The sequence below is a fragment of the Streptomyces sp. NPDC090022 genome, from assembly GCF_044748145.1.
Taxonomy (GTDB): Bacteria; Actinomycetota; Actinomycetes; order Streptomycetales; family Streptomycetaceae; genus Streptomyces.
This window is the reverse complement of the sequence record NZ_JBIVFN010000002.1, coordinates 613,209-662,505: the sequence shown is the minus strand read 5'-3', so window position 1 is coordinate 662,505 and position 49,297 is coordinate 613,209. Positions and strand designations below refer to the sequence as shown.

Annotated in this window: 45 protein-coding genes; 24 read left to right on the top strand and 21 right to left on the bottom strand. The window is 73.2% G+C overall.

Translation table 11 applies throughout. From position 1 onward, the window contains the following. Window positions 1-656: 656 nt before the first annotated feature. Complete coding sequence (gene trpS, locus ACIPXB_RS07655; protein WP_401445787.1) at window positions 657-1,652, top strand: tryptophan--tRNA ligase; 996 nt, start codon at window positions 657-659, stop codon at window positions 1,650-1,652. 80 nt (window positions 1,653-1,732) lie between these two features. Here trpS and proC read toward each other — a convergent pair whose 3' ends face one another. The 5 genes from proC to ACIPXB_RS07630 all read right to left on the bottom strand — a co-directional run bounded on the left by proC (window position 1,733) and on the right by ACIPXB_RS07630 (window position 5,210). Continuing rightward, a complete protein-coding gene (proC, locus tag ACIPXB_RS07650; RefSeq protein WP_401445785.1) occupies window positions 1,733-2,542 on the bottom strand; it encodes a pyrroline-5-carboxylate reductase in 810 nt (269 codons plus the stop codon). 97 nt (window positions 2,543-2,639) lie between these two features. Further along, the gene (locus ACIPXB_RS07645) at window positions 2,640-3,377 is read right to left on the bottom strand and encodes an ABC transporter permease (RefSeq protein ID WP_401445783.1); all 738 of its coding nucleotides are present in this window, start codon (window positions 3,375-3,377) and stop codon (window positions 2,640-2,642) included. Beyond that, the gene (locus tag ACIPXB_RS07640) at window positions 3,374-4,183 is read right to left on the bottom strand and encodes an ABC transporter ATP-binding protein (protein ID WP_401445781.1); all 810 of its coding nucleotides are present in this window, start codon (window positions 4,181-4,183) and stop codon (window positions 3,374-3,376) included. The genes ACIPXB_RS07645 and ACIPXB_RS07640 overlap by 4 nt, the downstream gene beginning before the upstream one ends. Window positions 4,184-4,260: 77 nt before the next feature. Then, the gene (locus tag ACIPXB_RS07635) at window positions 4,261-4,839 is read right to left on the bottom strand and encodes a hypothetical protein (protein ID WP_401445778.1); all 579 of its coding nucleotides are present in this window, start codon (window positions 4,837-4,839) and stop codon (window positions 4,261-4,263) included. Between the two features lie 38 nt (window positions 4,840-4,877). Continuing rightward, entirely contained in the window at window positions 4,878-5,210 is a 333-nt protein-coding gene (locus tag ACIPXB_RS07630; RefSeq protein WP_401445775.1) for a peptidase, read from the bottom strand. A gap of 106 nt (window positions 5,211-5,316) precedes the next feature. Here ACIPXB_RS07630 and ACIPXB_RS07625 point away from each other — a divergent pair, with 106 nt between their 5' ends. Next, window positions 5,317-7,506 (top strand): protein kinase, encoded by a 2,190-nt coding sequence (locus ACIPXB_RS07625; protein ID WP_401445773.1) that lies wholly within the window; start codon window positions 5,317-5,319, stop codon window positions 7,504-7,506. A 448-nt stretch (window positions 7,507-7,954) separates the two neighbouring features. On the opposite strand, the gene ilvD is transcribed toward ACIPXB_RS07625, so the two are convergent. The 4 genes from ilvD to ACIPXB_RS07605 form a co-directional block, all read right to left on the bottom strand. Beyond that, window positions 7,955-9,805 carry a dihydroxy-acid dehydratase gene (gene ilvD, locus ACIPXB_RS07620; protein ID WP_401445771.1) on the bottom strand — a complete coding sequence of 617 codons (1,851 nt, stop codon included), beginning with the start codon at window positions 9,803-9,805 and terminating at the stop codon, window positions 7,955-7,957. Window positions 9,806-9,957: 152 nt separating this feature from the next. After that, window positions 9,958-10,584 (bottom strand): TetR family transcriptional regulator, encoded by a 627-nt coding sequence (locus ACIPXB_RS07615; protein WP_401445769.1) that lies wholly within the window; start codon window positions 10,582-10,584, stop codon window positions 9,958-9,960. Continuing rightward, window positions 10,581-11,408 carry a sugar phosphate isomerase/epimerase family protein gene (locus tag ACIPXB_RS07610; protein WP_401445767.1) on the bottom strand — a complete coding sequence of 276 codons (828 nt, stop codon included), beginning with the start codon at window positions 11,406-11,408 and terminating at the stop codon, window positions 10,581-10,583. The genes ACIPXB_RS07615 and ACIPXB_RS07610 overlap by 4 nt, the downstream gene beginning before the upstream one ends. Window positions 11,409-11,533: 125 nt before the next feature. Further along, a complete protein-coding gene (locus tag ACIPXB_RS07605) occupies window positions 11,534-12,463 on the bottom strand; it encodes a Ppx/GppA family phosphatase (RefSeq protein WP_401445764.1) in 930 nt (309 codons plus the stop codon). A 61-nt stretch (window positions 12,464-12,524) separates the two neighbouring features. Here ACIPXB_RS07605 and ACIPXB_RS07600 point away from each other — a divergent pair, with 61 nt between their 5' ends. Beyond that, window positions 12,525-13,370, top strand: coding sequence for a hypothetical protein (locus tag ACIPXB_RS07600; protein ID WP_401445761.1), 846 nt, complete (start codon window positions 12,525-12,527; stop codon window positions 13,368-13,370). A 3-nt stretch (window positions 13,371-13,373) separates the two neighbouring features. On the opposite strand, the gene ACIPXB_RS07595 is transcribed toward ACIPXB_RS07600, so the two are convergent. Then, a complete protein-coding gene (locus ACIPXB_RS07595) occupies window positions 13,374-15,197 on the bottom strand; it encodes a hypothetical protein (protein WP_401445758.1) in 1,824 nt (607 codons plus the stop codon). Between the two features lie 210 nt (window positions 15,198-15,407). Here ACIPXB_RS07595 and radA point away from each other — a divergent pair, with 210 nt between their 5' ends. Both radA and disA read left to right on the top strand, forming a co-directional pair. Beyond that, complete coding sequence (radA, locus tag ACIPXB_RS07590; protein WP_401445755.1) at window positions 15,408-16,814, top strand: DNA repair protein RadA; 1,407 nt, start codon at window positions 15,408-15,410, stop codon at window positions 16,812-16,814. Between the two features lie 276 nt (window positions 16,815-17,090). Next, window positions 17,091-18,215: a DNA integrity scanning diadenylate cyclase DisA gene (gene disA / locus ACIPXB_RS07585; protein WP_401445753.1), complete on the top strand. Its 1,125-nt coding sequence runs from the start codon at window positions 17,091-17,093 to the stop codon at window positions 18,213-18,215. A 42-nt stretch (window positions 18,216-18,257) separates the two neighbouring features. Here disA and ACIPXB_RS07580 read toward each other — a convergent pair whose 3' ends face one another. After that, the gene (locus tag ACIPXB_RS07580) at window positions 18,258-19,088 is read right to left on the bottom strand and encodes a hypothetical protein (protein ID WP_401445750.1); all 831 of its coding nucleotides are present in this window, start codon (window positions 19,086-19,088) and stop codon (window positions 18,258-18,260) included. Window positions 19,089-19,246: 158 nt separating this feature from the next. Between ACIPXB_RS07580 and ACIPXB_RS07575 the strand changes: the two genes are divergently transcribed. The 15 genes from ACIPXB_RS07575 to ACIPXB_RS07505 all read left to right on the top strand — a co-directional run bounded on the left by ACIPXB_RS07575 (window position 19,247) and on the right by ACIPXB_RS07505 (window position 35,432). Next, window positions 19,247-19,852, top strand: coding sequence for a phosphatase PAP2 family protein (locus ACIPXB_RS07575; RefSeq protein ID WP_401445748.1), 606 nt, complete (start codon window positions 19,247-19,249; stop codon window positions 19,850-19,852). Window positions 19,853-19,880: 28 nt separating this feature from the next. Then, the gene (locus ACIPXB_RS07570; RefSeq protein WP_401445745.1) at window positions 19,881-20,798 is read left to right on the top strand and encodes an A/G-specific adenine glycosylase; all 918 of its coding nucleotides are present in this window, start codon (window positions 19,881-19,883) and stop codon (window positions 20,796-20,798) included. 187 nt (window positions 20,799-20,985) lie between these two features. Then, window positions 20,986-21,546 carry a SigE family RNA polymerase sigma factor gene (locus tag ACIPXB_RS07565; RefSeq protein WP_401445742.1) on the top strand — a complete coding sequence of 187 codons (561 nt, stop codon included), beginning with the start codon at window positions 20,986-20,988 and terminating at the stop codon, window positions 21,544-21,546. A 41-nt stretch (window positions 21,547-21,587) separates the two neighbouring features. Further along, entirely contained in the window at window positions 21,588-22,208 is a 621-nt protein-coding gene (locus ACIPXB_RS07560; protein ID WP_401445847.1) for a hypothetical protein, read from the top strand. Window positions 22,209-22,224: 16 nt separating this feature from the next. After that, window positions 22,225-22,941 carry a two-component system response regulator CseB gene (gene cseB, locus ACIPXB_RS07555; protein WP_401445739.1) on the top strand — a complete coding sequence of 239 codons (717 nt, stop codon included), beginning with the start codon at window positions 22,225-22,227 and terminating at the stop codon, window positions 22,939-22,941. Beyond that, a complete protein-coding gene (cseC, locus tag ACIPXB_RS07550) occupies window positions 22,938-24,251 on the top strand; it encodes a two-component system sensor histidine kinase CseC (RefSeq protein WP_401445737.1) in 1,314 nt (437 codons plus the stop codon). The genes cseB and cseC overlap by 4 nt, the downstream gene beginning before the upstream one ends. Before the next feature lie 194 nt (window positions 24,252-24,445). Continuing rightward, window positions 24,446-25,609, top strand: coding sequence for a LamG domain-containing protein (locus ACIPXB_RS07545; RefSeq protein WP_401445735.1), 1,164 nt, complete (start codon window positions 24,446-24,448; stop codon window positions 25,607-25,609). Between the two features lie 255 nt (window positions 25,610-25,864). Beyond that, on the top strand, window positions 25,865-26,581 hold the full coding sequence (locus ACIPXB_RS07540; protein WP_401445718.1) for a glycosyltransferase family 2 protein: 717 nt from the start codon (window positions 25,865-25,867) through the stop codon (window positions 26,579-26,581). After that, window positions 26,578-27,003 (top strand): hypothetical protein, encoded by a 426-nt coding sequence (locus ACIPXB_RS07535; RefSeq protein ID WP_401445716.1) that lies wholly within the window; start codon window positions 26,578-26,580, stop codon window positions 27,001-27,003. The genes ACIPXB_RS07540 and ACIPXB_RS07535 overlap by 4 nt, the downstream gene beginning before the upstream one ends. Next, entirely contained in the window at window positions 27,003-28,109 is a 1,107-nt protein-coding gene (locus ACIPXB_RS07530) for a glycosyltransferase family 4 protein (RefSeq protein ID WP_401445714.1), read from the top strand. Before ACIPXB_RS07535 ends, ACIPXB_RS07530 begins: the two co-directional genes overlap by 1 nt. Continuing rightward, window positions 28,106-30,481 carry a hypothetical protein gene (locus ACIPXB_RS07525; protein WP_401445712.1) on the top strand — a complete coding sequence of 792 codons (2,376 nt, stop codon included), beginning with the start codon at window positions 28,106-28,108 and terminating at the stop codon, window positions 30,479-30,481. The genes ACIPXB_RS07530 and ACIPXB_RS07525 overlap by 4 nt, the downstream gene beginning before the upstream one ends. After that, window positions 30,478-31,647 carry a glycosyltransferase family 4 protein gene (locus ACIPXB_RS07520; RefSeq protein ID WP_401445710.1) on the top strand — a complete coding sequence of 390 codons (1,170 nt, stop codon included), beginning with the start codon at window positions 30,478-30,480 and terminating at the stop codon, window positions 31,645-31,647. The genes ACIPXB_RS07525 and ACIPXB_RS07520 overlap by 4 nt, the downstream gene beginning before the upstream one ends. A 22-nt stretch (window positions 31,648-31,669) precedes the next feature. Further along, window positions 31,670-33,043 carry a lipopolysaccharide biosynthesis protein gene (locus ACIPXB_RS07515; protein WP_401445707.1) on the top strand — a complete coding sequence of 458 codons (1,374 nt, stop codon included), beginning with the start codon at window positions 31,670-31,672 and terminating at the stop codon, window positions 33,041-33,043. Next, window positions 33,040-34,311, top strand: coding sequence for a polysaccharide pyruvyl transferase family protein (locus ACIPXB_RS07510; protein ID WP_401445705.1), 1,272 nt, complete (start codon window positions 33,040-33,042; stop codon window positions 34,309-34,311). Before ACIPXB_RS07515 ends, ACIPXB_RS07510 begins: the two co-directional genes overlap by 4 nt. Further along, window positions 34,308-35,432: a glycosyltransferase family 4 protein gene (locus ACIPXB_RS07505; protein WP_401445702.1), complete on the top strand. Its 1,125-nt coding sequence runs from the start codon at window positions 34,308-34,310 to the stop codon at window positions 35,430-35,432. The genes ACIPXB_RS07510 and ACIPXB_RS07505 overlap by 4 nt, the downstream gene beginning before the upstream one ends. A gap of 35 nt (window positions 35,433-35,467) precedes the next feature. Here ACIPXB_RS07505 and ACIPXB_RS07500 read toward each other — a convergent pair whose 3' ends face one another. Next, window positions 35,468-36,670, bottom strand: a complete 1,203-nt coding sequence (locus tag ACIPXB_RS07500; RefSeq protein WP_401445700.1) for a cellulase family glycosylhydrolase — start codon at window positions 36,668-36,670, stop codon at window positions 35,468-35,470. 89 nt (window positions 36,671-36,759) lie between these two features. Then, window positions 36,760-37,386 (bottom strand): M23 family metallopeptidase, encoded by a 627-nt coding sequence (locus ACIPXB_RS07495; RefSeq protein WP_401445697.1) that lies wholly within the window; start codon window positions 37,384-37,386, stop codon window positions 36,760-36,762. Between the two features lie 330 nt (window positions 37,387-37,716). Here ACIPXB_RS07495 and ACIPXB_RS07490 point away from each other — a divergent pair, with 330 nt between their 5' ends. Next, window positions 37,717-40,851: an NACHT domain-containing protein gene (locus ACIPXB_RS07490; RefSeq protein WP_401445695.1), complete on the top strand. Its 3,135-nt coding sequence runs from the start codon at window positions 37,717-37,719 to the stop codon at window positions 40,849-40,851. A gap of 96 nt (window positions 40,852-40,947) precedes the next feature. Here ACIPXB_RS07490 and ACIPXB_RS07485 read toward each other — a convergent pair whose 3' ends face one another. After that, entirely contained in the window at window positions 40,948-43,473 is a 2,526-nt protein-coding gene (locus ACIPXB_RS07485; RefSeq protein WP_401445693.1) for an ATP-dependent Clp protease ATP-binding subunit, read from the bottom strand. A 431-nt stretch (window positions 43,474-43,904) separates the two neighbouring features. Here ACIPXB_RS07485 and ACIPXB_RS07480 point away from each other — a divergent pair, with 431 nt between their 5' ends. After that, window positions 43,905-44,498, top strand: a complete 594-nt coding sequence (locus ACIPXB_RS07480; protein WP_401445690.1) for an SCO3374 family protein — start codon at window positions 43,905-43,907, stop codon at window positions 44,496-44,498. Here the strand turns inward: ACIPXB_RS07480 and ACIPXB_RS07475 are convergent. From ACIPXB_RS07475 to ACIPXB_RS07450, 6 genes are all read right to left on the bottom strand, one after another. Then, window positions 44,477-44,815 carry an Lsr2 family protein gene (locus ACIPXB_RS07475; RefSeq protein WP_401445688.1) on the bottom strand — a complete coding sequence of 113 codons (339 nt, stop codon included), beginning with the start codon at window positions 44,813-44,815 and terminating at the stop codon, window positions 44,477-44,479. The genes ACIPXB_RS07480 and ACIPXB_RS07475 overlap by 22 nt on opposite strands. 165 nt (window positions 44,816-44,980) lie before the next feature. After that, window positions 44,981-45,526, bottom strand: a complete 546-nt coding sequence (locus tag ACIPXB_RS07470; protein WP_401445685.1) for an amino-acid N-acetyltransferase — start codon at window positions 45,524-45,526, stop codon at window positions 44,981-44,983. Between the two features lie 9 nt (window positions 45,527-45,535). Continuing rightward, entirely contained in the window at window positions 45,536-45,961 is a 426-nt protein-coding gene (locus ACIPXB_RS07465; RefSeq protein ID WP_401445683.1) for a BlaI/MecI/CopY family transcriptional regulator, read from the bottom strand. Window positions 45,962-46,062: 101 nt separating this feature from the next. Beyond that, complete coding sequence (locus ACIPXB_RS07460) at window positions 46,063-46,230, bottom strand: hypothetical protein (protein ID WP_401445682.1); 168 nt, start codon at window positions 46,228-46,230, stop codon at window positions 46,063-46,065. A gap of 14 nt (window positions 46,231-46,244) precedes the next feature. Beyond that, window positions 46,245-46,973, bottom strand: coding sequence for a hypothetical protein (locus tag ACIPXB_RS07455; protein ID WP_401445680.1), 729 nt, complete (start codon window positions 46,971-46,973; stop codon window positions 46,245-46,247). 119 nt (window positions 46,974-47,092) lie between these two features. After that, window positions 47,093-47,845: a GntR family transcriptional regulator gene (locus ACIPXB_RS07450; RefSeq protein WP_401445679.1), complete on the bottom strand. Its 753-nt coding sequence runs from the start codon at window positions 47,843-47,845 to the stop codon at window positions 47,093-47,095. Window positions 47,846-47,955: 110 nt separating this feature from the next. Between ACIPXB_RS07450 and ACIPXB_RS07445 the strand changes: the two genes are divergently transcribed. Beyond that, window positions 47,956-48,219 (top strand): hypothetical protein, encoded by a 264-nt coding sequence (locus ACIPXB_RS07445; protein ID WP_401445677.1) that lies wholly within the window; start codon window positions 47,956-47,958, stop codon window positions 48,217-48,219. Next, a complete protein-coding gene (locus ACIPXB_RS07440; protein ID WP_401445676.1) occupies window positions 48,216-48,527 on the top strand; it encodes a hypothetical protein in 312 nt (103 codons plus the stop codon). Before ACIPXB_RS07445 ends, ACIPXB_RS07440 begins: the two co-directional genes overlap by 4 nt. A gap of 40 nt (window positions 48,528-48,567) precedes the next feature. On the opposite strand, the gene ACIPXB_RS07435 is transcribed toward ACIPXB_RS07440, so the two are convergent. Next, window positions 48,568-49,263, bottom strand: coding sequence for an ArsR/SmtB family transcription factor (locus tag ACIPXB_RS07435; protein ID WP_401445675.1), 696 nt, complete (start codon window positions 49,261-49,263; stop codon window positions 48,568-48,570). Window positions 49,264-49,297 lie beyond the last annotated feature (34 nt).

The following is a 49,297-nucleotide window of genomic DNA, read 5'->3' as shown; positions in this document are numbered from 1 at the left end:
TTCTCAAGGTGCGGACGCTTCCTTTGTACTGACCCTCGCGGGCTTTCCTCCGGGCGCTTCCTTCGTTCTTGCGCTTCCGACTCTATCAGATCTTTCCGATCCGATTTCCTCGGTGCTTTCCAGGTCCTCGCTCTCGCGTTTCCCTTTCCGGCGATTCCGACTCTATCAGATCCTTTCGGGCCTGACTCCCAGTCAGCGGGTTTGTCTTCCGGGCCGTTTGGCCCTTGCGACGAGTGAGACCTTAGCGGATTCCTTGCCCCCGTCCTAATCGGCGGGAGTGTCACTCGGACACGGATTCCTCATTCGCAAATACGCATGAAAACGAGACGACACAGTGCGTCGTTCGTTCGAATGAGTGTTGCGGAATGGCTGTCCGGGGACCGACCGGAGTCGGCGCTCACGTCGGACAACTCGAAGTACCTTACGGATCGCGAAAGTCCGTGTCAACCCCCGGCTGACCCGCTACCCTGACTGCCATGACTACGCATGCGCTCACGCCCAGCCTTCGCTGGTGGGCCGCCTGACGGCGGCCGACCCTCCACGCGAGCACGCATGCGCTCCACGGCCGCCGCCTCGGCGGCCGTTCTTGTTTCTGCCCCCCGGGCAGTCGGCCGCCGGCAGCGGTGGCGACGACACGACAGGGAGTAGAGACAGAGATGACGAGGATCTTCAGCGGGATCAAGCCGTCCGGGCACCTGACGCTGGGCAACTACCTGGGCGCCGTACGGCAGTGGGTCGCCACCGAGCAGCGGCCGGACGAGGCGCTGTTCTGCGTCGTCGACCTGCACGCGCTGACCGTCGAGCACGATCCCGCGCGCGTACGGCGGCTGAGCCGGCAGGCGGCGACCCTGCTGCTGGCCGCCGGGCTGGATCCGCGGGTCTGCACGCTCTTCGTACAGAGCCACGTCGACGAGCACACCCGGCTGGCCTACGTGCTGGAGTGCACGGCCGCGGACGGCGAGCTGCGGCGCATGATCCAGTACAAGGAGAAGGCGGCGAAGGCCCAGGCGGCCGGGGAAGGGGTGCGGCTGTCGCTGCTCACGTATCCCGTGCTGATGGCGGCGGACATCCTCGCGTACGGGACGGAGGAGGTGCCGGTGGGCGAGGACCAGCGCCAGCACGTGGAGCTGACGCGGGACCTGGCGGTCCGGTTCAACCAGCGGTACGGATACACGTTCACCGTGCCGCGCGCGACGACGCCGGCGGTGGCCGCGCGGGTCATGGACCTCCAGCAGCCGACGTCGAAGATGGGGAAGTCGGAGGCCGTGGGGTCCGGGATCGTCTACCTGCTCGACGAGCCGGAGGTCATCACCAAGAAGGTGATGCGGGCGGTCACCGACAACGAGGGCGGGGTCGTGTACGAGCGGGAGGACCGGCCCGGAGCGGCGAACCTGCTGGACATCCTGGCCGCGTGCACGGGCGGGGACCCGGCGGTGCTGGCCGGCGGGTACAGCGGCTACGGGCAGCTGAAGCGGGACGTCGCCGAGGCCGTGGTGGAAACGCTGCGGCCGGTACGGCAGCGGCACGCGGAGCTGGCGGCCGATCCGGCGGCGGTGGACGCGGTGCTGCGGGCGGGCGCCGAGCGGGCGCGGGCGATCGCGCGGCCGGTGGTGGACCGGGCGTACGAGGCCATCGGGCTGCTCGTCCCCTGAGGTTCGTCCCCTGAGGTTCGTCGCCTCGGGGAGAGGGTGGGGCCCGGGAGTGGGAGGTTCCGGGCCCCGTTCGCCTGGCGTCAGCTGTTGCCGGAGGCCAGCTCGCGGCTGCGGTCGCGGGCGGCTTCGAGGGCGGCGATCAGGGCCGCCCGTACGCCGTGGCGCTCCAGCTCGACGATGGCGTTGATCGTCGTACCGGCCGGGGAGGTGACGGCCTCGCGGAGCTTGACCGGGTGTTCGCCGCTGTCGCGGAGCATGACGGCGGCGCCGATGGCGGCCTGGACGATGAGGTCGTGGGCCTGGGCGCGGGGCAGGCCGAGGAGGATGCCGGCGTCGGTCATGGCTTCGACCAGGAAGTAGAAGTACGCGGGGCCGGAGCCGGAGAGGGCGGTGGCGGCGTCCTGCTGGGACTCGGGGACGCGCAGGGTCTTGCCGACCCCGCCGAAGATCTCCTCGGTGTGGTGGAGGTGCTCGGCGGTGGCGTGGCTGCCGGCGGAGATGACGGACATGGCCTCGTCGACGAGGGCGGGGGTGTTCGTCATGACGCGGACGACGGGCGTGCCGGGGGCGAGCCGTTCCTCGAAGAAGGACGTGGGGATACCGGCGGCGCCGCTGATGACCAGGCGGCCGGCGGGCACGTGCGGGGCGAGCTCGTCGAGGAGGGTGCCCATGTCCTGCGGCTTGACCGTGAGGATGAGGGTGTCGGCGCGCTTGGCGGCCTCGGCGTTGCTGACGGCCTCGACGCCGTAGCGGCTGCGGAGCTCTTCGGCGCGTTCCGGGCGGCGGGCGGTGACCAGCAGCTTCGAGGCGGGCCAGCCGCCGCGGATCATGCCGCTGAGGAGCGCCTCGCCGATCTTGCCGGTTCCGAGGACCGCGACTGTCTGGGTCATGCCCGATTCACCTCGCCTGGGATACGTGTACTCCCTCCTCATCCTTGCACCCGGGCGGGGAGCGGGGCGGGCGTGTCCGGAGTGCAGTCAGGGTCGGTCAGGGGGTGCGGCGGCGGAGGGTGACCGCGCCGAGGGCGAGGACGAGCAGGGCGCAGGCGGCGACGACGACGGCGTCGCGGACGAAGTCGGCGGTCATGTCGGTGTGGGTGAGGACCTGGGTCATGCCGTCGACGGCGTACGACATCGGCAGGACGTTCGAGAGGGCTTCGAGGGCGGGCTGCATGGTGTCGCGGGCGGCGAAGAGTCCGCAGAGCAGCAGCTGGGGGAAGATCACGGCCGGCATGAACTGGACGGCCTGGAACTCGCTGGCGGCGAAGGCGGAGACGAAGAGGCCCAGGGCGGTGCCGAGCAGGGCGTCGAGGAGGGCGACGAACAGGAGCAGCCAGGGGGAGCCGACGACGTCGAGGCCGAGGAGCCAGAGGGCGGTGCCGGTGGCGAGGAGGGACTGGACGACGGCCATGGTGCCGAAGGCGAGGGCGTAGCCGGCGATGAGGTCGCCCTTGCCCAGTGGCATGGCGAGGAGGCGTTCGAGGGTGCCGGAGGTGCGTTCGCGCAGGGTGGCGATGGAGGTGATCAGGAACATCGTGATGAGCGGGAAGATCCCGAGGAGGGACGCGCCGATCTGGTCGAAGGTGCGCGGGTTGCCGTCGAAGACGTAGCGCAGGAGCGTCAGCATCAGTACGGGGACCAGCAGCATCAGGGCGATGGAGCGCGGGTCGTGGCGCAGCTGGCGCAGGACGCGGGCGGCGGTGGCGGTGGTGCGGGCGGCGTTCATCGGGGCTGCTCCTGGGCGGCGAGGGCGTTGGCCTCGTCGACGAGGTGGAGGAAGCCCTCTTCGACGGTGGCGGAGTGGGTGCGGGCGCGCAGGGCGTCGGGGGTGTCCTGGGCGAGGATGCGGCCCTCGCGCATGAGGAGCAGGTCGTGGCAGCGCTCGGCCTCGTCCATGACGTGGGAGGAGACGAGGATCGTGGCGCCACGGGTGGCGGCGATGTCGTGGAAGAGGTTCCACAGGTCGCGGCGCAGGACGGGGTCGAGGCCGACGGTGGGTTCGTCGAGGACGAGGAGCTCGGGGGTGCCGAGCAGGGCGACGGCGAGGGAGACGCGGCTGCGCTGGCCGCCGGAGAGGTTGCCGGCGAGGACGGTGGTGTGGCTGGTGAGGTCGACGTCGGCGATGGCGCGGGTGACGGCCTGCCGGCGGCGGTCGGCGGCGGAACGGCCGGGGTCGAGGACGGCGGCGAAGTAGTCGAGGTTCTGGCGGACGGTGAGGTCGTCGTACACGGACGGTGCCTGGGTGACGTAGCCGATGCGGGAGCGGAGCTCGGGGTGGCCGGCGGGGTGGCCGAGGACGTCGAGGGTGCCGGTGACGTGGGCCTGGGTGCCGACGACGGCGCGCATGAGGGTGGACTTGCCGCAGCCGGAGGGGCCGAGGAGGCCGGTGATGCGGCCGCGGGGGACGTCGAAGCCGATGCCGTGGAGGACGGTGCGGGGGGTGCGGCCGGTGCCGCGCAGGACGGTGAGGGCGTGGGCGTGGACGGCGGGTGGGGCGGCGGTCGAGGAGGCCCCCCGAGGGTTATTCATCATGTGATGAATAATGCTCCTGGCTGTGCCGGGGCGTCAACCGTCGGGAGTCCGGGACTACTTCTGCCGGGGCGCCGGGACTACTTCTTGCGCTTGGGGCGGCGGGCGGCCGGGTTTCCGGTACGGGCGCTGCGGCGGCGGGCGTACTCGGCGACGGCGCGCTCGTACTCGGCGCGGTGGAGCTTCTCGCCCGGGGCCTCGGAGAGGGTGCGCAGGAAGTACGCGATGAGGGAGCCGATGAAACCGATGGCCTTCAGGCCCTTGAGGGAGGCCTCGTCGGAGGAGGGAGCCGGGCGGCGGCTGTAGGACTCCCAGGTCTTGATGAAGGCGATGGCGCTGCAGACGGCGAAGAGGACGACGACCGAGATGCTGAGGAAGCTGCCGACCTTGCCGATCTCCATGCCTTCGTAGGCGAAGCGGAGCAGGTAGGCGGAGGAGAAGGCGCCGAGGAGGGAGCCGACGGCGAGGCCGGCGCGGCGCAGGTGGTAGCCGCCGTCGTGGTCGACCCAGGTGATGCCGTAGAAGCGGAGCGGCTCGGGCTGCGGGCCGGCGGGCGGGTTCGCCGACGCGGACGGGCGCGTGGACGGCTGCTCGGACGGGGTTCGGGCCGGGTCCTGGGCCGCCTCGGCGGGGGTCTGGTCTCGCTGGTCGTCGCTCACGTCAGCGATTATCCCTCCCGCCGGGGCGGCGGCCGGGCTCAGGCGCAGCGGTTGGTGACGTAGCCGTCGGTGCCGGTCTGGACGTAGGCGTCGGAGACGAACTGGCCGTTGCCTATGCAGTCCCAGATGTCGGTCGTGCCGTACGGGCCGGAAATGGTGGTGCCGTCGCACTGGCAGCGGATGGTCACGATCGCGCCGTACGGCAGGACCTTGATGATCGAGTAGCCGGTGCCGGGGCCGCTGCGCACGTTCACGCGGTAGCCGGGCGCGACCGGGAACGACGGGTAGCCGGACGCGACGGACACCGCCTGCGCCTCGGACAGGCCCTCTGCGCCGCCGGCCGCCTGGCCGGTCTCGTTCTCCACGGACATACGAAATCTCCCCCCCTGGGCATTACGCTCCGCAACTCGCGCAGGGTAGCAGGACCTTGTGGCTCCACAGGTGCCATCGTCTAGGCTCGCGCGGGGGTGGTACGCGATGCAGGCGCGGCGCGGGGAGTACGGCGAGTGCGCGGGAGTCCCGCAGTACGCCGGGCAGTACCGGCTGGAGTCCGTGCTCGGCTCCGGCGGCATGGGTGTGGTCCACCTGGCCACCTCCGCGTCGGGGCTGAAACTCGCCGTGAAGATCGTGCACGCGGAGCACGCGGTCGACCCCGAGTTCCGGGCCCGTTTCCGCCAGGAGATCGCCGCGGCCCGGCTGGTGAGCGGGGCGTTCACGGCGCCGGTCGTGGACGCCGATCCCGATGCCGAGCGGCCGTGGATGGCGACGCTGTTCATCGACGGGCCGACGCTGGCCGAGCGGGTGCGCGAGCGGGTGCTGGAGCCGGCCGAGGTCGGGCGGCTGGGGGCCGGGCTCGCGGAGGCGCTGCGGGACATCCACCGGGCCGGCGTGGTGCACCGGGACCTCAAGCCGAGCAACGTGCTGATGGCGGCCGACGGTGCGAAGGTGATCGACTTCGGGATCTCGCGGCCGTACGACAGCGATCTGCGGACCGAGACCGGGAAGCTGATCGGGACGCCGCCGTTCATGGCGCCGGAGCAGTTCCAGCGGCCGCGCGAGGTGGGGCCGGCGGCGGACGTGTTCGCGCTGGGCGCGGTGCTGGTGCACGCGGCGACGGGACGGGGGCCGTTCGATTCGGACAGCCCGTACCTGGTGGCGTACCAGGTGGTGCACCACGAGCCCGATCTGACTGGGCTGCCGCCGCAGCTGGCGGCGATCGTCGCGCGCTGCCTGGCGAAGGACCCGACGCGGCGGCCGAGCGCCGACCAGCTGATCGCGGCCATGCGGGCGGTGGCGTACCCGACGTCGGAGGAGACGCAGGCGTTCATACCGCAGCCGAGGCGGCCCGTGGGGGCCGGTGGGGCGGGGGAGGGTGAGGTCACGCACCGGCGGGAGCGGCCGGGTGTGGACGCGCAGGACGTTCCGCCGCCGCCGCCGTCGCCGCCGCCGCGGCCGCGAGGGTGGCGGCGGCGGTGGGCTTGGGTGGCGGGCCCGGTCGCGGCCGTCCTCGCGGCCGGCGGGGTGGCGGTGGGGGCGGGGGCGCTGGCGCCGGAGGACGACGCGTCGCGGCGTTCCGGGGGCCGGCCGGCCGGGCAGACCGCGCCGCCGCTCCAGCCGTGGGCGGTACGGCTCGGCGGTGCGCAGCCTCAGGGCAACCAGGCGGCGGCGTGTTCCTGGCAGGACTCGGCGCTGTACTGCTCGGGGCCGTCCGTGGCCGCCGCCCGGCTGGACCCGGGGAACGGTTCCGTGAAGTGGTCGGTGCCGGCGCCGGCGGCGGGGTCGTCGCGTACGGCGGCGGGCGGCGCCCCGCAGTACGCAGGGGGGCTGGTCCTGGTGGTGGCGGCCAACAGCGGGCTGTTGCAGGCGCTGGACCCGGCGACGGGCGCGGAACGCTGGCAGCGGAAGCTGGCGCAGGGGGCCCGGGTCGTACCGGCCGGGCAGCGGGTGCTGGTGGTCGGCGGGGACGGCGGCGTCAGCGCGCTGGACGCGGCGACGGGCGCGCAGGCGTGGACGAAGCGGATCGGCGGGGTGGGGTCGGTCTGGCGCGGCGAGCGCGACGGCTCGCTGTACGTCGCGACGCCGGCCGCCGACGGGTCCTCGACGCAGGTGGCGCAGGTGGACGCGGCGGGCGGGGGCACGGTGCGGGAGCTGACGCGGACCCCGGGGCAGGCGGAGCCGATCGGAGTGGCGCAGGGGGCGCTGTACCTGCTGGAGACCGACGTACGGTCGATGGCGGTGGCCGTGGTGCGCGTGGAGCTGGCGACGCGGGCGGTGCGGGTGACGCGGCTGTCGACGCCGCTGCTGCAGGCGGGGGCGAGCGTGGGGTCGGACGGGGTGGTCTACGCGTTCGGGGCGGGCGGGTCGCTGGTGGCGGTGGGGTCGGAGCGGGAGGAGTGGCGGCTGGAGACGGGGGTGACGGTGGCGTCGCTGCCGGTGCCGATGGCGGGTCGCGTCTACCTGGCGGCGGCGGACGGGCGGCTGCTGGCGGTGGACACGGGGGCGGGGGCGCGGCGGCTGGTGGGCGGGACGGAGCCGAGGATGGCGGCGGGGGCGCATACGTACGCGGCGACGTTGGCGGCGCCGGTGGTGGCGGCGGGGTACGTCTACGCCACCGCGCCGGACGGCTCGGTCTTCGCGGCCCCTGAGGCCGACCCGGCCGCGTGGTGACGCCGGGCCAACGGATGCCCCTGCCCAACGCCGGGGCTCCGCCCCCACGCCCCCGCGCCTCAATCGCCGGCGAGGCTGGAAGGGGTGCCCGGCGGCGCCGAAAGGTTGCCCGGCGGGCAGGCTTCGGGGCTCCGCCCCGGACCCCGCGCCTCAAACGCCGGCGAGGCTGGATGACCGGGGCTCCGCCCCCGCGCCCCCGCGCCTCAAACGCCGGCGGGGCTGAGATGGCGCCCGGTGGGGCTGAGATGGCGCCCGGCGGGGCTGGAGTGGTGCGCGGCGGTGTTGGAGGGTCATTGGTGGACCCTGGGTGAGTGCCGCGGGGCTGGGATGCCGCGGAGCGGCATGTCCAGCCCGCGCGGCGTTTGAGCGCACGGGCGCGGAGCGCCCGTATGGGGGCCCGGGGGCGGAGCCCCCGGGCTTTGAGCCCCGCCGGCGATTGAGGCGGGCCTTACGGGAGGAGGGAGACGTCGCGGACTGCGCCCTTGTCGGCGCTCGTTGCCATCGCCGCGTACGCGCGCAGGGCCGCCGAGACCTGGCGGGTGCGGGTCTTCGGGGCGTACACGCCGCCCAGGGCCTCGCGGCGGGCCGCCAGGGTCTCCTCGGGGACGAGGAGTTCGATCGAGCGGTTCGGGATGTCGATGCGGATCCGGTCGCCGTCCTCGACCAGGGCGATCGTGCCGCCCGACGCCGCCTCGGGCGAGGCGTGGCCGATGGACAGGCCCGACGTGCCGCCGGAGAAGCGGCCGTCCGTGACCAGGGCGCAGACCTTGCCCAGGCCCCGGCCCTTCAGGAAGGAGGTCGGGTAGAGCATCTCCTGCATGCCCGGGCCGCCGCGCGGGCCCTCGTAACGGATGACGACCACGTCACCGGGCTGGACCTGCTTGGTCAGGATCTTCTCGACCGCCTCGTCCTGCGACTCGCAGACGACCGCCGGCCCCTCGAAGGTCCAGATCGACTCGTCGACACCGGCCGTCTTCACGACGCAGCCGTCCTCGGCGATGTTGCCGCGCAGGACCGCGAGGCCGCCGTCCTTGCTGTACGCGTGCTCCACCGAGCGGATGCAGCCGCCCGCGGCGTCGAGGTCGAGGGACTCCCAGCGCTCGGACTGCGAGAAGGCGGTCGCCGAGCGCACGCAGCCGGGGGCCGCGTGCCACAGTTCCATGGCCTCCGCCGAGGCCGTGCCGCTGCGGGCGTCCCACGTCGCCAGCCAGTCCTCCAGGTTCGTCGAGTGGACCGTGGTGACGTCCTTGTTCAGGAGGCCGCCGCGGTGCAGTTCGCCGAGGATCGCCGGGATGCCGCCGGCGCGGTGCACGTCCTCCATGTAGTACGTGCCGCCGGGGGCGACGTTCGGCGCGACCTTGGCCAGGCACGGGACCCGGCGCGAGACCTCGTCGATGTCCTTGAGGTCGTAGTCCAGGCCGGCTTCCTGGGCGGCGGCCAGGAGGTGGAGGATCGTGTTCGTGGAACCGCCCATGGCGATGTCCAGGGCCATGGCGTTCTCGAAGGCCTGGCGGGTGGCGATGTTGCGGGGCAGGACGGACGCGTCGTCCTGCTCGTAGTAGCGCTTGGTGATCTCGACGACCGTGCGGCCCGCGTCCTCGTACAGGGCGCGGCGGGCGGTGTGGGTCGCGAGGACGGAGCCGTTGCCGGGCAGGGCCAGACCGATGGCCTCGGCGAGGCAGTTCATCGAGTTGGCCGTGAACATGCCCGAACACGAGCCGCAGGTGGGGCAGGCGTTCTCCTCGATGCGCAGGACGTCCTCGTCGGAGACGTTCTCGTTCGAGGCGTCGACCATGGCGTCGATCAGGTCGAGCTTGCGGACGGTGCCGTCGACGAGGGTGGCCTGGCCGGCCTCCATCGGGCCGCCGGAGACGAAGACGACCGGGATGTTCAGGCGCATCGCGGCCATCAGCATGCCCGGGGTGATCTTGTCGCAGTTGGAGATGCAGATCAGGGCGTCGGCGCAGTGGGCCTCGACCATGTACTCGACCGAGTCCGCGATCAGGTCGCGGGAGGGCAGGGAGTACAGCATGCCCGCGTGGCCCATCGCGATGCCGTCGTCGACCGCGATGGTGTTGAACTCGCGCGGGACGGCGCCCGCCGCACGGATGGCGTCGGAGACGATCCGGCCGACCGGGGCGAGGTGGGTGTGACCGGGCACGAACTCGGTGAAGGAGTTGGCGACCGCGATGATCGGCTTGCCGATGTCCTCGCTCGCTACGCCCGAGGCGCGCATCAGGGCGCGCGCGCCCGCCATGTTGCGGCCGTGGGTGACGGTGCGGGACCTCAGCTCGGGCATCGGGTCTACTCCCCATGAGTGCGGATAAGGCTCAGTACGAGGCTACGCCTGGTTATCGGGATGCGGACAGGTTGTCCGGATGGCGGGACGGCGTGGTCATTCCGTGGGCGGTTGCCCGTGCGGGCGGGGGTCCGGCCCCCGGGGCTCGCGCGTCACGGTGCCGTCAGGTAGCGCTGGAGGGTCGGGGCCACCAGGGCGACGATCTGCTCCGGGTCCGCGGACGCCATGGGCTCGACCTGGACGACGTACCGCAGGATCGCGATGCCGATCATGTGCGAGGCGGCGAGCTCGGCGCGGAAGGTGGGGTCGGGGACCTTCAGCTCGGCCGCGACCCGCTCCAGGACCTTGCGCAGGATCAGGGTGCGCAGCACCTTCGCCGCGGCCTCGTGGGTGAGGGCCGAGCGGATGACGGCGAGCAGCGGGGCGCGGGTGACCGGGTTCTCCCAGATGCCCAGGTAGTAGCGGGCCAGGCGCTCGCCGATGCCGTCGGGGCCGGCGCCCAGGATGGCCGGGACGACCAGGGCGGGCTCCAGGCTGACCTCGATGGCCGCGGCGAAGAGGTCGTCCTTGGACCCGTAGTAGTGGTGGACCAGGGCCGGGTCCACGCCGGCGGCCTTGGCGACGCCGCGTACGGAGGTCTTGTCGTAGCCGCGCGCGGAGAACTCGGCGCGGGCGGCGAGCAGGATGCGCTCCTGCGTGCCGGGGCCCTCCTCGGCGGCGTCGCGCGGCGGGCGCCCGGGGCCGCGGCGGGGGCGCTTGGGGGTCTCGGGCGCGGTCACGGGCGCGGCACCTGCCGGGAGCGGCTGGCCAGGTGCAGCCGGGTGAAGGCGAGCGCCTCGGCGAGGTCGGCCTCGCGCTCGGCCGAGGACATGGCGCGGCGGGTGTTGACCTCGATGACGACGTGGCCGTCGAAGCCGGTGCGGGCGAGCCGTTCCAGCAGCTCGGCGCAGGGCTGGGTGCCGCGTCCGGGGACGAGGTGCTCGTCCTTGTTGGAACCGTTGCCGTCGGCGAGGTGGACGTGTGCGAGCCGCTCGCCCATCCGGTCGACCATGGCGGTGGCGTCGGTGCGGGCGGTGGCGGTGTGGGAGAGGTCGACCGTGAAGTGGCGGTAGTCGTCCTTGGTGACGTCCCATTCGGGCGCGTAGGCGAGCATCTCGCGGTCGCGGTAGCGCCAGGGGTACATGTTCTCGACGGCGAACCGTACGTCGGTCTCGTCGGCCATCCGCCAGATGCCGCGGACGAACTCGCGGCTGTACTGGCGCTGCCAGCGGAACGGCGGGTGCACGACCACCGTGGACGCGCCGAGCCGCTCGGCGGCGGCCTGTGCGCGCTGGAGCTTGGTCCACGGGTCGGTGGACCAGACGCGCTGGGTGATCAGCAGGCAGGGGGCGTGAACGGCGAGGATCGGCACCTGGTGGTGGTCCGACAGCCGCCGCAGGGCCTCGACGTCCTGGCTGACGGGGTCCGTCCAGACCATCACCTCGACCCCGTCGTAGCCGAGGCGCGCGGCGATCTCGAAGGCCGTCGCCGTGGACTCCGGATAGACGGAGGCGGTGGAGAGGGCGACTTTCGCGTCGGGGATGCGCACCACTGGATCTGCCACGGCCTAAGGGTAAGGGCCAGGCCGTTTCCCGGTACGGCCCGGTCCGGAACGGTACGGACCGGGCCGGCCGGGGGCGGCCGGGGGCGGCCGAGGCGGCCGGGACGGTGCCCGCGGTCGGGGGGCGGTCAGGCCGGCAGGTGGTCCAGGCGGCGGAGGATGACGCCCTCGCGCAGTGCCCAGGGGCAGATCTCCAGGTCGTCGACGCCGAAGAGGTCCATCGCGCCCTCGGCCACGAGCGCGCCCGCGAGGAGCTGTCCCGAGCGGCCCTCCGAGACCCCGGGGAGGGCGGCCCGCTGGGCGGCGGTCATGGCGGCCAGCCGGGGGACCCACTCCTCCAGGGACTTGCGGGTCAGGTCGCGCTGGACGTACGGGCCCGCCGCCGAGCCCGCCGCGCCGGCGATCCGCGCCAGCTGCTTGAACGTCTTCGAGGTCGCCACCACGTGGTCCGGCGCCCCCAGCCGGCTGATCTCGCCGACCGCGCGCGCGATTTGGGCGCGCACGTGGCGGCGCAGCGACCGTACGTCGGCCGCCTCCGGCGGGTCGCCCGGCAGCCAGCCCGCCGTCAGCCGCCCGGCGCCCAGCGGGAGGGAGACCGCGGCGTCCGGGTCCTCGTCGATGCCGTACGCGATCTCCAGCGAGCCCCCGCCGATGTCGAGGACCAGGAGCTTGCCCGCCGACCAGCCGAACCAGCGGCGTACGGCCAGGAACGTCAGCCGGGCCTCGTCCTCGCCGCTGAGCACCTGGAGGTCGACGCCGGTCTCGGCGCGGACCCGCGCCAGGACCTCGTCCGCGTTGGTGGCCTCCCGTACCGCCGACGTCGCGAACGGCAGGACGTCCTCGCAGCCCTTGTCCTCGGCGGCCTGTACGGCTTCGGAGATCACCGAGACGAGTCGCTCGACCCCCTGCTCGCTGACCGCGCCCCGCTCGTCGAGGAGCTCCGCCAGGCGCAGTTCCACCTTGTGCGAGTGCGCGGGCTGCGGGCGCGCGCCGGGGTGCGCGTCGACCACCAGCAGATGGATCGTGTTCGAACCCACATCGAGGACACCGAGTCTCATACGCGAAACGCTACTGGCACGAACGCGGAGGGGTGACCGGAGGGGCGCTTACGCTTGGTTTGTGCCACAGACCAAGAAGGCCAAGACGAACGACCCCGGCAAGTCCAAGGGCAAGGCCGCCCAGAGCAAGGGCAAGGGCAAGGGCAAGGGCAGGGACAAGAAGGACGAGAAGGGGCTGGACTTCCCCCGTGCCTGGGTGGAGTTCCCCGATCCCGCCGACGACGAGCAGATCTTCCGCTGCGACCTGACCTGGCTGACCTCCCGCTGGACCTGCATCTTCGGCAGCGGCTGCCAGGGCATCCAGGCGGGCCGCGCCTCCGACGGCTGCTGCACGCTCGGCGCGCACTTCTCCGACGAGGACGACGAGAAGCGCGTGGCCGGGCACGTGGCCCGGCTGACGCCGGAGCTGTGGCAGTTCCACGACGTCGGCAGCGAGACCGGGTGGACGCAGTTCGACGACGACGGGGAGAAGCAGACCCGCCGCTGGGACGGCGCCTGCATCTTCCTCAACCGGCCCGGCTTCCCGGCCGGGGCCGGCTGCTCCCTGCACATCCTGGCGCTCAGGAGCGGGCAGGAGCCGCTGGAGACCAAGCCGGACGTCTGCTGGCAGCTGCCGATCCGGCGGACGTACGACTGGATCGACCGGCCCGACGACACGCGCGTGCTCCAGGTGTCGATCGGCGAGTACGACCGGCGCGGCTGGGGTCCGGGCGGCCACGACCTGCACTGGTGGTGCACGTCGGCGACGTCGGCGCACGGCGCGGGCGACCCGGTGTACGTCTCGTACCGGGCGGAGCTGACCGAGCTGATGGGCAAGAAGGGGTACGACGCCCTGGTCGAGTTGTGCGAGGCCCGGCTGGCGTCGCTGCTGCCGATGGCGCCGCATCCGGCGGACCCGGCGCCCTGAGCCTCACGGCGTGTCCGGCCCGCCCGCCGGGGGCGGCTCGGACGGGGACGTCGGCGGGGACGGCGGCCGGCTGTCCGACGGGGCCGGCGTGGGGGTCGGTGTCGGCGTGGGCGTGGGGGTCGGTGTCGGGCTCGGGTCCGGGTCCGGGTCCGGCGGGGTCGGCGTCGGCTCGGGCGGGGTCGGCGCGGGGCGGCCGCGGCCCTGGCCGTGGCCCTGGATGGCGATGACCGCGCCCGACGGCTCCACCCCTACGTGGGCTTTCCAGGGGCCGGCCGGTGCGGTGCCGGCGTCGACCGTGATCGTGAGGGTGACCGATTCTCCGGGGGCCAGGCGGCCCGAGGTCCGGCTCGCGCGCAGCCAGGGGGCGTCCGACCACAGGCGCCAGTCGACGGGCGCGCCACCGGAGGCCTTCAGGGTGAGGTAGGTGGCGCCCGCGTGCGGGACCGCGTCCACGGTGAGCCGGCCGGGCGCCGGGCCGGGCGCACCGGGGGACGACGGCGGAGCGGCCGGGGCGCCGGTGCTGATCACCTCGACGGAGATGCCGGGGGTGCGGGCGTCGGCGGTGAAGGGCGGCTGGGTGCCGGTACGGGCGGTGTTGCCGGCGTTCTCGTACGCGGTGAACGGGCGGCCGTCGTCGGGGCGGTCCGAGGGGAGCTCGGAGTCGCTCGCGGAGATCCGGGCGCTGCCGGAGGCCGCCGGTTCGCCGGTGCCGGGGGCGCCCCGGTACGCCGCCCACAGCGCCAGGACGGGCGCGGCGACCACGGTGGCGACGACGGTCGTGGTGACGGCGCGGGCCCGGAGCCGGTCGCGGCGGGCCGCGCGGTCACGGGGGTCCATGGGGAAACCGGTACGGTCGAAGCGCGGCCGGGCACGCCGGGTACGGGGGCGGGACGGACGCTGCATCGCGGCGTGTACGGCGGTCCGGGGGGCCGCGACCAGCGGCAGCGCGGTGGTGTCGAGGCCGCCGGAGCCGGGCCACGGCGCGCAGGCGCCGACGCGCTCGGCCAGGCGGCGGCAGCGCGGGCAGTCGTCGACGTGGCGGACCAGCTCGGCGCGCAGGGTGGTGGACAGCAGCAGCCGGCTGTCGCCGGCCAGCCGGGAGACGGCGGGGCAGCTGCCGGTCTCGACGACGGCGAGGGCGGTGCGGGTGCGCTCGACCTCGCAGGCGGCGCCGGCCAGCAGCTCGCGGGCGGTGGCGGGCGGGGTGCCGAGGACGGCGGCCAGTTCGGAGACGGCGAGGCGGTGGCGGACCGAGAGTTCGAGGGCCTCGCGCTGTTCGGGTGTGGTGCCGGCGGCCTCGGGCCAGGCGAGCCGGGCCAGCTCGGTGCGGCGGTACGCGGACACGTCCAGCGTGTCGCGGGCGTCGCGGCCGTCACGGTCCTCGCGGGCGTGGTCGCCCGGGCGGTCGGGGTCGGACGCCGGGGCGTCGGCCGGGTCGGAGCCGGGGGCGGTGGGGGGCGCACCGGCCGGGGCACGACGTGCACCCGCGCGCACCGGCGTACGCCGTCCGGCGTGTGCGCCCCTGCCGTGCCGCTGCGCGGCGAGCCGGTGCAGACAGGCCCAGCGGCAGAGCGCGTAGAGCCAGGCCCGGCGGTCGGCCTCGTCGGGACATCGCCCCGGATGTCGCTCGGCGACGGCCAGGACCTCGCCGAGCACGTCGGTGGCGGCGTCGTGGTCGCACAGCACCGACAGGCAGTACGTGAACAGGCCGTCCAGGTACGGCTCGTGCCGGAAGGGGGGCGGCTGCTCCCCTGCTGGGGGCGTGCGCCCGTGCGCCCGGTGTGCGCCGGTGCGCGACGTGGGGTGTAGCTGGTCGCTGCTGCTCACCCGGCGACGGTAGGCGGCGCGCCGGTGACAGCCCGGAAGCCTTACGCGGTTTTAATCCTTACGGGTGAACAGATCGCTCGAAAGGGGACAGCCGCCCTGACGCGGCGCCGCTCCGGCGGTCCCCGGCGCCGGTCCGGCGTCCCGGGCGCCCGTCCGGCGGTCCCCGGCGCCGGTGCGGCGGTGTCGGACCCGGCGGCTACCGTGGGGCGCATGGCTGCCCGTACATCTCGCTCATCCGCCAAGGACCGGCCGTCCTACCGCTGCTCCGAGTGCGGCTGGACGACCGCCAAGTGGCTCGGGCGCTGCCCCGAGTGCCAGGCCTGGGGGACGGTGGAGGAGCAGGGCACGCCCGCCGTGCGGACCACGGCCGCCGGGCGGGTCTCCTCGGCCGCGGTGCCGATCGCCCAGGTGGACGGCCGGCAGGCCACGGCCCGTTCGACCGGGGTCGACGAGCTGGACCGGGTGCTGGGCGGCGGCCTGGTGCCGGGCGCGGTGGTCCTGCTGGCCGGCGAGCCGGGCGTGGGCAAGTCGACGCTGCTGCTGGACGTGGCGGCGAAGGCGGCGAGCGAAGCGCACCGGACCCTGTACGTGACGGGTGAGGAATCCGCGAGCCAGGTGCGGCTGCGGGCGGACCGGATCAACGCGCTCAGCGACCACCTGTACCTGGCGGCGGAGACGGACCTGTCGGCGGTGCTGGGGCACCTGGACGCGGTCAAGCCGTCGCTGCTGATCCTGGACTCCGTGCAGACGGTGGCCTCGCCGGAGATCGACGGCGCGCCGGGCGGCATGGCGCAGGTCCGCGAGGTCGCGGGCGCGCTGATCCGGGCGTCGAAGGAACGGGGCATGTCGACGCTGCTGGTCGGCCACGTCACCAAGGACGGCGCGATCGCCGGCCCCCGGCTGCTGGAGCACCTGGTGGACGTGGTCCTGCACTTCGAGGGGGACCGGCACGCGCGGCTGCGGCTGGTGCGGGGCGTGAAGAACCGGTACGGCGCGACGGACGAGGTCGGCTGCTTCGAGCTGCACGACGAGGGGATCACGGGGCTGGCCGACCCGAGCGGGCTGTTCCTGACGCGGCGGGCGGAGCCGGTGCCGGGGACCTGCCTGACGGTGACGCTGGAGGGGCGCCGGCCGCTGGTGGCGGAGGTGCAGGCGCTGACCGTGGACTCGCAGATCCCCTCGCCGCGGCGGACGACGTCCGGGCTGGAGACGTCCCGGGTGTCGATGATGCTGGCCGTGCTGGAGCAGCGGGGGCGGATCAGCGCGCTGGGCAAGCGGGACATCTACAGCGCCACGGTGGGCGGGGTGAAGCTGTCGGAGCCGGCGGCCGACCTGGCGATCGCGCTGGCGCTGGCGTCGGCGGCGTCGGACACGCCGCTGCCGAAGAACCTCGTGGCGATCGGGGAGGTCGGGCTGGCGGGCGAGGTCCGGCGGGTGACCGGGGTCCAGCGGCGGCTGACGGAGGCGCACCGGCTGGGGTTCACGCACGCGCTGGTGCCGGGGGATCCGGGCAAGGTCCCGCCGGGCATGAAGGTGCTGGAGGTCGCGGACATGGGGGACGCGCTGCGGGTCCTGCCGCGCTCGCGGCGCCCCGCGAAGCCGAACGCCGAGGGCTGACCCGGTCCGGTCCGCCGGGTCCCGCCGGCCTGGCCCGGTCCGGCCCGGTCCCGCTGCGCGGAGCCTTCCCCCACCCCGCCCCTTCCCGTCACCGGGGCTCCGCCCCGGACCCTGTGCGCTCAAACGCCGCGCGGGCTGGAATGTGGCGGGCGCCCGGGCCCGGCCGGAGCCTGGGGCTGTCGTAAGGTCCGGCGGGGGTGTAGTGGGCGCCGGTAGACTTTGGGCTGGTCCGCCCGGCCGTGGCCGGGCGGCGCAACCCGCGACCGGAGGAGTGCAGTGGCAGCCAAGGACGGGGCAGCAGCACCCGGAAAGTCCGGCGCGAGCTCCAAGCACGAGGCGTTGATGCGCGCTTCGCTGACCGCCGTCGCGCCCGGTCAGCCCCTGCGCGACGGCCTGGAGCGGATCGTCCGCGGCAACACCGGCGGGCTCATCGTCCTCGGCATGGACAAGACCGTCGAGGCGATGTGCACCGGTGGATTCGTCCTGGACGTCGAGTTCACGGCGACCCGGCTGCGCGAGCTGTGCAAGCTCGACGGCGCGCTGATCCTCGACAAGGACCTCACCAAGATCCTGCGGGCCGGCGTCCAGCTGGTGCCCGACGCGTCGATCCCGACCGAGGAGACCGGCACCCGGCACCGGACCGCGGACCGCGTCTCCAAGCAGTGCGGATTCCCGGTCGTGTCCGTGTCCCAGTCGATGCGGCTCATCGCGCTCTACGTCGACGGCGAGCGCCGCGTGCTGGAGGAGTCCGGCGCGATCCTGTCCCGCGCCAACCAGGCGCTGGCGACCCTGGAGCGGTACAAGCTCCGCCTGGACGAGGTCGCCGGCACGCTGTCCGCGCTGGAGATCGAGGACCTGGTCACGGTGCGCGACGTCACCGCCGTCGCGCAGCGGCTGGAAATGGTCCGCCGGATCGCCACCGAGATCGCCGAGTACGTGGTGGAGCTCGGGACCGACGGCCGTCTGCTGTCCCTGCAGCTGGACGAGCTGACCGTCGGGATCGAGCAGGAGCGCGAGCTCGTCATCCGCGACTACGTGCCGGAGCCGACGGCGAAGCGTTCCCGCACCGTCGACGAGGCCCTCGCCGAGCTGGACTCGCTCACCCACGCGGAGCTGCTGGAGCTGCCGATCGTGGCCCGCGCGCTGGGGTACACGGGCTCGCCCGAGACCCTCGACTCGGCGGTCTCGCCGCGCGGCTACCGGCTGCTGGCGAAGGTGCCACGGCTGCCCGGCGCGATCATCGAGCGGCTGGTCGAGCACTTCGGCGGCCTGCAGAAGCTGCTCGCCGCCAGCGTGGACGACCTCCAGACGGTGGACGGCGTCGGTGAGGCCCGGGCCCGCAGCGTCCGCGAGGGCCTGTCCCGGCTGGCCGAGTCCTCGATCCTGGAGCGGTACGTCTAGCTGGGGCGTGTTGTCCGGATCAGGGCCGGAGGGGCCCGGCCGTCACTCCGGCTTCAGGACGAACGACGTACGGGCCACCGGCATGCCCGGGGCCTTGACCTCGACCACGTAGGTGTCCGGGGACGCGCTGCCCGCAGGCGGCGTCTGGCACTGGCCGGCCGCGCTGAACTTGCGGTCCCATTCCAGCGACTGGGCCGTCTCGCCCTGCGCCGGCACCCGGTAGAAGACGTTCCCGGCGCCGGCCGGGCAGTCCGCGGAGGACCAGACCGCCTTGCCGCTGCCGGCCTGAAGGATGGTCAGCACGGCCTGCTTCGGGCCGAGATCGACCTTGCAGGTGGAGCCGGTGATGTTGCGCGCCACGAGTTCGAGCCGGGGGCGTTCGCCCGCCTCGTACTCGTTCTTGACGCTCCTGACCTCCCACTGGACGGCGGTGGGGGCGCACGTCGGCAGCGGCGAGTCCGCGGGCACCTGCGCCGCGTTACCGGAGCCGCCCGTGCCGGCGCCGCCGGCCGCGGCGCCGCCGGACTCGCCGTTCTTGCCACTGCTGCCGCCGCTGCCGCTCGCGCCCGCCCCGGCGTCCGTGCCGCCGGCGCCCGGGCCCGTGCCGGCGGCCGCGCCGCCCGCGCCCGACTCGTCGCGCCCGCCGGGCGCCTGAGTGATCGCCGGCCCGCCGCCGGGGGCGCCGGGGGTGATCGAGGTGGCCGGGCGGGGGCCGTCCTGGCCCTTGCCGTTGGCCATGGTCCTGCCACCGCCGGAGGTGATGGTCCACACGGCGAGGAGCGCGAGGAGCGCGACGACGGACGCCAGCACTGCCCTCCGTCGCCAGTAGATGGAGGAGGGGAGCGGCCCGACCGGATTGCGCAGAGATCCCACGGACGGAACTGTACGAGAGTCCGCGCCCCGATCCGCGCCCCCCATGCCGCGCAGGTCACGAGTTCTGCCGATGATCATCCTGCGGAGGGACAGCGGACGGCGGGAACCGGCCACCACCCGATCCTCCATATGATCGGCTTTGAGTACTGTCGGTGAGCATGGACAGCTCCGGTCTCTATCGTGACATCACCGACTTCGCCCGTTCCGCGCCCGCCTGGCTGCAGGCCGCCGTGGAGGTGTGGACGACGGCCGGGATCCTGCTCTTCGGGGTGCTCTTCCTCGCCGTCTGGTGGCGGGCGCGCGGCCGCGACGCGCGGACGGCGGCCGTCGCGGTCCTGGCCCCCCTCGTCACGGCCGTCGCGTACGTCGTCTCCGAGGTCGTCAAGTCGACGGTCGACGAGGAGCGCCCCTGCCGGGCGGTGGCCGGCGCGGCCGCCTCCCTCGTCCCCTGTCCCCCGTACGGCGACTGGTCCTTCCCCAGCAACCACTCCGCGATCGCCGGCGCCGCCGCGGTCGCGCTCGCGCTGGCCGTGCCGCGGCTGGGGCTGCTCACCGTCCCGATGGCGCTGCTGATGGCCTTCTCCCGGGTGTTCCTCGGCGTGCACTACCCGCACGACGTGGCGATGGGCCTGCTGCTGGGCGGCTCGGTGGCGGTACTCGCCACGCTGGCGCTCACCGGTGCGGCCACCGCGACGATCACCGCCGTACGCCGCAGCGGTGTCCGCCCGGCGCTCTGGCTCACCGGGCCGGGCCCCACGCGGTAGGGGCGATTCGTGCCAGGATGCGTATGCCATGACTGCATCTGCATCTGCCTCTGCCTCCGTCACCGCCGACAGCGCCCGCGCGCTGCACTCCCCCGTCATCGCCTGGTTCGACCAGCACGCCCGCGATCTGCCCTGGCGCCGCCCCGAGGCGGGCCCGTGGGGGGTCATGGTCAGCGAGTTCATGCTCCAGCAGACCCCCGTGAACCGGGTGCTGCCGGTGTACGAGCAGTGGCTGGCCCGCTGGCCCCGGCCCGCCGACCTGGCCGCCGAGGCCCCCGGCGAGGCCGTCCGGGCCTGGGGCCGGCTGGGCTATCCGCGCCGGGCGCTGCGGCTGCACGGCGCGGCGGTGGCGATAACGGAACGGCACGGGGGCGACGTACCCCGGGAGCACGCGCAGCTGCTGGCGCTGCCCGGGATCGGCGAGTACACGGCCGCGGCCGTGGCCTCCTTCGCGTACGGGCAGCGGCACCCGGTGCTCGACACCAACGTGCGCCGGGTGTTCGCCCGGACGGCCACCGGGGTGGAGTACCCGCCGAACGCCACCACCGCCGCCGAGCGGCGCCTGGCCCGCGCGCTGCTGCCGGAGGACCAGGACACCGCGGCGCGCTGGGCGGCGGCCTCGATGGAGCTGGGCGCGCTGGTGTGCACCGCGAAGAACCCCGGGTGCGGGCGCTGCCCGGTCGCGGGGCTGTGCGCGTGGCGGCTGGCGGGCAAGCCGGCGCACGAGGGGCCGGCGCGGCGCGGGCAGAGTTACGCGGGGACGGACCGGCAGGTGCGCGGGAAGCTGCTGGCGGTCCTGCGGGACGCGGCCGGCCCGGTTCCGCAGGCGCGGCTCGACGCGGTGTGGGACGAGCCGGTGCAGCGGGCCCGGGCGCTGGACGGACTGGTGGCCGACGGGCTCGTGGAGCCTCTCGACGGGGCGATGTACCGGCTGCCGATGAGCTGATCGCAAACTGACGTCAAGATTCCGTTTGCGGCGGAGAAACCGCAGCTCACGGCCACTGTTACACAACCTATGGATGTCCGTGCGCCCATCGAGGTCTGGCTCGCACAGCCTCGTGACAACCCCTCCGTACCTTCGGAGCCGTAAAGCCCAGACGTGAGCGGTTGGACGGAAGCGGAGGCGGTCTGAGATGGCGCACGGCGAGGTACTCGAGTTCGAAGAGTACGTCCGTACCCGGCAGGACGCCCTGCTGCGCAGTGCCCGTCGCCTCGTGCCGGACCCGACGGACGCGCAGGACCTCCTGCAGACCGCGCTCGTGCGCACCTACGGCCGCTGGGACGGCATCGCCGACAAGTCCCTGGCCGACGCCTACCTCCGCCGGGTCATGATCAACACCCGTACCGAGTGGTGGCGTGCCCGCAAGCTCGAAGAGGTCCCCACCGAGCAGCTGCCCGACGCCAGCGTCGAGGACGGCAGCGAGCAGCGCGCCGACCGCGCGCTGCTGATGGACATCCTCAAGGTGCTCGCGCCCAAGCAGCGCAGTGTGGTCGTGCTGCGACACTGGGAGCAGATGAGCACCGAGGAGACGGCCGCGGCGCTCGGAATGTCGGCGGGAACCGTGAAGAGCACTCTGCACCGGGCACTGGCCCGGCTCCGGCAGGAGCTGGAGAGCCGCGACCTGGACATGCGGGCGCTGGAGCGCGGCGACCACACGCTGCGGTACGAGGGGCGGGAGCGGTGCGCGGCCTGAAAGGCCTGAGCGACGGCGGCAGAAGAGGTTCGCTGGTACTGATGTCGGCGGGGACGGTCGTCCTCACCGGCACAGTGCTGTTCGTGGTGGGGTGCTCCGACGGCGGCACCGGGCTGCGCGACGGCGGGCCGGCCCGTACCGACCCGGTCGCCAAGACCACCACGGCCCCGGCCGGTACGGCGTCGCCGTCCACCCCGGGGCTGAAGAAGGTCGACCCGGTGGCGCTGGTCAAGGCCGACCCGAAGGTCAGCCAGGCGGTCAAGCGGGACTTGAAGCCCTGTACGGGCAAGGAGTACCCGGTCGACGTCAGCTACGGGAAGGTCACCGGCAGTCCCGCGGTGGACGTGATCGTCAACGTGCTGTCCTGCTCGGATGCCGTGGGGCTGGGGTCGTACGTGTACCGCGCGGACGGCGCGAAGTACGAGAATGTGTTCTCGGACGAGCAGCCGCCGGTCTACGCGGAGATCGACCGGGGGGACCTGGTCGTCACCAAGCCCGTGTACGCGAAGAGCGACGCGCTCGCCTACCCCTCCGGCGAGGACGTGATCACGTACCGCTGGAACGGTGAGAAGTTCATCGAGCACGACCGGGTGCACACGGAGTACAGCAACGTGGTCGACGGCGGGGCCCAGCCCGCCCCGGCCACGTCGGACAAGAACTAGAGGCGAGGCTTCCCGCATGGCCGAGACCCATGTCCTGTTCGTGGAGGACGATGACGTCATCCGCGAGGCCACGACCCTGGCGCTGGAGCGCGACGGGTTCGTCGTCACCGCCATGCCCGACGGCCTGTCGGGGCTGGAGTCGTTCCGCGCGAACCGGCCCGACATCGCCCTGCTCGACGTGATGGTGCCGGGCATGGACGGAGTGAGCCTGTGCCGCCGTATCCGTGACGAGTCGACCGTGCCCGTGATCATGCTGTCGGCGCGGGCCGACTCCATCGACGTGGTCCTCGGCCTGGAGGCGGGCGCCGACGACTACGTCACCAAGCCGTTCGACGGCTCCGTGCTGGTGGCCCGGATCCGCGCGGTGCTGCGCCGCTTCGGCCACGCGGGCGGCCCGAACGGCGGGGCGGGCGGCGGCGGCCGCGGCGAGGAGCCGGCCGCCGAGCGCGGTGTGCTCTCCTTCGGCGACCTGGAGGTCGACACCGAGGGCATGGAGGTCCGCAAGGGCGGTGTCCCGGTGGCCCTGACCCCGACCGAGATGCGGCTGCTGCTGGAGTTCTCCTCCGCGCCGGGCACCGTCCTCTCCCGCGACCGGCTGCTGGAGCGCGTGTGGGACTACGACTGGGGCGGCGACACCCGGGTCGTGGACGTCCACGTCCAGCGGCTGCGCACGAAGATCGGACAGGACCGCATCGAGACGGTGCGGGGCTTCGGATACAAGCTCAAGGCATGAAGCGGTTCACCCTGCGCACGGGAATCCGCTGGAAGATCACGATCGCCATCGCCGCCGTGGGCGCCCTCATCACGCTCGCGCTGAGCCTGGTGGTGCACAGCGCTGCCCGTACGTCGATGCTGGAGAGCCAGCGCGACACCCAGCTGGAGCGGGTCAAGTACATCGCCCGCAACGCCGAGGCCGGCCGCAAGCCGCCGATGGGCGCCAAGCTCAACGACCCCGATCTGCCGCAGCAGCTGCGCGACAAGGCCCTCTCGGGGCGGCTGGGCACCTTCATCCAGAACAAGCCCAAGGGGCTGCCCGAGGTCTGGGCGGCCGTGCCGCTGGGCAACGGGCAGGTGCTGTCGCTGCACAGCCAGTTCCGCGAGAGCGCCAACATGATGCGCGACCTCGACCGGGCCCTGGCGATCGGCTCGCTCGCGGTGGTGCTGGGCGGCTCCGCGCTCGGCGTGCTCATCGGCGGGCAGATCTCGCGGCGGCTGCGCAAGGCCGTCACCGCCGCCGAGAAGGTGGCGCTGGGCGATCCGGACGTGCGGGTGCGGGACGCGGTCGGCGGTGTCGTACGCGACGAGACCGACGACCTCGCGCGCGCCGTGGACGCCATGGCCGACGCGCTCCAGCAGCGTCTGGAGGCCGAGCGGCGGGTGACCGCCGACATCGCGCACGAGCTGCGGACCCCGGTGACCGGGCTGCTGACGGCCGCCGAGCTGCTGCCGCCGGGGCGGCCGACGGAGCTGGTGCGCGACCGGGCGCAGGCGATGCGGGTGCTGGTGGAGGACGTCCTGGAGGTGGCCCGGCTGGACAGCGCGTCGGAGCGGGCCGAGCTCCAGGACGTGGCGCTGGGCGAGTTCGTCAGCCGCCGGGTCGCCTCGCTGATGCCGGAGGCGTCCGTACGGATCGTTGCCGACGAGATCGTCAGCACCGACCCGCGCCGGCTGGAGCGGATCCTGGGCAACCTGCTGGCGAACGCCGCCCGGTACGGCAGGCCGCCGGTCCAGGTGGACGTGGAGGGGCGCGTGGTGCGCGTGCGCGACCACGGGCCGGGCTTCCCGGAGGCGCTGCTGCGCGAGGGTCCGAGCCGCTTCCGTACGGGCTCCACGGACCGCGCGGGCGTGGGGCACGGCCTGGGGCTGACGATCGCGGCGGGCCAGGCGCGGGTGCTGGGCGCCCGCCTGACGTTCCGCAACGTGGCGGCGCCCGGCGGCATCGACCGCGAGGGCCGCGCGGCGGGCGCGGTGGCGGTCCTGTGGCTGCCGGAGCACGCGCCGACGGCGACCGGCAGCTTCCCGGTGGTCCAGCTGCCGGGCTGAGGCCGGAAGCGTGGCCCCTCGCGCCGGCTGAGGCCGGAGCGCGGCCCCGTGCGCCGGGCGGGGCCACCGGGAGTGCGTCCAGGGGCTGTTGGGGCTCCTGCGGCGGGCGGAGCCGGAGCCGGCGGCGGGCGGGCGGGAGATCACCCCGTGATCGGCCGTTCGTTCCGGGCGGCCGATGTCTTAGCATCCGTGCCATGACTGACGGTACGGATCGCCCCCACACCCCCCAGCCGACTCCCGGGAACGGGAACGGCGGCTACGGATTCCCGCCGGGGCAGACTCCCGGGAGCGGGTACGGCTATCCGCAGCCGGGTCAGCCCAATCCGTACCAGCAGTCCCAGCCCCAGCCGGGGCCGCAGCCGGGGCCGCAGTCCCAGCCGCAGCCGGGGCCGCAGCCGTGGGCCGCGGGTCTGCCGCCGCAGGCGCAGCGCCAGCCGCTGCCCGACTTCACGCCCGCCCCGCAGCCCGACTGGGAGGCGATGGCGGACCGCTCGGAGTCCCAGCGCCGGACCCGCCGCCGGACGTGGACCATCGCGATAGCCGTGGTGGCCACGCTGCTCGGCGTGGGCGCGGGCTTCATCGTGATCGAGAAGACCGGCAAGAAGGACAAGCCCGAGGCGGGACCGACCCAGTCGGCCGGCCCCGACGGGCCGGGCGGCGGCGCCAGCGGCAGCCCGGACGACAACTCGCCGACCGTGCCGGGCGATCCGAAGCTGCTGCGCGACCGCAGCGGCCAGGTCAACATCGCGCTGGGCCCGGACGCGGTCCTGGGCAAGGTGGACAACGGCAACGTGCTGCGGCTGCGCAGCAACGGCAACTCCTACGCGCAGGCCGCCGACCAGGTCGTCGACGCCTCCAAGAGCTTCACCGTCTCGGCCTGGGTCTACAACGAGGCCGAGGGCGGCTCCCGGTTCGCCCTCAGCCAGGGGGACGGCACCTCGTACTCCTTCGAGCTGGGCCGCGAGGACGCCAACGGCAAGAAGTCGTGGGTGTTCCGGATGCAGACCAACGACAAGGGCGCGGCCTCGACGGCGGTGGCGGCGCAGTCCGAGAACCTCAACACGGTGCGGACCTGGGCGCAGCTGACGGGTGTGTACGACGCCGAGAAGAAGACCATCGTGCTGTACGTGGACGGCAAGCCGGCGGGCCAGGCGGCGGTGCCGACGGCCTGGAACGGTCCGGGGCCGCTGCAGCTGGGCCGCTCGCGCCACCACGGCATCTGGACGGGCCCGTGGGCCGGGGTCATCGGGCACGTGCTGGTGTGGGAGAAGCCGCTGAGCGCCGATCAGGTCGCCGCGCTCAAGGGCGGAAAGCTTGACAAGAGCATCAAGCCGGTCGGCTCCTGGCTGGTCGGCTGACGCCGCCCGGACCGTGACGGGGGCGACATCGGGGGTGAACTCACCCCCGGATGACCCGGTTTGTCCGACCGTTTGATCACGGCGAGGTCACGGCGGTTGGAAGCCCGGCACACGAGTGGACTAGGGTCGCGGCTGCCCCGGAACTCCGTTTCCAGGGCAGCCATCCGAACCACTCACGACACGGCCCGGCATCGGGTCCGGCCGAGATCCGATGGCACGTCGGCCCCGGGGGATGAATTGAACACGCTGTCCATCGTGATTCCCGCGCTCAACGAGGCGCCCAACCTGCCGACCGTCATGGACTCCGTTCCGACGGCCGAACTGCGGGCCATGGGATGGGATCCCGAGGTCATCGTCGTCGACAACGCGTCCACCGACGACACGGCGGCCGTCGCCGCCGCGCTCGGTGCCACCGTGGTGTCCCAGCCGGCCCGCGGCTACGGCAACGCCTACCACGCGGGGTTCCGCGCCGCGACCGGCGACGTCATAGCCACCGGCGACGCCGACTGCACGTACCCCTTCGACTCGCTGCCCGAACTGCTCAGCACCCTGACCGAGCGGGACATCGAGTTCATGACGACGGACCGGCTCCGCCGCGAGAACCGCTCCGCGATGAAGATCTCCCACACCGTCGCCAACCACGTCCTGAGCGCGCTGAGCCGGGCCCTGTTCCGCAACGGGCTGCGTGACTCCCAGTCCGGGATGTGGATCTTCCGCCGCTACGTCTGGGACGTGATCGACGTACGCTCGACCGGTATGGCCTTCTCCCAGGAGATCAAGAACGCGGCGACCCGTGCGGGCTTCCGCTTCCTGGAGGTGCCCATCGAGTACCGCAACCGGCAGGGCGAGGTGAAGCTCAACGCCCTGCCGGACGGGATGGCCAACCTCCGGCAGCTCTTCTCCCACCGCTTCCGCCGCTGCGCCGCCCCCGCCGCCGCCTCGCGCCTCGAACAGCGGCGTACCGCGGCATGAAGAACCGTCTGCGCAGGGCCGCTCTGGCGCTCGTCCTCGCCACCGGCCTGGGCGCGGGCGCCTGGTCGCTGCCGCCCGTACGGACGGTGCTGCTGGAATCGTTCACCCGGCAGGAACAGCCCTTCATCGAGCTGTACTTCACCGAGAACCCCCGCTTCGACGGCGCCAGCGTCCTGGTCCCCTTCGCCGTGAACGACCACGGCTCGGGCGCCCGCTCGCTGGAGGTGAAGCTGACCGTCGAGGGCAAGGACGGCAAGGCGCTGGCCGCCCAGACCTACCAGGTCAAGCCCCACCAGGGCGCGGCGGTGCCGGTGTCGGCGCGGCTGAAGGCCAAGGGCGGGGACGTCACACAGGTCCGGCTCGCCCTGGTGGGACACCCCCAGACCCTCCACTTCCGCTTCGGCCAGGCCCCGGAACTCTGATGCGCACCGTCCTGCAGATCACCCCGTACTACCCGCCCCACCTCGGTGGCCTCGAACGCGTCGTGCTGCGCCTGTCGCACGAGCTCGCCGCGCGCCACGACGTCCGGGTGCTCACCACCTCCCTCGGTTCCGGCGGCGCGCCGCGCCGCGCCCGCGAGGAGGGCGTGCGGGTACGCCGCCACCGGGCCGCCGAGGTCGCGCACACCGCCGTCGCGCCCGGCCTGGCGCTGTCCCTGCTGGCCGCCCCGCGCGACGCGGTGCTGCACGTGCACTGCGCGCACGCCCTGCTGCCGGAGATGGTCGCCCTGGCCGCGCGCGTCAAGCGGCAGCCGTTCGTCCTCCACTTCCACCTGGACGTGGACGCCAGCGGGCGCCTCGGCGGACTGCTGCCGGCCTACAAGAAGCACGTGTTCGGGCGGGTCATGAGGGCGGCGGCCGCGGTCGTCGTCCTGACGCCGCAGCAGGCCGCGTTCGTCCGCGACACCTACCGGGTGCCCGCCGCGAAGGTGTTCGTCGTGCCCAACGGGGTCGGCCCGGAGTTCTTCCGGCCGCCGCGGACCGCGCCCGGGGAGACCGAGGCGGGGCGGCCGCTGGAGCTGCTCTTCGTGGGGCGGCTGAGCGCCCAGAAGAACGTGGCCCGGCTGCTCGACGCGATGGCCCTGGTGCGCCGCCCCGTCCGGCTGCGGATCGTCGGCGACGGCGAGCTGCGCGCGGAACTCACGGCGCGGGCGGCCCGGCTGGGCCTGAGACACGTCGAGTTCAGCGGCGGCCTGCACGGCGAGGCGCTGGTGCGCGCGTACGCCGACGCCGACGCCTTCGTCCTGCCCTCCGACCGCGAGGGGATGCCCCTGGTCGTCCTGGAGGCCATGGCGTCGTCCCTGCCCGTGGTCGCCACCGACGTCCCCGGCACCGCCGAACTGCTCGGCGGGAGCGGCCTGCTGGCCGCCCCGGAACCGGCCGCGCTCGCCGCCGCCGTCGACCGGCTCGCCGCCGACGCGGACCTGCGCGCGGAGCTGGCCGCGGCCAGTGCCGCCCGGGCCCGGCGGCACTCCTGGGCCGAAGTCGCCCGCCGCGTCGAGGACGTCTACCGGGAGGCCGGGATATGAGGCGGGATACGAGGCGTCCCGCCCTACGGCTCCCGGCCGGCATCACACCGCGCCAACTGGTCCGCGGGCGCCTGGGCGTCCTGCTGAGCATCGGCCCGGCCTGCGCCGCCGAGATGCTCCCCGGCCTGCCCGGGGTCCTCCGGGCCCTCGTCGGGCTGTGGCTGCTGTTCGGCGCGCCCGTCCTGCTGCTGCGCGGCTCCACCGACCGGGTGGTGGCCACCCGGGCCGGCTCGGTGCTCCTCGCCGTCGGCCTGACCGTGCTGCTGGACATCGCGGTCGCGCTGGGCGTCAACACCCTGCTGCCCCTGGCCGGGGTGGAGCGGCCGCTGACCCGGCTCGTGCTCACCGCCGCGACCACCGCCGTCCTGCTCGTCCTCGGCGTGCTGCTGCCGGAACCCACCCGTCCGCTGGTCGTGCGTACGCCCACCGGCGCGCGGGAGGCCGGCACCCGCCGGCGGGGCGGCCGGCGGGGCCTGCGTCCGGTCGCCTGGGCGGGCGCCGCGGCGCTGCTGCTGTCGGTGGCCGGCCCGACCCGGCTCAACAACGGCCTGGGCGGCACCGTCAGCACCCTCGCGCTGGTCGTCGTCACCGGCCTGCTGGTGCTGTTGCTGCTGCGCCACGAGCGGTACACCCCGGCCGTCCTCGACCTCGGCGTCTACGCCTCCGCCGCCGCCCTGCTGCTGCTGACCTCCCTGCGCGGCTGGTACATCACCGGCCACGACATCCAGCGCGAGTACCTCTTCTTCCGGCTCACGCTCGGCGGCGAGTACTGGGACATCTCCGCCTACACCGACCCCTACATGGCGTGCCTGAGCATCACCCTGCTCCCGGTGAGCGTCTTCCGCCTCACCGGCATCCCCGACCTCTACGTCTTCAAGGCCGTCCTGCCGCTGCTGTTCGCCCTCACCCCGGTCCTGGTGCACCGGGCCGTGCGTGCGATCGCGCCGCCGCTGGTCGCACTGCTGTCCGCGGTGTTCTTCATGACGTTCCCGACGTTCTTCACCGACATGCCGTTCCTGGGGCGGCAGGCCATCGCCTTCCTGCTGCTGGGCTGCGCGATGCTGGTGCTGACCGACTCCCGGCGGTCCCTGCGGCTGCGGCGCGTGGTGTTCACGGTGCTGCTGGCCGGGGTGGTGCTCTCGCACTACTCGACGATCTACGTCGTCGTCGGGGCGCTGGGCACCGCCTTCACCGTGGACAAGGCGTGGCGGCTGCTGTCCCGGCCCGGCCGCGGCAACCCGCGCCGCAAGCGCGGCCAGGACCGCATGTTCACCTTCCTGACCTGGTGGATGGTGGCCGTGCCCGCCGTGCTCGCGCTGCTGTGGGCGGGCCCGCTGACGCACACCGGCGGACAGCTCCAGAGCACCCTGAAGGTGGTCTCGCAGGACCTGTTCGGGGCCGGCGGCCAGCGCGGCGGCTCCTCCGACACCCGCTACAGCCTGTTCGGCGGCGCCGAGGTCACCCCCGAGCAGCGGCTGGCCGACTACAGCGCCGACACCGTCCGGTACACCGAGGCCGACCGGGCCGCCGGCAAGTTCCCGCCCCTGAAGTCCCTCTCCGCGTACCCGACGCCGGCGGTCGAGAAGGCGAACATGCCGCTGACCGCCGCCGGGCGGGCCCTGGACGCGGCCGGCGTGAGCGTGCCCGGCCTCAACGGGGTGCTGCGGCAGGCCGCCGCCCTGCTGCTCCAGCTGCTGGTGCTCATCGGCCTGGTCGTCGCCGTCCGCGGCCGCAACAGCGCCTTCACCCCGGTACGGGACCAGGTCACCCTGACCGTCGGCTCGCTGGCGATGATGGCCCTGTTCACGCTGGTGCCGCAGCTGTCGGTGGACTACAGCGTGCTGCGCGCCTTCCAGCAGGGCCTGATCTTCTTCGCGCCGTTCATCGCGGCCGGCGCGCTGTGGGCGGTGCGCTGGGCCGGGCAGCGGGCCGTACCGGTCGTGTGCGTCCTGGTGGCGGGCCTGATGCTGGACCTCACCGGCGTGGTGCCCAAGACGCTCGGCGGCTACCCCGCCCAGCTCGCCCTCAGCAACTCCGGCCCGTACTACGACATCTACTACCCGCACACCGAGGACCGGCGGGCCGCGATGTGGCTCAACCAGCGGGCGGCGGGCGACGACGGCGTCGTCCAGACCGACCGCTACTCCTTCAGCCGGCTCCAGACCCTGCTCACCGGCCGCACCCAGGACGGCATCCACCCCACCGTCCTGCGCTCGCAGTCCTACGTCCTGCTGGGCTCCACGCCCACCCGCAAGGACGAGGTCACCCTGTTCTTCCGGGGCGACCTGGTGACCTACCGCTACCCGCGCGGCCTGCTCGACACGACACGGAACCTCATCTACAGCAGCGAGGGCGCGGTGGTCTACCGATGAGCACCGACAGCACGCCGCCGAAGGTCCTGCTGGTCAGCCACTACTACCCGCCGCACCTGGGCGGGATCGAGAACGTGGTCCGCCAGGAGGCGGTGCACCTGGCCCGCCGCGGCGCCGACGTCACCGTCCTCACCAGCGACGCGCGCGGCTCCGTCACCGAGGAGGACGGGGTGCGCGTCGTACGCGTCGCCGCCTCGGCCGCCGTGGAGCGCCGCGCCGGGGTGCCCTTCCCGCTGTTCTCCCCCGCCCTGCTGCCCACCGCCCTGCGCGAGGCCCGCCGGGCCGACGTGGTGCACGTCCACGACTGCCTGTACGCCTCCTCCTGGGCGGCGGGACTCGCCGCCGCCCTGACCCGCACACCCCTCGTCGTCACCCAGCACGTCGCGCTCGTCGCGCACCCCTCGGCGCTGGTGCGCGGGGTCCAGCGGGCCGTGTACGGCGTGGCCGGCCGGCCCCTGCTGCGCCGGGCCCGCCGGGTGCTGACCCTCAACTCCTCGGTCGCCGCGTTCGTACAGGGCCTGGGAGCCCGGCCCGACGCCCACCGCCACCTCGCCAACGGAGTCGACACCGGCCTGTTCCACCCGGCCGCCGACGCGGCCGAGCGGGCGCGGGCGCGCGAGGCGTTCGGGCTGCCCGCCGACCGCACCCTGGTGCTGTTCGCGGGCCGGCTGGTCCCCAAGAAGGGCTACGACCTGCTGCTCGACGCCCACGCGGGCGGCGCCGGCGGCTACGACCTCGTCTTCGCGGGGGACGGCGACAGCGCCGCACTGGCCGGCCGCAGCGGGGTCCACCACCTGGGCACCCTGTCCGCGCCGGACCTGGCCCGCGCCTACCGGGCCTGCGACGTCTTCGCCCTGCCCTCCACCGCGGAGGGCTTCCCGCTGACCGTGCAGGAGGCCATGGCCGGCGGGCTGCCCGTGGTCACCACCGACGATCCCGGCTACGCCCCGTACGGGCTGGACCCGGCCCGGGTCCTGCTGCTGGAGCGCGACACCGCCACGCTGCGCGCCGCTCTGGACGCGCTGGTCGCGGACCCCGCCCGGCGGGCGGAGATGGCGGCGTACTCCCGGGAACTGGCGGTCGGGTCCTTCGGCTGGGACCGCCACGTGACGGCGCTGCTGGGCCACTACGAAGCCGTCCGCCGTGGGACCGCGCGCCGTGGGTAGGCATGCCCGTCCTGCGGACCAGATGTTCCGCAGTTCCTTCTTCCTGCTGGCGTCCACGGTGACGACGGCGGGCCTGAGCTTCCTCTTCTGGGTCGTCGTCGCCCGCTTCTACTCCCCCGAGCAGGTGGGGCTCGCGACCTCCCTCATCTCGGCCACCTCCCTGCTGGCCTACCTGAGCATGTGCGGCCTCAACAGCACCCTGATCCGCTTCCCGGCCGACGACGCCTCCCGCAACGGGCAGATCACCCAGTCCATGGCGGTGGTGGTGCTGGTCGCGTGCGTGGCCGCGGCCGTCTACCTGGCCGGACTGCCCTGGTACGGCCACAAGCTGCTGTTCATCCGCGACCATCCGCAGCTGCCCGTGCTCTTCGTGCTGTTCTGCGTCTGCGCGGCGGTGAACCTGCTGGTCAAGTCGGTGTTCATCAGCGCCCGCATGGCGCAGTACAACGTCCTCGTCGACGGGCTGCTCCAGGGCCTGGCCAAGATCGCCGCCCCGGTCGCCCTCGTCGGCTTCGGCGCCGTCGGCATCGTCGGCGCCGCCGGTGTCGGCTACGCGGTCGCGGTGGCGGCGGCCCTGCTGGTGATGCGCCGCCGCCTCGCCTTCCGCTTCGACGTGCGCACCCGCGGCACCCGGCTGCGCGAGCAGCTGCGCTTCTCCCTGGCCAGCTACGTCTCCAGCCTGATCAACCTCGCCCCCGTGCTGGTCACCCCGCTGATCGTGCTCCAGATGCTGGGCGCCGCCGAGGCCGGCTACTACTTCGTGGCCTTCCAGATAGCGGCCCTGCTCAACTCCGTGTCCACCGCCGTCGGCGAGGCCGTCTTCGCCGAGGTCTCCTCCGACGAGTCCCGCTTCGGGGAGCTGCTGCGCCGCTCCGCGCGGATCATCGCGACCGTGCAGGTGCCCGCCGTCGCCGTGGTGGCCCTCGGCAGCGGGCTCCTGCTGCGCATGTTCGGCGGCACCTACGCCGCCAGCGCCCAAGGCCTGCTGACCGTCCTCGCCGTGGCCGCGCTCCCCGTCGCCCTCAACACCTGGGCCTGCTTCGGGCTCAAGCTCGCGCAGCGGATGAAACGGCTCATCACCGCCAACGTCATCCTGGCGACCACCACCATCGGACTCGCCGCGGTGTGGGCGCCGCGCGGGCTGGTCTGGGTGGGGTACGCCTGGGGCGCGGGCAACCTGGCGGCCGGGCTGTTCGCCACCGTCGCGCTGCTGCGCGGGCGGCCGTCCGCGCCCCGCCCGCCGGAGCCGGACGTCGATCCGGGGCCGGCCTGGTCCCCCGTCGACACGATCCAGCTCCGGGCCGTCCGCCTGCCCCACCCGTCGCACCCGTCGCATCCATCGCATCCGTCGCATCCGTCGCATCCGGACCCAGAGAACGCCGAGAGGTACCCATGAAGATCGTGGTGATCAACGCGTACGTACGGGAGAACGCCGGCGACGCCGCGCTCCTGTCCGTCTGCCTGCGCCACGTACGGGAGGCGTTCCCCGGCGCCCACGTCAGCGTCGCCGGCATGGAGGACCCCGCCGTCCACCCCGACTTCGAGGACGCCCCCAACCTCGGCTCGCTGCGCCGCCACGTCGCCGACGGCACCGTCTCGCTGCCCCGGCGGCTGCTGCGCAAGCTCGTCGTCGGCACGCTCGGCGCCGGGCTGCTCCTGCTGCCCCGCCCCGCCGCCGCCCTGCTGCGCCGGGCGCTGCCCGCCGAGGCCCGGCGCGAGGCCGAGGCGCTGGCCGCCGCCGACCTGGTGGTGTCCAACGGCGGCGCCTACGTCCTGGCCCGGCCCGGGCTCGACGGCCACCAGAACGTCTTCTTCGTGCTCCTGCCGGTCCTGCTGGCCCAGCGGGCCGGCGTCCCCGTCGTCTTCGCACCCCAGTCGTACGGGCCCTTCCCGGCCGCCGCCCAGCGCCGGCTGGTCCGCCGCGCGCTCGGCCGCTCCCCGCTGGTCCTGGCCCGCGAGGACGTCAGCGTCGGCCAGCTGCGCTCCTGCGGACTGCCTGCCGAACGCATCACGCGCGCCGTGGACTCCGGGTTCGCCTTCGACCCGCCCGTCACCTCCGACTGGCGGGCCCGCCTCGGCGTCGCCCCCGGGCAGCGGCTGGTCGGCGTCACCGCCCGCCGCTGGCTCGCCCCGGCCGCCCAGGAGGCGTACGAGCGGGCGCTGGCCGCCACCATCGACTCCGTCCAGGCCACCGGGGCCCGCGTGGTCCTCATCCCGCAGGTCAGCACCGACTACCTGGGCGACGACGACCGGATCGTGGAGCGCCGGATCGCCGCCCACTGCGCCTCGGCACCGCTGCTGATCGACGAGCGCGTCGACTACCGCGACCTCAAGGGCGTCTACGGCGAGTGCGCCCTGCTGATCGGCACCCGCTTCCACTCGGTGATCTTCTCGCTGACCAGCGGGGTCCCCTGCGTGGCCATCGAGTACGAGCACAAGACCCGCGGCATCATGGCCGACCTCGGCCTCGGCGCGTACGTCCTGCCCATCGCCGACGTCACCCACACCCGCCTGTGGGCCCTGGTCGAACCGCTGCTGGCCGACGACACCGGCTACCGGACGGAACTCGCCGCGCGGCTGCCCGGCTACGTCGCCGAGGCCGAGCGCCTCCCCGCGATGCTGCGGGCCCTGCCCGCCCGTACGGCGCCGCGGAGCGCCGCGTGAAGCGCCGTACGGTGGCCGTCGTCACCCCCTACTACCCCCCGCACATCGGCGGCGTCGAGCACTACGCGGCCCGCGTCGCGCGCGCCGTGGCCGCCGCACCCGGCCTGGACGCCGTCGTCCTGACCACCGCCCCGCGCGGGCTGCGGACCACCGTCAGCACCGAGGACGGCGTACGGGTGGTCCGGCTCGGCGTGTGGCTGCGGCTGTCCAACACCCCGCTCAGCCCCCTGTGGCCGCTGCAACTGCGCCACTGGCTGCGCCGCACCGGGGCCGACGTGGTGCACGCCCACGCGCCGGTGCCGGGGCTGGGGGACCTCGCGGTGGCGCTCGCCGGGCGCCGCCGGCCCGCGGTGCTGACGTACCACGCGGGCTCGATGCACAAGGGCCTGCCCGGCAGCGGCGCCGCCGACCGGCTGATCGGGGCGTACGAGCGGCGGGTGCTGCCCCGGGTGTTCCGGCGGGCCCGGGCGCTGGTCGCCGTCTCCCCGGTGTCGCTGGCGGCCGGTCAGCCGCACGCCGTGGAGATCACCCCCGGCGTGGACACCGCGCGGTTCACGCCGGGCGGCCCACCGTCCGGGCGCGGGCGCACCCTGCTCTACGTCGGCCGGATGGACCGCTCGTCCGCGTGGAAGGGCGTCGACGTGCTGGTGCGGGCCCTGGCCCGGGTGCCGGACGCCCGGCTGCGGCTGGTGGGCGGCGGGGACATGGTGGCGGACCTGCTGGCGCTGGCCGCGGACCTCGGGGTGGGCGACCGGGTCGAGGCGGCCGGGGAGCTGACCGGGGACGCGCTGGTGGCGGCGGTGCGCGGGGCGGCCGTACTGGCGCTGCCCTCGCTGACCGCGTCGGAGTCCTTCGGGATGGCACTGGTGGAGGCGATGGCCTGCGGTACGCCCGTGGTGGGCTCGGCGGTCGGCGGCATCCCGTACGTCATCGAGGACGGCGAGAGCGGACTGCTGGTACCGCCCGGGGATGCGGAGGCGCTGGCGGCGGCCTGCGCGCGGCTGCTGGACGACGCGGAGCTCGCCGACCGGCTGGGCGCCGCGGGACGGCGGCGGGCCGAGGAGCACTACGCGTGGGACACCCTGACCGCGCGCTACGTGGAGCTGTTCCGCTCGCTGTGACGCCGCCCGGCCGCGCCCCCCCCTTCCGGGGGGGGTCACTTCGGGTGCTTCTTCTTGTACTCCTCGATGGCCGTGCGCAGGGCGGCGAAGGCGGGCTTGGGCGTGCCGTCGTAGCGGCGCAGCCCGTAGTACTTGGAGTGGGCCTTGTCGGCGCCGGTGGCCGAGTCCTGGTGCGCGAACCAGAACATGCCCGCCACGTACTTGTCCTGGGCGGCGGTCGGCACGGTGTCCGTGGCGATCCGCGCCTGGAACTCCTCGGTGACGTGGGTGATGTCCTTGCCGTGCGCCTTCTCGTTCTGCGCCACCGTGCCGGGGCCGTTGGTCGGCGCGCCGGTCTCGGTGAGCCACACCGGCATGTTGGGCGTCCCGTGGCGCTCGGCGATCCCGACGAGGTTCTCGCTGGCGCTGCTGATCTCCTTGAAGACCTTGCCGTCCTTGGGCAGCTGCGGCCAGGCGTACGGGTGGTAGCTGAGCGCGTCGACCACCTTGTTGCCGCCCAGCTTGGAGACCTGTTCGAGGTAGTCCAGGTGGGAGACGTACTTGATGGGCTCCCAGGTGCCGACGGCGGCCAGGCCCGCCATCATCAGGTACGCGTTCGGGTCGCCCTCGCGCAGCGCCTTGGCGGTCAGCTTGAGCAGGGTGGTGTAGGCCTTGGCGTCGGGCTTGGGGGACCAGAACTGCGGGATGTTGGGCTCGTTCCAGATCTCCCAGGTGTGCACGCCCTGGGGGGCGTAGCGCTGCGCCGCGAGCTTGGCGAAGGCCGCGAACTTCTTGGGGTCGGCCGGCGGGCAGGTCGGGCGGGAGTCCTTGCAGGCGCCGCGGGCCCACTTGGGGGTGTAGGCGACGGTGGCCAGGACGTCCAGGTTCCGCTCGCGGGCGGCCTTGACGACCCGGTCGAAGCGCTGCCAGTTGTAGCCGGCGGGGCTGTCGGGCTGGATGTTGTTCCAGGACAGGTCGACCCGGATCCACTTGGTGCCCAGGCCCACGGCGTCGTTGAGCGCGGCCGCCAGGCCCTCGTCGGACTTCCAGGTGAGGGTGTCGCCGTAGCTCAGGCCCAGGCGCAGGTCGTGCTCCTTGGGCGGCTCCGGCGGGCGGTGCGTCGGCCCGTTCGAGCCGCCGTCGGTCTCGGAGGCCGAACCGGAGGGCGAGGACGCGGCGATGACGGTCGCGACCGTCGCCAGGACGAAGGAAACCACGGCGACGACCAACCGCTGCCGCTTGCTTGAATGCCCCACCATGGGGGACAGCCTAAGCCAAGGGCCCCGGCCGCTCCGGATCGGCGGGTTCCGGCCGGAATGCCCTGGTCAGCGACTTTCGAAACGTTTCGTCAGAGGGTGACGCCCGCGGTGCGCAGGAAGGCGACCGGGTTGACGGCGGAACCGTAGTTCGGGGTGGTGCGGATCTCGAAGTGCAGGTGCGGGCCGCTGGAGTTGCCGGTGTTGCCGGACAGCGCGATCTGCTTGCCCTTGGCGACCTTCTGGCCGATCTTGACCTGGAGCTTCGACAGGTGCGCGTACTGCGAGTACATGCCGTTGCCGTGCTTGATCACGACGGCGTTGCCGTACGCCGGGCCGTCGCCGCCGCCGTTGGGGCCGGACTTGACCACGACACCCGCGGACACGGCCTTGACCGGGGTACCGGAGGGCACCGCGAAGTCCTGGCCGGAGTGCTTGCTCGCCCACATCGAGCCGCCCTTGCCGTAGGTGGCGGAGAGCGTGTACTTGGCGAGCGGGGCCTGCCAGGCGGACTTCTTGGCCTTGGCGGCATCGGCGGCCTCGGCGGCCTTCGCGGCCTGGACGGCGGCCTGCTGGGCGACCAGCTCGGCGGTGGCGGTGGCGGAGGCCGGGGCCTCGGCGGCGAAGGCGGTCCCCGCCCCGAGCACCACGGTGGCGCCGAGACCGGCGGCGACGACGGCGGTACGGATACGACGGGGGCTGACGCGCTTCGCGGACATGGGTGACCTCTCGGCAGGCTGCGGGGGAATGAAGTGACCCGGCACTTCTGGCTCGTGCCGGGCTCGCTTGCTCATCCTTGGTAACCCGGGGTCCGCGAATCCCCCAAACACCCCCCTTACTACCCGAGCTCGTAGCGGTCGGACGTGCTGCGCATCACGTTGACGCGCCCGTTCTGCGCCGGAGACCGGCCCGACTTCGCACGTTCGCCCATTGGATCTACGAATTCATCTCGTAGGTCCGATTTGCCCCGTGGTGCTTGTCACCGCGACCGGCCCCTGATCGCCCGTTTCCGGATCGCGGCGCCGCCGCCGTCGATACGCTCTCGAACCGTGGACCCAGCTGCGCCCAACGGCATCCTCATCCCGTCCGGAGTCATCGGCCCGATCATCGAGAGGCTGTTACGGCGCGGCCCCGGCTACGACTGGCCCGCCGGCAAAGCACCCGTCCGTCTCTCCGCTTACCTGGCCCTGGACGACGGACGCAGGCCCGCCGGCGCCGAGCTCCAGGAGATCGCCGAGGCCCTGGTCGAGGCGGCCCTGGCGGTCGCGGGCGAGCGGCCGCTGCCCGTCGGCGGCCGGGCACGCGCCGCCGACGCCCTCAGCCAGAGCCTGAACGCGCTCGGCGGCCTGGAGGTGCACGACCTCGGGGCCGTGCAGAACGGCCACGAGGCCCTCGCCCGCGCCGTGCATGAGGCGGACGTTTACCTGCACTTCCTCTCGCCCGACACCTCGTCCTTTCACGACCGCCTGCTCACCACCGTCTGCCTGCACGTGCTGTACGCACTGGCCCGGCGCTCGGCCTTCGTGCGGGCCGGCGTACCCCGCCAGACCCTCCTGCTGGCCGAGCAGGTGGCGGCGGCGGACGCGGCGGCCGCCCGCCTCCCCCGCCCCGACGCCTCCGACGCCGCCTTCGAGCGGCGCTACCGCGACCACATCGTGTCCCGGTACAGCGAGCTGACGATCTTCGGCATCGATCTGACCCGGTCCCCGGCGAAATGGCCGCTGGACGCGGCCTACATGACCCTGGAGGCCGCCGACACCTCGGCGACCCGGGTCACCGACCCGGCGGACGCCTGGGTGCTCAACCCGGCCACGGGCGAGTACGAGCTGAACCTGCGGCTGACCGGCTACGCCGAGGCCGCCGAGCCCGGCCCCGCCGACCAGGTCCTCGCCCGCCACGGCCGCGTCCTGCTGCGCGGCGAGGCGGGTTCCGGCAAGACCACGCTGATCCAGTGGCTGGCCGTCTCGGCCACCCGCCCCGACCCCGAGGAGCGGATGACCTACGTCAGCGGCCTGGTCCCCTTCGTCCTGCCCCTGCGCACGCTCGCCCGGCGGCCCGGCGGACTGCCCGAGCCCGCCGACTTCCTGTACGCCGTCGGCGCGCCGGTGGCCGGGGACCAGCCCGTGGGCTGGGCCGACCGGGTCCTGCGGGCCGGCCGCGGCCTGGTCCTGGTCGACGGGATCGACGAGGTCTCCGAGGAGGTCCGGGAGCACGCCCACGCCTGGCTCGCCGGCCTGATCGGCGAGTACCCCGACAACCGCTGGCTGATCACCTCGCGCCCCTCAGCCGTACCCGCCGCATGGCTGGACGCACAGCGCTTCGCCGCGCTCACCCTCTCCGAGATGACCCCCTCCGACGTGGCCGCCTTCGTCCGGCGCTGGCACACGGCGGCCCGCACCGGCACCCCCGAGGACGAGGAGCTGCCCGCGTACGAGGAACAGTTGCTGAAGGCGCTGCGCAGCAAGGAGGACGTCGGCCGGCTCGCCACCAACCCGCTGCTGTGCGGCCTGATCTGCGCACTGCACCGGGACCGGCACGGCTTCCTGCCCCTGAGCCGCAAGGACCTCTACACCGCGGCCCTGTCCATGCTGCTCTCCCGCCGCGACCGGGAGCGGAAGGTGCCGGGCCCGCAGCTGCGCGACGAACCCCAGATCCAGGCCCTCCAGCGGCTCGCGGTCTGGCTGATCCGCAACAAGGCCTCCGAGATGGACCGGCGCCGGGCCGAGTCGGTCATCGGCGAGGCCCTGCCCTCCCTGCCCTCCCTCCAGGCCCTCGGCGACGCCCGGGCGGTGTTCACCCGCTTCCTGGAGCGCACCGGCCTGCTGCGCGAGCCGGCGCCCGGCTCGGTCCACTTCATCCACCGCACCTTCCAGGACTTCCTCGGCGCCCGGGCCCTGGTGGACGAGAGCGGCTGGCGCGAGCTCGCCCTGCACGCCGAGGACGACCTGTGGGAGGACGTGATCCGCATGGCCGTGGCGCAGGCCCGCCCCCGCGAGCTGGGGGAACTCCTCAAGGAGCTGCTCGCCCGCAAGACCCCTCGCGCCGCCCTGCTGGCCTTCGCCAGCCTGGAGGACGCCACCGAGATCGCCCCGGACGTCAGGGCCGAGGTCCAGAAGGCCGTGCAGCAGCTGATCCCGCCCCAGTCGGCGGACGCGGCCCGCGCTCTCGCGTCGGCGGGCCCGCTGGTCCTGGGCCTGCTCCCCGGACCCGACGACGTGGCACTGCACCACCTGCCGTACGTCATCCAGGCCGCGGCGAAACTCGGCACCGACCGGGCCATGGGCTACCTGACCCAGTTCTGCCAGGAGGCGTCGCCGGCCGCCCGGACCGCGCTCGCGGCCGCGTGGGAGCACTTCGACGCCCGGCGGTACGCGGAGGAGGTGCTCGCCCGTCTCGACCCGGACGGGGTCACGTTCACCGTGACCTCCGACGCGCAGCTGGAGGTCCTGGCGGAGGTGGCTCCGCAGGCCTCCCTGACCGTCCGCGGGTACGTCTCCCAGGCGGCGATCGCCGCCTATGCGAACCGTGTCCCGCTGCGCTCGCTGACCGTGTCCGACAACTGGGACATGACCGGCGTCGGATTCCTGCGCGGGCACGAGGAACTCACCCACGTCTCCTTCCGCGCCTGCAACCGGCTGCGCGATCTGCGGGGCCTGGAGCACGCGGGCATCACCACGGCGTGGCTCGGGCTCGGCGAGGTCACCGACAGCCTGTACGCCGTGAGCACCTGGCACGGCCTGCGCCTGCTGGCCCTGTCGGGCCCGCCCCTGCGGGCCTGGTCCCCGTCCCACCTGGACCCCTCGATCCGGCTCCACCAGCTCGGCCTGGGCGAATGCCCTCAGGGGCGCGTCCTCAAGGGACTCCTCCGGCAGCAGGAGCTGCACACCCTGCACCTGGACGACACCACGGGCCCGCGGTCGGCCGTGGACTGGAACGAGATCGCCGGCCTGCCCCACCTCGGGGACCTGATGGTGGCCGGCCCCGACCTGGCCACGGCGCCCCGCGGCCTGGAGCTCAGCGGCGTGATGACCCTGCGGTTCGCGTCGTCGAAGGAGCCGCCCAAGGCGGTGATCAAGCGGATCCCGCAGCTCTTCCCCGCCCTGCGCACGCTCCAGCTCAACCTGGTGGCGCACTCCCCCGCGTACATCAGGCTGCTGCCTTCCAGCGTCTACGTGGAGGAGTAGGCGCCCCGGGCCGAGCCGGAAAAAAGGGGGGCCGGAAAAGGGGCGGCCCCGGGACTCGTGGTCCCGGGGCCGCCCCTTGGATGCTGCCCGGCGCGGTTACGCGCCCTTGCTCAGGTCCGGGCCGGAGCCCGACGCCTCGATCGGGGGAACGTCCGGCAGCGCCGACTTCTCCTCGCCGCGGAAGGTGAACTTGGCGGTCTCGCCCTCACCCTCCGTGCCGACGACCACGATGTGACCGGGGCGCAGCTCACCGAAGAGAATCTTCTCGGAGAGGATGTCCTCGATCTCGCGCTGGATCGTGCGGCGCAGCGGGCGGGCGCCCAGGATCGGGTCGTAGCCGCGCTTGGCCAGCAGGAGCTTGGCCTCGCCGCTGAGCTCGATGCCCATGTCGCGGTCCTTCAGGCGCTCGTCCACCTTGGCGATCATCAGGTCGACGATCTGGATGATGTCTTCCTGCGACAGCTGGTGGAAGACCACCGTGTCGTCGACACGGTTGAGGAACTCGGGGCGGAAGTGCTGCTTCAGCTCCTCGTTGACCTTGGCCTTCATCCGGTCGTACCCGGTCTTGACGTCGCCCTGGGCGGCGAAGCCCAGGTTGAAGCCCTTCGAGATGTCCCGCGTACCCAGGTTGGTCGTCATGATGATGACCGTGTTCTTGAAGTCCACGACCCGGCCCTGGGAGTCGGTCAGGCGACCGTCCTCCAGGATCTGGAGAAGGGAATTGAAGATATCCGGGTGGGCCTTCTCGACCTCGTCGAAGAGGACGACGGAGAACGGCTTGCGGCGCACCTTCTCGGTGAGCTGGCCGCCCTCTTCGTAGCCCACGTAGCCGGGGGGCGAACCGAAGAGGCGGGAAACCGTGTGCTTCTCGCTGAACTCCGACATGTCGAGGGAGATCAGCGCGTCCTCGTCGCCGAAGAGGAATTCGGCGAGCGTCTTGGACAGCTCGGTCTTACCGACACCGGACGGGCCGGCGAAGATGAACGAGCCACCGGGACGCTTCGGGTCCTTCAGGCCGGCCCGCGTACGGCGGATCGCCTGCGAAAGGGCCTTGATGGCGTCCTTCTGCCCGATGACGCGCTTGTGGAGCTCGTCCTCCATGCGCAGCAGCCGCGAGGACTCCTCCTCGGTCAGCTTGAAGACGGGAATGCCGGTCGCGGTCGCGAGGACCTCGGCGATCAGGTCGCCGTCGACCTCGGCGACGACGTCCATGTCGCCGGCCTTCCACTCCTTCTCGCGCTTGGCCTTCGCCGTCAGCAGCTGCTTCTCCTTGTCCCGGAGGGAAGCCGCCTTCTCGAAGTCCTGGGAGTCGATCGCCGACTCCTTGTCGCGGCGCACACCCGCGATCTTCTCGTCGAACTCGCGCAGGTCCGGCGGCGCGGTCATCCGGCGGATGCGCATCCGGGAGCCGGCCTCGTCGATCAGGTCGATCGCCTTGTCCGGGAGGAAGCGGTCCGAGATGTACCGGTCGGCCAGGGTGGCCGCCTGGACGAGGGCCTCGTCCGTGATGGACACACGGTGGTGGGCCTCGTACCGGTCGCGCAGACCCTTGAGGATCTCGATGGTGTGCGGCAGCGACGGCTCCGCGACCTGGATGGGCTGGAAGCGGCGCTCCAGGGCCGCGTCCTTCTCCAGGTGCTTGCGGTACTCGTCCAGCGTGGTCGCACCGATGGTCTGGAGCTCACCGCGGGCCAGCATGGGCTTGAGGATGCTGGCGGCGTCGATCGCGCCCTCGGCGGCACCCGCACCCACCAGGGTGTGGAGCTCGTCGATGAACAGGATGATGTCGCCGCGGGTGCGGATCTCCTTGAGGACCTTCTTCAGGCGCTCCTCGAAGTCACCGCGGTAGCGGGAGCCGGCGACCAGGGCGCCGAGGTCGAGGGTGTAGAGGTGCTTGTCCTTGAGGGTCTCGGGCACCTCGCCCTTGACGATCGCCTGCGCCAGGCCCTCGACGACGGCGGTCTTGCCGACGCCGGGCTCGCCGATGAGCACCGGGTTGTTCTTGGTACGGCGGGACAGCACCTGCATGACCCGCTCGATCTCCTTCTCGCGCCCGATGACCGGGTCGAGCTTGGACTCGCGGGCCGCCTGGGTGAGGTTGCGGCCGAACTGGTCCAGGACGAGCGAGGTCGAGGGCGAGCCCTCGGCCGGGCCGCCGGCCGTGGCCGCCTCCTTGCCGCCTCCGGAGTAACCGGAGAGCAGCTGGATGACCTGCTGCCGGACCCGGTTGAGATCGGCGCCCAGCTTCACGAGGACCTGGGCCGCGACGCCCTCGCCCTCGCGGATGAGGCCGAGCAGGATGTGCTCGGTGCCGATGTAGTTGTGGCCGAGCTGGAGGGCCTCACGGAGCGAGAGCTCCAGGACCTTCTTGGCACGCGGGGTGAAGGGAATGTGACCGGACGGAGCCTGCTGGCCCTGGCCGATGATCTCCTCAACCTGCTGGCGAACCGCCTCGAGCGAAATCCCGAGGCTCTCCAGGGCCTTAGCGGCGACACCCTCACCCTCGTGGATCAGGCCCAGAAGGATGTGCTCGGTGCCGATGTAGTTGTGGTTGAGCATCCGGGCTTCTTCCTGAGCCAGGACGACAACCCGCCGCGCGCGGTCGGTGAACCTCTCGAACATCGTTAATCGCTCCTCAGAGCGGTCGGGCAGTAAGGGGGCGGTCCCCTCCCTGTCCTTCCGCATGCTAGTCCCGCAGGACGGGACAGCTCATTCCAACTGCCGACATCCACCGCGGCTCACCCCCACGTCGGTGAGGAAAAACCGGCCTGAACAGCCGACAACTGCTCCAACCCGATAGTGGGAGACGATGTTCCCGCAGGCCAGGCAGATACCCGTCACACGTGTACGCCGACGGCGAACGGCACCCGTCAAAACAGCGTGTCGGCCCTGGGGCCCCTAGGAATGTCCTACCCGTAAGGGCGGACAGTCCATGCCCTCAGCACGGTGTTGCTCCGCTAAGGGCGAACAAGCTTGCGTCCCTGATCTTCACGTTTCGCATGTATGCCGGAACGGCGCGTAACCGCGGCGTGCCGGACGCCGTTGCTCCGGGCATGGCCCCCACCGTGCCGCTCCCCCGCGTCGCACCCGAGAGCGCGTACGCCCCCTGGTACACGCAGGTCATGGGCTGGCCCGTGGCCGGCGGTCCGCCGGTCCAGCTGGTCACCGGGACGCACTTCGACGTCCTGGAGGTGCCCGCCGACGCCGGGGCGGCGCTGCTGTGCTCTCCGGTCGCCACCGGTCCGGTGGCCCGGATGGGGCGCAGGATGCGGTTCCTGGTGGCCGCGGGGTCCGCCGACGAGCTGCCGGGGCTGCTCGACTGGCTGGAATGGGGCGGGGTCGCCCTGGACCTGACCGCCCTGGGTGCGGGGGGCCGGATCACCGCTCCCGCGCCCCCGGGCTGGTGCGGCGGTTCCCAGGAGGCCGCCGTATGGCTGCGGCCCCCCGAGCCGGGGTGCGAGGCGTCCCTGCCCGCCCTGTCCGCCGACGGCGGCGGCAGCCGGGCCGCCGGGCCCGCGCGGGGGCCCGACCTGGTCCGGCTGGTCGGTGCGGCGGCGACCCAGTGCCACCGGGCCCGCCTGGCGCGTGCGGCGCCGGTGTACGCCGCCCGCGCCTGCGGTCCCGGTCAGACCTTGGCGTTCTCGTAGGCCTCGCGGATCTCCTGCGGCACGCGGCCGCGGTCGTTGACGCTCAGGCCCTGGGCCTTGGCCCACGCGCGGATCTCGGCGGTGTCCGGGTTGCCGGAGCTCACGGCGGCCCGGCCCTTGGCACGCCCGGCGGCCGCCCGGCCACCGGTGCGGCGGCCGCCCTTGGTGTACGGCTCGAGCAGGCCGCGGAGCTTTTCCGCGTTGGCGGTGGTGAGGTCGATCTCGTAGGTCTTGCCATCCAGCGCGAACGTCACGGTCTCGTCCGCCTCGCCACCGTCGAGGTCGTCGACAAGAAGGACCTGAACCTTCTGTGCCACCGGATTTCCTTTCATCGAAAATGCAGTACGCGGAAAGGAAACCGCTTTTGCCTGAAAAACACAAACCCCCGGGGAGAGGTTCAGGACCGCAACAGGACGGGAAACGTGCGCGATTCGGACATAGGCCACAGGGGGGCGGGGGGCCGGAAAAGCCGTGCTGATCGTTCAGAGGTGCAGAAGCATCCGGCTGTTGCCCAAGGTGTTCGGCTTCACTCGTTCGAGACCGAGGAACTCGGCGACGCCCTCGTCATAGGAACGCAGGAGCTCGGTGTAGACATCGGTCTCCACCGGGGTCTCGCCGATCTCGACGAAGCCGTGCTTCGCGAAGAAGTCCACTTCGAAGGTCAGGCAGAATACCCGGCGCACACCCAGGGAGCGGGCGGTGGCGAGCAACTTGTCCAGCACCTGATGCCCCACGCCCCCGCCCTTCAAGTCGCGGTCGACGGCGAGCGTGCGTACCTCGGCAAGGTCTTCCCACATCACGTGAAGTGCCCCGCAGCCCACTACCCGGCCGTCCGCGTCGCGTTCCGCGACCCAGAACTCCTGGATGTCCTCGTAAAGGGTCACCGGTGCTTTGTCGAGGAGGATCCGCTGCTGCACGTACTGGTCGAGGAGCCTGCGCAGTGCGGGAACATCCCCGGTGCGGGCCCGGCGGATCGTCACGGCTTTTGCATTCGCACCGGGCGCGGAGGAAGGTGAATCGGCTGCCATGCCCGGACGCTATCGCCCCGCGTCGGCGGGCGGCTCGTCGGTGTCCTCTTCCGCGTCGCGCGCCTGGTCCGGGGCCTCGGGCTGGACGATCCGGACGGCGTCGCGCAGCGCCTCGCGCTGTTCCGGCGACATCATCCCGAAGAAGGCGACGAGGGCGGCCGCCGGGTTGTCGCTGGTGGACCAGGCCTCGTTCATCAGTGCGGCCGAGTAGGCGGCGCGGGTGGAGACGGCCGTATAGCGATAGGCGCGGCCCTCCGCCTCCCGGCGGACCCAGCCCTTCTGATGGAGATTGTCCATCACGGTCATGACCGTGGTGTACGCGATGGACCGTTCCTGCTGGAGGTCTTCCAGCACTTCCCGGACAGTGACCGGGCGGTTCCACTGCCACACCCGCGTCATGACCGCGTCTTCGAGTTCTCCCAGGGGGCGAGGCACAACAGCACGATAGTGCGGGATGTCCCGAATTTCCCGGCCATTCGGTCGGGGCGCACAACAAAATCGGACGGCCGGCCCAGTGGGCCGGCCGTCCGGTCACGTCAATCCCTGACGGGCTGGCCGCTCTCGGCGCGGGAGATCGCGGCGTCGACGACCGCGTCCTCCTTGGCCTTGTTGGCACCGCCCTGGCTCTTCACGATCGTCACGACGAGAGCGATGAAGAACACGGCCATCACGAAGGGGGGCACGAGCGCGGATACGTAGTCCATGGCGTCCAGCGTAGCTACCCGGCCGCGCGCCGGGCCGCCGGGGGCGGAGTGGGCTTGCGGCGCGGCGGGAACACCTCGCCGGGCGTCGGGATCGGGCGTTCGGGCGCGGGCTTCGGCTCGGCCGGGACGGGCCTGGGCTCCTCCCCCTTGTCCTTGCCCCGGTCACTCCGCTCCCGCCCGCCGCGCCCGCCCCCGCGACCGCCGCCCTGACCGGCGTCGCGGTCCCCGCCCCGGCCGCCGGTGCCGGCGCTCCGGTGCACGGTCGCCGCCTTGCCGCCGGCGAGGGCCAGCAGCCGGGCCCGCGGCGCACCGCCGGCGCCGGGCCACGGCCGTACGCCGCACCCGGAGGCCTCCTGGGCGGCCTCGTGCACGGCTTCCTCGGCGGACGCCAGCAGGGCGGCGGCGCCGGGGTTCCCGCGCAGCGCCCGCAGGGCGGCCAGATCGTCGGCGACGGGCTCGTACCCGCCCGCCAGGGCCTCCCGCAGCAGCTCCAGATACCCCACGAGGCTGCCCGGCAGCGCCGCTCTGTACCGCCCCAGGTCCTCCGCCAGGAACGCTCTGAGCCTGCCCGCCTCACGCACCGCTTCGTCCACCGCCTGCGCCAGGCGCAGGCAGTCCTGGACCGCGGTGGCGGGCAGGGGGGCCGTGGAGGACTGGAGGGCGTGGGCGAGCGACCGCCGGAGCACGTGCAGCTCCGCCGCGCTGAAGGCCATACCGCCGCGGGATCCGTAGGGCGTGGGCATGGCCAGAAGATACGCGCTAATCGGACAAAATCCCCCGACCCCACCCCTCCCGGCGCGGCGCACGCGGCGCGCGCCGGACCGGACCAGGACAGGACCGGGACCGGGGCCGGAACCGGGACCTAGTCGACGCGGAATTCGTAGGCGATCTCGGAGCGGATGTCGGCCACCACGATGTCGGCGGTCTCCACCGGCCGGCCCTCGCGGTCGTAATACGTGCGCTCGATCTCGGTGATCAGATCGCCGATGCTGATGCCGAGCAGGTTGGCCTGCGCCTGCGTGGCACGGGCGGGGCGGGGGACTTCCAGCGCGCTCGCGACGTCGATCCCGATCGACCGCATCCGCTCGACCACGCCCACGCCTTTGAGCCGGCCCATTTCCGGAAGTTCGGCGGGGGTCCCGCCCGTGACGGCCATCGGCTCCCAGGACGTGGACAGCTGCACGGGCTGCCCGTCGGCCAGGAACTCGTAATGCGTCAGCACGCACGGGTCCCCGGGCTCGATCGCGAGCCGCGCGGCGATGTCCTCCGGCGCGGGAACGCGGGCCTGCGAGCGCGAGTCCCAGCTGGCCGACTGGCCCTGGTCCTTCATCTCGGCGTGGAAGGGACTGCCGGCGCGCGCGGCCCGCTGCCGCGAGCGCACCAGACGCAGCCGCTTGCGGGGCCGGCGCACGTACGTACCGGAACCGGCCCGGCCCTCCAGGAAGCCCTCGATGATCAGGCGCTCCATCGCGCGCTGCGCGACGTTCTGCCCGACGGCGTACTCCTCGGCGAAGCGGGCGCGCGACGGCAGTTTCGCGCCGATCGGCCATTCCCCGGCCTCGATACGGGCGCGGAGTGCGTCGGCCACCTGCAAGTACGCGTTCTCACGGGGCATTTGGGCCGTCCTGTGCCTGTCCGTCGGAGATTGACAAGCTAACTCATCAGGTCGAAGCTGAATCTTCAGCATTACCATGAGCGACGTCGCGCTCACCCTGAGGAGGATTGGTGTCTTCCGCCGAGACCCACGCCGAGACCCACGCCGCGGCCGTGGCCGCGCAGCTGGCCGCCGCGACGGGCGGCGAACCCCGGCTCCACGCGACCTCCGACCGCATCCGGATCGAGGCGGACGTCCCGGAGGACCTCGGCCCCGAACCCCAGGCGGCGATCCTCAGCGCGCTCGCGCAAGGCGCTCGGTACGGCCATCAGCGGACCCACGGCGGCGGCGACACCGTGTGGGTCGAGATCGATCGAAGCGAGGTGAACGAGTGATCACAGCCGAGTTCGCGACGAGCCCGACGGACGTCGTGACGTGCGAGGCGTGCTGGAAGGAGCCGGTGCAGGCGGTCCGCACCCCCGGCGCCGGCCCGGCCCGCGACCTGCTCTGCGCGTCCTGCGCCGAACAGGGCTACCCGGTACGGGTCGACCTCTTCCCGCCCCTGGGCGTCTACCGGCTGACCTGGTCGATGGTGACCATGGAGAAGCACCGCAACCCCGGCTACCCCGAACCCCCGCCCAACCCGGGCCCCCCGCTCCCGAACCCCCCACCCACCCCCACCCCGGGCCGCCCCCCGGTCTGACCCCGAGGGCGCCCCCGGGGCGGGGGGCGCCCCGGCGCCTTCAGTCGAGGCTGATGCCGAACAGGTCGTGAAGGGCGTCGGCGCCGGACGGGGTTACCCGGAGGGCGCGGCCGGTGCCGATGGGTTCGAGCCAGCCGGTGTCCATCGCGTGCGCGCGGAGCGCTGTGCCGAGGACGCCGGCGAGGTGGGGTCGGCGTTCGGTCCAGTCGAGGCAGCTGCGGACCAGCGGGCGGGAGCCGCGGCGCATCGTGTCCATGTCGATGCCGATGCCGACCAGCCAGGCCCGGCCCGGTTCGGTCACGGCCAGACCTGTGTCCTCCGTGACGACGCCGCGTGCCAGCAGGGCGTCCGCCAGGGCGACGCCGAGGCGGCCGGCGAGATGGTCGTAGCACGTCCGGGCGCGCGCCTCGGCGCTGCGGCGGACGCTGTCACGCAGATTGCGTGGCACGGGCGCGGAACCCGACTCCGCCGCGAACGCTGCCATGTTCTCGACCAGCGCGGCGGTCCCGGGCCCGGCCAGCCGCACGTAGCGGTGACGGCCCTGGCGCTCCTCGGCCAACAGTCCGCCGGCGACGAGCCGGGACAGCTGCTCGCTCGCGGTCGACGCCACGATGCCCACGTGGTGGGCCAGTTCGCTCGCGGTCCAGGCACGGCCGTCCAACAGCGCGAGGCAGATCGCGGCACGGGTGGGGTCGGCCAGCAGCCCGGCGAGCCGGGCCAGGGGTTGCTCGGACATGGGCCCATCATGCCCCGGCCACAGTTCGGCGGGC

Coding starts and splice junctions, on each gene's coding strand:
- cseC (WP_401445737.1), top strand. CDS start 22,938: ATGAAGCGGTTCACCCTGCGCACGGGAATCCGCTGGAAGATCACGATC.
- ACIPXB_RS07530 (WP_401445714.1), top strand. CDS start 27,003: ATGCGCACCGTCCTGCAGATCACCCCGTACTACCCGCCCCACCTCGGT.
- radA (WP_401445755.1), top strand. CDS start 15,408: ATGGCTGCCCGTACATCTCGCTCATCCGCCAAGGACCGGCCGTCCTAC.
- ACIPXB_RS07575 (WP_401445748.1), top strand. CDS start 19,247: ATGGACAGCTCCGGTCTCTATCGTGACATCACCGACTTCGCCCGTTCC.
- ilvD (WP_401445771.1), bottom strand. CDS start 9,805: ATGCCCGAGCTGAGGTCCCGCACCGTCACCCACGGCCGCAACATGGCG.
- ACIPXB_RS07495 (WP_401445697.1), bottom strand. CDS start 37,386: ATGTCCGCGAAGCGCGTCAGCCCCCGTCGTATCCGTACCGCCGTCGTC.
- ACIPXB_RS07625 (WP_401445773.1), top strand. CDS start 5,317: ATGCAGGCGCGGCGCGGGGAGTACGGCGAGTGCGCGGGAGTCCCGCAG.
- ACIPXB_RS07565 (WP_401445742.1), top strand. CDS start 20,986: ATGGCGCACGGCGAGGTACTCGAGTTCGAAGAGTACGTCCGTACCCGG.
- ACIPXB_RS07605 (WP_401445764.1), bottom strand. CDS start 12,463: ATGAGACTCGGTGTCCTCGATGTGGGTTCGAACACGATCCATCTGCTG.
- ACIPXB_RS07510 (WP_401445705.1), top strand. CDS start 33,040: ATGAAGATCGTGGTGATCAACGCGTACGTACGGGAGAACGCCGGCGAC.
- ACIPXB_RS07570 (WP_401445745.1), top strand. CDS start 19,881: ATGACTGCATCTGCATCTGCCTCTGCCTCCGTCACCGCCGACAGCGCC.
- ACIPXB_RS07645 (WP_401445783.1), bottom strand. CDS start 3,377: ATGAACGCCGCCCGCACCACCGCCACCGCCGCCCGCGTCCTGCGCCAG.
- ACIPXB_RS07525 (WP_401445712.1), top strand. CDS start 28,106: ATGAGGCGGGATACGAGGCGTCCCGCCCTACGGCTCCCGGCCGGCATC.
- ACIPXB_RS07630 (WP_401445775.1), bottom strand. CDS start 5,210: ATGTCCGTGGAGAACGAGACCGGCCAGGCGGCCGGCGGCGCAGAGGGC.
- ACIPXB_RS07450 (WP_401445679.1), bottom strand. CDS start 47,845: ATGCCCCGTGAGAACGCGTACTTGCAGGTGGCCGACGCACTCCGCGCC.
- ACIPXB_RS07640 (WP_401445781.1), bottom strand. CDS start 4,183: ATGATGAATAACCCTCGGGGGGCCTCCTCGACCGCCGCCCCACCCGCC.
- ACIPXB_RS07545 (WP_401445735.1), top strand. CDS start 24,446: ATGACTGACGGTACGGATCGCCCCCACACCCCCCAGCCGACTCCCGGG.
- ACIPXB_RS07515 (WP_401445707.1), top strand. CDS start 31,670: ATGTTCCGCAGTTCCTTCTTCCTGCTGGCGTCCACGGTGACGACGGCG.
- proC (WP_401445785.1), bottom strand. CDS start 2,542: ATGACCCAGACAGTCGCGGTCCTCGGAACCGGCAAGATCGGCGAGGCG.
- ACIPXB_RS07500 (WP_401445700.1), bottom strand. CDS start 36,670: ATGGTGGGGCATTCAAGCAAGCGGCAGCGGTTGGTCGTCGCCGTGGTT.
- ACIPXB_RS07455 (WP_401445680.1), bottom strand. CDS start 46,973: ATGCCCACGCCCTACGGATCCCGCGGCGGTATGGCCTTCAGCGCGGCG.
- ACIPXB_RS07480 (WP_401445690.1), top strand. CDS start 43,905: ATGGCCCCCACCGTGCCGCTCCCCCGCGTCGCACCCGAGAGCGCGTAC.
- ACIPXB_RS07460 (WP_401445682.1), bottom strand. CDS start 46,230: ATGGACTACGTATCCGCGCTCGTGCCCCCCTTCGTGATGGCCGTGTTC.
- ACIPXB_RS07470 (WP_401445685.1), bottom strand. CDS start 45,526: ATGGCAGCCGATTCACCTTCCTCCGCGCCCGGTGCGAATGCAAAAGCC.
- ACIPXB_RS07560 (WP_401445847.1), top strand. CDS start 21,588: ATGTCGGCGGGGACGGTCGTCCTCACCGGCACAGTGCTGTTCGTGGTG.
- cseB (WP_401445739.1), top strand. CDS start 22,225: ATGGCCGAGACCCATGTCCTGTTCGTGGAGGACGATGACGTCATCCGC.
- ACIPXB_RS07485 (WP_401445693.1), bottom strand. CDS start 43,473: ATGTTCGAGAGGTTCACCGACCGCGCGCGGCGGGTTGTCGTCCTGGCT.
- ACIPXB_RS07435 (WP_401445675.1), bottom strand. CDS start 49,263: ATGTCCGAGCAACCCCTGGCCCGGCTCGCCGGGCTGCTGGCCGACCCC.
- ACIPXB_RS07535 (WP_401445716.1), top strand. CDS start 26,578: ATGAAGAACCGTCTGCGCAGGGCCGCTCTGGCGCTCGTCCTCGCCACC.
- ACIPXB_RS07520 (WP_401445710.1), top strand. CDS start 30,478: ATGAGCACCGACAGCACGCCGCCGAAGGTCCTGCTGGTCAGCCACTAC.
- trpS (WP_401445787.1), top strand. CDS start 657: ATGACGAGGATCTTCAGCGGGATCAAGCCGTCCGGGCACCTGACGCTG.